Here is a 57,671-nt window from a genome sequence, read left to right as displayed (position 1 = left end):
TTCTCAAGCCAACACAGCAGCTTATTTAGCGTTGATCGAAACAGGCGATACAGTATTAGGGATGGATCTTTCCGCAGGCGGTCATTTGACTCATGGCTCACCAGTGAATTTCAGCGGCAAGACCTATAATTTTGTTAGTTATGGTGTTGATCCTGCAACAGAAGTCATCGACTACAATGTCGTTCGTATTTTGGCGCGTAAGCATCAACCGAAACTGATCGTTGCTGGTGCCAGTGCTTACTCACGTACGATCGATTTTGCGAAGTTCCGTGAAATCGCTGATGAAGTTGGCGCAAAATTGATGGTGGATATGGCGCATATCGCTGGTTTAGTAGCGGCTGGTCTTCATCCAAACCCAGTTCCTTATGCGGACATCACGACTTCTACGACCCATAAAACATTACGCGGCCCTCGAGGCGGCTTGATTTTAACAAATGATGAAGACTTAGCGAAAAAAATCAATAGTGCCGTTTTCCCTGGTATCCAAGGCGGCCCATTAGAGCACGTGATCGCAGCGAAAGCTGTTGCTTTTAAAGAAGCACAAGATGAGTCGTTCAAAGAGTACTCTGAGCAAGTCATCCGCAATGCACAAGCAATGGCGAAAGTCTTCAACCAAGCACCACAAGCCCGCTTGGTCTCTGGTGCAACAGACAATCACCTATTATTGATCGATGTGCGCGGCTTTGATTTGAACGGCAAAGAAGCAGAAGCTTTGCTGGATCAAGTCAATATCACCGTCAATAAAAACTCGATTCCTTTCGAATCACTAAGTCCTTTCAAAACGAGTGGGATTCGCGTGGGGACACCAGCGATCACTAGTCGTGGCTTTAAAGAAGAAGATTGTGTCGAAGTGGCGAAATTGATCGTCAAAGTTTTAGAAAAACCAAATGATGAAGCCGTTTTGGCAGAAGTCACGGCGCAAGTCAAAGAATTGACGGACAACTATCCACTTTATAAAAATAAATAAAAGGGGACTGTGACAGAAGTTAAGGTCAGACAAGACGTCTCACGCGTTTTTCCTGCGCTACAGCTCTTTGATCACCGAAAGTGATAAAGGGGCTAGAATGAACGCAGAGGCGTGTTTCATGCCGTCTTGTCTCCTTCCTTCTAACACAATCCTTTTTTTGAGGAAAAGCAGCATTGCCTGAGGCAGATGGTTGTAACAAGAGCCGATTTGCTTTAAAATAAGAGAAAAACCAAAGGAGATTTTTTTAAATGGGTAAATTTCAAGTAATCGATCACCCGCTGATCCAACACAAATTAACAATGATCCGCGACAAGAACTGTGGAACAAAGGTTTTCCGTGAAGTTGTTAATGAAATCGCAATGTTGATGGCGTATGAAGTGTCTCGCGACATGCCGCTTGAAGATCTAGTGATTGAAACACCAATTGAAGAATCAACACAAAAAACACTATCTGGTAAAAAGGTAGCGATCATTCCGATCCTGCGCGCAGGTCTGGGCATGGTTGATGGTATCCTTGAATTGATCCCAGCCGCAAAAGTTGGTCATATCGGGATGTACCGTGATGAAGAAACGCTAGAACCACACGAATACTTCGTAAAATTACCTGAAGACATCGATGAACGTCAATTATTTATCGTTGACCCAATGTTAGCTACGGGCGGTTCAGCGATCATGGCGATCGACGCACTGAAAAAACGCGGCGCTTCAAACATGAAATTCGTCTGCTTAGTTGCTGCACCAGAAGGCGTGAAAGCATTGCAAGATGCCCATCCAGATGTTGACATCTATACTGCAAATCTTGATGAACGCCTAAATGAACACGGCTATATCGTTCCTGGTTTGGGCGATGCCGGTGACCGTCTATTCGGTACAAAATAAATCAATATAAATAAGACAAAGGCAACTGAAGTTTTGCCTCGCCAATGATGCCTTGGAAGAAGATCGACAGCCAAAACGGTTCGATCTTCTTCCATGGCTTTTTTGTGCTTTTTAAAAAATCAGACCATGAAAAAAGGAGAAAATCAACTGATTTTCTCCTTGCATTAAACGGGTTATAGTTTGGTTAATTGTTTGTAATTGATGATCAATACACCATTACTTTGCGAAACTAATTTCTGGTTTTCTGGGGTTTCGTTCAGCTCGACCACCGCAGAGTTTTTCAACTGCTTTGTGATGGTACCAGTTTGTTTCTTCCCATGGAACGTGAACATGACAGGAGTAGCGACCTCAAACGTTGAACCTTCTTGTGACGGGACAATTGTTGTTTCGAATTTACCAAATGTTGCCATGTAAAAACCTCCTTGATACTTCTATTATATCACAATTTTCGGAAAATTTCAGTAAGTAGATTTTTTTCAGCAGACCTCTTTACAAAACAACCGTTTTTGCATATAATTTTCTTTGTGCCATACAACGCCAGCTTAGCTCAGTTGGTAGAGCAACGCACTCGTAACGCGTAGGTCACAGGTTCGAATCCTGCAGCTGGCATAAGAAATGAAAAACCATGAATCTTCTTTTAGAGGATTCATGGTTTTTCTTTTGCATGCGATAAGTAATCTCAATTTTTCCTGGTTTACCCGGTAACTGTTTTTATTCGCCCATTAGCATTACATGGCATGTCCTATTTCGCACACGATTTTGATCGAAATCAACAAAATAGATATAGCCTACTGAACCGATCTCTAGCTTGCCGTTACTTAAAATAAAGCTTTCGCTTGCACCGAAAAAACTCGAGCGAATATGTGCATCGCCGTTTAAAATCGTTGCTGGATCTGTTGGGTAGTTTGGATCGTCCAGACTCATCAAAAATTCTAAATGCTTTGGTCCAGGATAACGGTAATCGGTATTTTCTGATAACTCACGAGGAATAATCTTATCGAGAATTCGGTTTAAATCAACTTGAAGAAATTCATCTCCGTTAAAGTCTGTATCATGCATGTATTCTTCAAAGATAACCGAACAGGTCGTATGAGGAGACTGTACGAGACAGATTCCATTTGAAATTCCACTTTTTTCAACCATCGTTTTCACTTCTTCTGTGATGTTGTGGTAAGATACTCGATTCCCGTTAGAAGTTAACGTCAATTGCTCTTTTAAAAATTTCACAGTGTTAATCCTCCTTTTTATACTTCACCGCTTGTTTGATCATTTCTGTAAGGGTTTGAACTGGATCTTCTGCTTGCACAATACCGCTTGTCCCACCAGTGCCATCAGCCCCTGACGACAAAGCTTTTTCAACATCGACAGCACTAGATATACCAGCTGCCTGCAGAATTAGGATTTCTGGATCAATTTCACGAACAACACGATTTGTTTCCGTCATGTATTGAAGATCACTGGTTTGTCCTGTTCCAATTAGTTCTGTTGGCTCGCAAACCATCACATCGGGTTTTAGGGAAGCTGCGGATCTTGCTTCAGTCAATGAATTCGCACAAACAATTGTTAAAATTCCCAATTCATTTGAGCGTTGCATCGCTTTCGTCAGTTCTTGCAATGTCATGGGGTGTTCAGCATGGTTTAAAAAGGTAGCTTCAGCACCGGCTTCTGCCACTGCTTCGGGTAAAACATAACCCATTCCTCGACCGATTTCGATTCCGTCTAAATGTTGAACAGTGATGAATAAATATGTTGTTGCTTGTTTAATTAGAGAAACGTCTGCTTGCTGCACAGTAAATAGAATGTCGATGTCATATAAAGACGACAACTCATCAGCAGCTTTTGCCAATGCCAATGCTTGTTTTCCATAAAGATAGGCTTTGGGATTGACGACAAAGAACGGCGTTCTTAAAGTTCTTTTTTTCATTAGCTTTCTCCTTCACGATAAGATTTGGTATGAAAGACTTTAAAATAGTGCTCGAGTGTCTTGGACATTCCATTGCTTGCTGAGTGAAGTAGATCGAAATAGTCATTTGGTTGATTTTTGTGAATTTCATTCATAGCAGCAGTGACGAAGTCCGTAAAAATATTTATTTTACGGATACCTTCTAAGGCACATTTTTCAAGGTTTTCATCGCCAGAAGAGGATCCGCCATGCAGAACAAGAGGAACATTGACGGCATGGTGTATTTCATTTAAAACGTCAAAATTTATTTTGGGTATCCCTTGATAATGTCCGTGAGAGGTGCCAATAGAAACTGCCAACGAATCAACACCGGTTAATTTGGCAAATGCAACAGCCTCAGAAGGTTCTGTGTAAATAGATTGACTATTTAGGGCTGATTCCAGACTGTTTTCCGACCCAACGTGCCCGATTTCCGCTTCAACAACGACACCATTTTTATGAGCGTAATCGGCGATCTCCTTTGACCGACGGACATTTTCTTCGAATGACTCCTCAGAAGCGTCGATCATTACGGAAGTAAAACCTAAATGAATGGCTCTTTTGATGACCTCTTCATCGGTACCGTGATCTAGGTGCAGAGCGATAGGTGTAGTGCTTTTTTTTGCTAAAAATTTTCCAATCATGGCAGCCTCTTCTAAAGTCAACATGTTCATATGGGATTGAGCGAAGGCCAATATCAAAGGTTTGTTCAAACTTTCAGCAGTTTCCGCGTATGTTCTTGCACTAGTTAAGTCGAAAAAATTTGCTGCGGGTAATGCATAGTTGTGTTTTTCTGCATGTGCGAATAGTTCTTTTGTTGTGACCAACATAGGGCATTCTCCTTACTCTTTGATTTTCTTTTCGATTTCCGCGTACATCTCTTCTGTACCAATCCCTGTTAAGAGCGGTAGCCCCATAATTACACGATCTTTGATTGAGTCTGGAACAACCGTTGTACTCACCACGATGTCATAGTTATCAATTTTATTCATCTCATCTGCCACTTTGGATTGATACAGTTTCACTTGATCAGTTAATCCTTTTTCTTTCAGCCATTCTTTTACTTTATTTGTTACAATTGTTGAAGTTGCAACACCTGTACCACACATAATCAGTAATTTTTTCATTATCATTTCCTCCTATTATTTCGATGTTTGTTTCTTGGGACGAATTTTATTTACATAAATCAATCCAAACAAAACAGAGATGCCAATTATGGCTAAACCGCCCCAGCTTAATATTTTGGTTAAGCCGACATAAAGGAATGTGGTCCATAAACCACCTTCAGCCATAGCAGTGATCATAGAGTTTCCTTGTAGATCAAAGTTTGCGGATCGAGCAGCAGTAGTGACAAGCGGTGCTGCCCACGAAGTAATATATAGAATGCTTACCATATAAATCGTTCCAGCAATTACTGTTCGAATGATGTTTCCTCCAAAAACAGCAGCCATCAAGCAAATCAGAAAGGGAATAGTTGCTAAATCACCAAAAGGCAAGGTCGTATTGCCAGGTAGAACTACGGCTAACAAAATAGTGATCGGAACTAAAAGCAATGAGGAAGAAAGGACAGCTGGATGACCAACCGATAATGCTGCATCCATACCGATGTAAAGCTCTCTTCCAGGAAACCGTTTTTTGACGAATTCATTTGCAGATTCAGAAATAGGCGTTAGACCTTCCATCAGTAAAGCCACCATTTTGGGCATCAAAACCATCACAGCGCCTGTTTGGACGGCTAATTGGCCGACCCCTGCTGTGTCATATCCGGCAAGTATTCCCATGATAAGACCAATCAAAAAGCCCATAACAGTAGAGTCGCCAAAGACACCAAATTTTTTCTGAATGGTTTCTGGATCTGCTTTCCAATCTTTTAGTCCTGGAATACGATCAAAGAGCCAATTCATCGGTAGTGCAAAGATGAATCCTGGTGCGGCGGTACCATGAGGAAAAGTAATATTAGGAAATCCGTAGAACTTATTAATGATCGGACCTAAAATATCTCCCATTAAAAGAATCATCATCAAATAGATGACGGTCGCCGCGATTCCCATTGCAAAATCTCCAGTGAGGGCATAAATCAGAGAAGAGATGAAGGCTGCGTGCCAAATATTCCAAATATCTACATTCAATACTTTAGTCAGCCCTAAAATGATGAGTAGAACATTTAGGACCACACCAATCGGAATCGCAAGACTTCCTAAAATCGTCCCGTAAGAAATTGCCGCTGCGGCAGGCCATCCGACATCAATCGTTGTCAAATTTAATCCTAAACGTTCAACCATATGCTGTGCTGCGGGACCCAAACTGCTGCTTAGAAGGTCAATCACCAAATTCAATCCAACAAACCCAACACCAACAGTTAAGGCTGAAGTAAAGGCTTTGCTAGGTTTTGTCCCCAAAATTATTCCAAAAATAAAAATTAAAATCGGCAAAACAACGATTGAACCTAGATCAACGAACCACTGTAATGCATTTAACATAATTGTTCCTCCTTTTTATTGCAGTCCATTTTTTTCAATAATCGAAAGATACGCTTCTTTAGTCGTTACTGAGGATAGGGCTTCCAAAACCCCGGGTGTTTGAAACATAGAGATAAGATTTTGCAGCATACCCAATTGCTCATGTGGTTCCTTCAGTGCAAGCATGAACAACAGGGATACATCGATTTTCTTTTCTTGTGAACCCATTTCAATAAATGAAAGGGGAGAGGCAAGTGACATAAAAGCGACTTGGGATCGTAAAACAAATTTGCTGTCCGTGTGTGGGATCGCTACCCCAATGCCGTTAATTTTTAAACCTGTAGGAAAGGTTTCTTCTCGCTGTACGATATTTTGATAGAACTGATCATTTACACAATGAGTTTTGATGAGTTCGTCTGCTAATAGTCGAAAAGCTTCCTCTTTTGTTTTAGAATCTTTTTCAAGTAACACGATTTGGTGATCAAAAAACATGATCAATTTCCTCCTCTTAACAATCTTTGATACAGTTCTTCTTGCGTTTGACTATTAACGATCCATTGAATTTCTTCGGCTGAGTTAAACAATCCGTAAATCGAAGCGATCAACTCTTTTGCCTCGATCATGTTTTCTTCAGCAATCGCAAGCAAAACAATTAGTTGGATTTTTGTGTCTCCCCAAGTAATTGGCGCATCGAGGGTGAGAAAAGCAAGTTTTGTTTCTTTCACTGTATGTGGATCAGCATGTGGAATGGCTACTCCCGTCTTTAAGCCAGTGCTTCCTAGTTCCTCTCGTTCAAATAGAGAATGCTTAAATTTTGTTGTAACAAGCTTTTTTTTCAGATAATCATCTGCTAAAAAATCCAGTACATCTTTTTTTGTTCGAAACTTTTTTTTGACAAAAAGGAAAGTAGGATCTAAATATTTTTGTAATAAAGTCGTTTTCTGGTATTTTTTTGAGTAAAAATTTTTCTCATTCTCATTAAGATTAGATATCTTTGCTGAGATTCTTCCTATTTCTTCGGTAGTAGGAAGCGGCGAAATATAAATAACTGGCGGTGCTGTAATGTCCAATGGAATAGTTGATATGATCAGATCAACAGTCTCAAGAGATGTACTGGCCAGTTTACTTAAAGGAATGATCTCCAATACGGTATCAGCAGCGATCGTCTGTTTGATACGGTTAAAAATCAACTCCGATGTAGCAAAACCTGATTGGCAAACAATTAGTATATGGTTAGTAATTTTTATCTTTTCAAAGGCTAACTGAAAATGGATCGTCAGAAAAGAAACTTCGTCTTCTGTTAATAAGATTTGAAATCGCTCCTCTAAATCTCCAATTGCATATTTGGTCAATGTATACATTGTTGAGTATTGTTTTTTGATACTTTTTATCAGTGGGTTTTTCAATAAAATTCCTGTCTTTGATCGATGGATCATGGGAACGATATGAGCCAATAATGTTTGCAGTAATAATTTATCTTGTGTCAGATCTGCGTTTAACATATGTGACATTTTTTGAATAATTTGTTTCGTACAATTTGTGATAGTAGATTCGTGAGGCTCATCCATTTGTCCAAAAGGTTCGATACCGTGTGCTAATAACAGGGAACATACATATTGAATATCTGTATCACTAAATTGAACAGGTAGTTGGTGTTGGATCATTTCAGAAAAATCAACCGCGATCATATAGAATTTCATTCGTCTAAGTTTGTCAAATACTAGATGCTCTTGTTTTTCAATGTGTTTATCTATAAGAAGTCTTGAAAGAAAAATTCGCAATGAAAGCTTCAAGGATTCAATAGAATAATTATTGACTGGATGGCCGATTGTTTGAGTCATATCTGAGACAAATTTCTTCGTTAAATCGAGTACCTTAGAGTCAAAGAGATTGTTGACCAAAAGATTTTCACTGGCTTTGGCGTCGGTATACTGCTCTAAAAAAGATTTGAATACGTTTTGAGTAGCAGATTCAACTGAGGTTAGTTTGAGTCCGCTAGTAGTCATTTTTGTAGATACGTGATGGAATCGACAGAAAGCAACGATTTCATCAACATCTTTCTTTATTGACTGGTTGCTAATATAAAAATATTCAGAGAATTCCTGATAGTGCATTGGCTTTACTGAAAACAGATAGTTAGCGAAAATAAAGATTTTACGATAATTAGGTGAAAATAGTTCGAGTTTAGTCTCTTTTTTTGCTAACAATCGATATCCATTCTGTTTCGCTGATTCAGAACCAGATAAAAAGATTCCTTTTCTTGGTACTTTTTTGATAGCTAGTCCCGAATCTTTTAGTTTCTTTTCTAAAGTCGTTAAATTGTTATAAACCGTTTTTTGGGATACATTTAACTGCTTTTGAAAAAAAGATGCAGGGCGAAACTCCTTTTGTTCTAATAGCAATTGCAACAGTAGCTGTTCTCGATTACTTAAAATCATTGGTTCACCTCCGGAAGCGCTTCCTTAATTGTATTCTAGTGAAATTATATGGTGGCGTAAATAACATTTCATTACCACATTAATGTGGTAAATACGATTGTCGTATATCAATTTATATTTTGTAAAAAGTAGTCATTTGTTGCTATTTATTTGAAACGAAAACTAGGCGGGGATCTATCATGGAGTTAAAGTTGCTTTATTCTGTTACATAGAGCAAAGATTTATCAAAAATAAAGAAGAACACATAGAACAAGGTATTTGATTAATAAGAAGAATGGACGAATTCAGCGATTATTTCGTTGTAATTCTAAACAATTTTGGATTGTTTTTAACCCTCTTTTCCCGAAAATCATTAAAGTTTCTAAATTTTTTGTGAATGCTCATGGACAATCCTTTCTTTTCTCCTCAATTATCACTATAATGGATAAAGATTCTACAGAAGAGAGTGTGGACATGGAAAATTCACGAATAAAAACGAACGATAATCGAATTGACTACGGTGTGATTCTACCCGTATTTTTATTATGTCTGATTGGTTTGGCGTCCCTGTATGTGGCGCTGACACACGATCCGAATAACCCGAATATGCTGCGAATGTTAGGGTTTCAAGCTTTATGGTATGTGTTAGGCGTTGTTGCCGTGATCATTATCATGCAGATCAAATCAAAATGGCTCTGGAAATTGACGCCCTATATTTATGGAGCTGGGCTAGCCGTTATGTTGGCGCTGCTGAAATTTTACAACCGGACGATGGCTGCCTCGACAGGGTCGAAAAACTGGTTTAGTTTTGGTCCCTTTACCTTGCAGCCTTCAGAATTGATGAAGATCGCCTATATCATGATGTTGGCGTTGGTCGTCACGCAGCACAATGTCAAGCATCGGGAACGGGATCTGAAAACAGATGGGTTACTGATTGCAAAAATGTTAGCCGTCACGATCCCAGTCCTGATCCTGATCACCTTACAAAATGACTTTGGTACGATGTTGGTCTTTCTAGCGATTTTCGGTGGGGTCTTCTTGATGTCAGGGATCTCATGGCGAATCATCGTGCCAGTGATTGCGGCATTTGTGATTCTCGGCGGTGGAACGATTTTCTTAGTGACTACCGATGTTGGTCGCGAGTTTCTGTACAATACAGGAATCTTTAAAGAATACCAATTCGCCCGTATCGATTCGTGGCTAGATCCTTTTCATGATACCCAAGGGCAATCCTTCCAATTGGCGTATGCTCTGATGGCGATCGCCTCTGGCGGGATGTTTGGGAAAGGATTTAATGTCAGCGATGTGTATGTACCAGTCCGAGAATCCGATATGATTTTTTCGGTGATCGGTGAGAATTTTGGGTTTATTGGCAGCGCGTTTGTCATTTTATTGTATTTTATTTTGATTTACCGAATGATCCGCGTATGTTTCGATACCAACAATGAATTTTATGCCTACTTGGCAACTGGGATCATTATGATGATTCTCTTCCATGTGTTTGAAAACATTGGCGCAAATATCGGTCTCTTACCGTTGACGGGGATTCCACTGCCGTTTATTAGCCAAGGAGGATCTGCCCTATTAAGCAATATGATTGGGATCGGTTTGATTTTATCGATGCGCTATCAAGCTGAGACCGCACCAAAAACACTTTAAGGAGTTCACATGATTACATTTTATTGGTACCCAAAATGCAGTACATGCCGAAATGCGAAGCGTTGGTTAGAAGAGCACGAGATTCCCTTTGAAGCGATCGATATGGTAGCTACACCGCCTCAACCGGAACAATTGCTGGCTTGGATCCAATCAAGCGAAGCACCGTTAACCCGTTTCTTTAACACAAGCGGCATGAAATACCGTGAATTGCAATTAAAAGAAAAAGTGCCGACCATGACTGCCCAAGACGCAGCCGATGTGCTGGCAACCGAGGGTATGTTGATCAAGCGCCCACTGCTGGTTAGCGGCGACCGCTTTTTGATTAATGGATTTAAAGAAAATGAATATGAAGGAGTCTTACTAGAATCATGGAAAAGAAATGCTTAAGAAAAAAAGATAATTTGTGGGTTTTGTTTAACGGGAAAGAATATTGTGTCGGTTTAACAAAAGAAGCGCAAGAAGAACTTGGTGCGGTCACGTTTGCTTCGATTCAAAAAGCAGGAACTGCTTTAAAACAAGGAGAGACCCTTGTTGAGCTGGAAGCGGAAAAAGCAGTCAGTGAATTTCCAAGTCCATTGACGGGCGTGATTTCTTCCGTAAATGAAAAAATTGATCAATCGATTGATACCTTAAATGATGAAGACGAGATGAACGCTTGGCTAGTCAGCTTCAAAGAGGTTGACCCAAGTCAATTTGAAGCCTTGTAAGTCAAACCTGTAAAAACGACTATTTTTTCAAAAAGAATTGACAGTCGGATAAGACGTTGCTATAATTTGCTCAATAAATGAATGCTTTGAAAAGAAGAGTACATGTTCTTAACGTACACAGAGAGCCCTGTTTGGTGCAAATGGGCAACGGAGAGAGGATGGAAGATGGTCTTTGAGCATGATAGGTGAGTGGAAACAAGCCTATCACGGGAGGCACCCGTTACAGTGCAGCAGTATGCGAAGCAATTCAAGTACTGAGCGAGGCTGTTGATGCGAATCGACAGTAAATCAAGGTGGTAACGCGGAAGTTGTGCTTTCGTCCTTTGTAACAGTATAATGTACAGAGGATGAAAGCTTTTTTTGTGTTTAACCAACCAAAGAGGAAAGATGGGAATAACATGGCATTAATCGAATTGTCGCATGTAAAAAAGTCATTCGGCAAAAAGCAAACGGCTGTCCACGCCGTCAATGATGTTTCACTGCAAGTGGAAAAAGGCGATATCTACGGAATCGTCGGTTACTCTGGTGCTGGGAAAAGTACATTAGTACGTTTGTTGAACGGCTTAGAATTGCCGACAGCAGGAGATGTAGTCATTAACGGTCAAAACATTTTGGCATTGAAAAACAAAGAATTGAGAAACTTCCGCAAAAAAATCGGCATGATTTTTCAGCACTTTAATCTTTTATGGTCTCGAACGGTGGCGGAAAACATTGAATTGCCATTGGAGTTGGCTGGCGTTGAAAAAGCAAAACGCCGTCAACGAGCGCAAGAGCTGATTAAATTAGTTGGGTTGGAAGGACGGGAGAATGCCTATCCGGCACAATTGTCTGGCGGACAAAAGCAAAGAGTCGGGATTGCTCGTGCACTAGCGAATGAACCAGAAATTTTGCTGTGTGATGAAGCAACGAGTGCGTTAGATCCACAAACAACAGAAGAAGTGTTGGATCTCTTGCTTTCCATCAATAAAAAATTGCATTTGACGATCGTCCTGATTACCCATGAAATGAACGTCATTCGCAAAATCTGCAATAAGGTCGCGGTGATGGAGCATGGGCAGATCGTGGAAGAAGGGTCAGTGCAATCGGTTTTCCGTAACCCACAGCAGGAAGTGACCAAACGTTTTGTTCAGCAAGATTTGGAGCCAGAAGAAGATGCTGAAGAATTACGGCAAGCCTTCTTACGAGAAAATCCGCAAGGGCATTTAGTGACTTTAACATTCACACAAGACAACGCCAATGAACCAGTGATTTCACAAGCGATCCGTCGCTTCCAGATCGATGTCAATGTCGTTTACGGAAAGATCCAACAAACCAATGAGGGATCCTTTGGCGGCTTGACGGTTTTATTGACAGGTGAAGCAAGTGAGATCGAAAAAGCGATCGCCTTTTTCAAAGAGCAGCAAGTAGGCGTGGAGGTGATTGAACGTGGATAAGTCATTTGTAGAAACCTATTTTAATTTTGAAAAGGTCGACTGGGCCAATATGCAGCAAGCAACCCTAGACACCTTGTTTATGACTTTCTTCTCCATGGTTTTAGTGGTTGTGATCGGTTTACTTCTAGGATTGGCGCTTTATTCACTAGGGCGTAAACAAACAGCGGGAGCCAACATTTTCTATAACGTGGTTTCCATCATCAGTAACGCCTTTCGTTCAACGCCATTCATGATTTTGATGGTCTTGATCATTCCGTTTACAACATTATTAGTCGGTTCATTCCTAGGGGCAAAAGCAGCGATCCCAGCATTAGTTTTATCGGCGGCACCGTTTTATGCTCGGATGGTGGAAATTGCTTTTCGTGAAGTCAATCCTGGTGTGATTGAAGCAGCGGAAGCGATGGGTGCTAGTTACTGGGAGATCATCTACAAGATCGTGATTCCCGAAAGTGTTCCAGCATTGATTTCAGGACTGACAGTCACAACGATTTCAATGATTGGTTATACTGCCATGGCAGGCGCGATCGGTGCCGGCGGGCTAGGCGCTTTGGCTTGGCAAGAAGGATTTCAACGTGGAAATTACACTGTTACGCTTGTTGCAACAGTGATTATTTTAATTATCGTTTTCATTATCCAAGGAATCGGCGATTTCCTTGCGAAAGCCACCGATAAACGGTAAATGAAACGAAGAACAAAAAGTGGAAAATATGGGAGGAAATGGATATGAAAAAGATTTTTGGTATTGCAACAACCTTATTGTTAACTGCCGCTTTAGCAGCTTGTGGCACAGGCTCAAATTCAGGAAGCTCTGACTCATCTGCGGCTGAGGGAGAATCAACAAAATTAGTGATCGGTGCATCAGTTACGCCTCATGCGGAAATTTTAGAAAAAGCCAAACCTTTACTAGCAGAAGAAGGCATTGATCTTGAAATCAAAACCTTCGATGATTATGTGTTGCCAAACAAAGCATTGGAAAATGGCGATATCGATGCCAATTACTTCCAACACATTCCTTACTTGAACAAACAAATCGCAGACAATGGCTATGATTTTGTCAATGCTGGTGCGATCCATATCGAGCCAATGGGTCTTTACTCAAAACGAATCTCTGATATTTCAGAACTAGAAGATGGTGCAACGGTTCTTACTTCCACTTCTGAATCTGACTGGGGTCGTATCCTAACGATCTTACAAGATGCTGACTTGATCACTTTAAAAGACGGCGTTGATACAGAAACGGCAACCTTTGATGATATTGCTGAAAATCCGAAAAACTTAGAATTTAAACATGACGTCGATCCATCTCTTTTGGCGACTGCTTATCAAAACGACGAAGCAGACCTAATTGCCATCAATGCGAACTTCGCATTCGGGATCGATTTGAACCCAGCGGATGATTCTGTTTTATTAGAAGCGGATAATTCGCCTTATGTCAACGTGATCGCTGTCCGCAGTGGTGACGAAGATAGCGACAAAATCAAGAAATTGATCGAAGTGCTGCATTCAGACGAAATCAAAGACTTTGTGGAAGAACAATGGCAAGGTTCAGTGAAAATCGTTGATGCTGACGCAAAATAATTCACTGCCAACTAAATGAACCTCAAAAGAGCGTGTCGCTACTTAAGCGGACGCTCTTTTTTTTGCGGAAAGGCAATGATCGGTTGGAAAAAAGAGAGCTCTTGCCAAATGCATTCATAGAGTAAGGGCAACTCGGGATGCTTTTTTAAGAGTTTTTCGTAATGGGGAAGCTGAGTCAAAAAAGCCTGGACCAAGCGTTGGGAACGTTCAGATAGGCAAGGATTTAGTGGCGGATAGACAAATAAATTGCCTTCCAGTAAGGCGCCCAAAAGATGGGCTTGGAAAATTTTCGACAAAAGCACTTCTAATGGCTGCTGGAGCGGATGCTCCGACAAAATCGGCGTGATGATTCGTCGCAAAAGGAAGGCTTCTTCTGTTGGCACATAAAAAGGCTCCAGTGCTAGCAGTTGTTGCCACAAAAATAAATAGCTGCGTTCACCAACTAAATAAAAACGCGGCACAAAACATGTTGGATAAACTTGCTGAGTAAACGTGGCGGGGGTGTTGGGATAAAAAGCGTTTGCCCGCAACTGATGAATCTGCTTCAGTTCTTGAAACGCTTGATTAGAAGAAAGCGTTGGGCTTGCTAAGAGGGTGAGTCGAAAAATCACATAGCGCAGTTGCCGTTCATTGCCAGTAATCAAAGGAAAACTGCGACGGTCGATCCTTAGACGATAAGGTGCCAAAAAAAAGGAAAAGGACAAAAAGCGCCGATGCAAACTGGAGGGGCTCAGGTAATACCGCTTGTGGAGGTCTGCAAAGGAAATGGTCGGCATTTTTAACAGTAACAAGAGCAACTGATAGTTTGTACTTTTATTAAACAATGCAGCAAGCATTTCTGTATGGGGGAAGTTTTTGCTGGCTAGGGGCTGCTGCAAATCATGAAAGGCACGAATGTGTCCTTGCTGCACATCATAATGGAAGGAAGGGTCCTCGTTTAAACAACTGGACAGTAGCCGACGGATCGTTTTGACGGAAAGATTTTGATCGGCAGCAGCTTTATTCAAAGGAAGGGGATTTTCGCTCAAGAGCATCGTGGACAGACGCAGCATTTGCATAATATCTTTTTCAAGGATATTTTTCAAAACTAGGCACCTCTTTCAGCTGAATTTTGCAACTGTCCTTATTATAAGGGAACTTCACACGTTATTTTAACATACAAAAAATAGTCAATAAAACGTAATAAAAAACGGGGGATTCATTGGTTGCTTGCTCGAACCTTTTATAATATAGAATTAAATGAGAGGAAGGAATCAAAAAAAACCACCTTTTAAAATAAAAAGGGTGGTTTTTTATGTAAGTATCGTTATAAAAAGAGAAACACGAAGCGCTGTTAACGAGTCTCGCTAGGCAATAAAATCGTTTGCCGCTGCCCATCGTCATACACATAGACTTTTTGGGGATAGAGGTCGGAATAACGGTAAGGCAGATCAACGCCGAGTTCGATTTGACTTTGTGCTTGAGAAAAAAGCAGTGTGACACGACCGTGATTGTTTTGGACTTCAAAGGTGAGCAGATTTGTCAACGGAATAAACCCTTTTAAATCGAGATCGATGATTAACCAAATACTATCGATCAGTTCGCCAGGCAGTGTTTGAACAATCCCGCCAGAAGCGTAGCGGCTGCGGTGATCATCAAATGTTTCAAACATAAAAACCCCTCCTTCAAGTAGGCTTGCCAATAACATCAAATTTGTCTATTTATCATAATGAAGAACCGTCAAAAATGCAACTACTTCTGCTTTTCTTTTTGGTCAGCGACGCATTTTAACTATTTTCTTAAAAATTTGATGGGTTGGCTGGACCAAGCTTTCCCATGACGTCTTTTAGTGGAAAATAGTCAGTTGCAGCTCACCAGCCCTTCGTAAGAATGAAAAAGACTCTTAAAGGAAAAGCCCTTCAAGAGTCTTGCATTTCTTAGAAGTGTCTGTTGATTGAAGACGCGATCTTAAGAACGATGTTCTATGATTATTCTTCGTCTTCACCGATAACTGCTGGTTCAGCAGCTTCGCCAGCTTCTTCATCTTCAGAGATTTCTTGTGGTTCAGTAACCGCAACGATTTGTTCTTCTGGATCGGTCACGATCGTGTACTCGTCGTTCTTAGGCAGATCAGCCACTGTTAATGAATCGCCGATCTCTAATGACGTTACATCGATCTCAACACGTTCAGGCAATTTGTCTGGTGTTGCTGATACAACGACTGTATACAAGTTTTGTGCTAGAACACCACCAGCTTTGACACCAGCAGATTCGCCAATTAAGGTTACTTCTGCTTCTACTTCTGTTTCTTCATTCATATCGACAGATAGGAATTCAACGTGGGTTAAATTGCGTGTGAAGGTATCTGATTGATACTCTTTGATCAGTGTATTGACTTTTTTGCCTTCTAAACTGATCGTGATTACGGTATTCAATCCATTTTCACGCAAGATTTTTTCTAATTCTGCTGCATTGACAGCAATCGGTGTGCTTTCTACTTTGTACCCATTGACAATTGCAGGTACTTTTCCTTCGTGGCGCAACTTGTTCCGTAAAGAACGTGGGCGAACTTCTCTTTTCGTAACTTCTAATGATACTGACATAACTCAATTCCTCCTAAAATTTTCTCGTTAATAACGAGATTTTTTAAGCAAATTTTGTTAACTCTGCACATTAAGTGGTACGTGAGTGAAAACACGCAAAAGGGCAGTTGTGTACACAACTGCCCCAGAAAGTTTTGGTTCAACTTTTCTCCACCAGGTCATAACGCTGTGTATGAGAAACTATATTTACTTTACTCTTTAACCTTACGCAAAAAGACAAAGAAAGTCAAATCATTTGAAATCCTGGCAGTTTCCTTTCATTAGATCCTGAGCTATAATAGCCACTATGGAGAAAAATTTATGCGTTTAGATAAAGTGATCGAGCAACAATTGAATACTTCTCGTAAAGAGATGAAACGGTTGTTTCAGCAAGGAAAAGTCCTCGTGGATCAAAGGATTGAAGGGCGACCTGAGCGCAATGTCGATAGCGCCATCCATCAAATCATCGTTGCGGGTCGGCAGTTGGAGACGCAGGAACGCTATTATATCGTCAACAAGCCCAATGGTGTTGTTACAGCGAATGTTGATCAACAGCACCAGACAGTGATCGATTTGATTGCACCAAAGGACCAGCACCCAGATCTTTATGCCGTCGGTCGATTGGATCGGGACACGGAAGGGTTGGTATTAGTTACGACGAATGGTCAGTTAGGCTATGACTTGCTGCATCCCACGAAAAAGGTGACCAAGCGATATGAAGTGGTGGTCAATGACTTGGTGACTCCTGAAGATGTGGCGGCATTTGCCACAGGGATCACCTTTCATGGTGGTGTCACTTGCAAACCAGCTGCCCTAACGATCATCGATGCCCGAGCGGCTCGTTCCTTTGTTTCGTTAGAAATTGCTGAAGGCAAGTTCCATCAAGTGAAAAAGATGTTTTTAGCCCGAGGGAAAAAAGTCATTCAGCTGAAACGAACAGCGATGGGGTCGCTAGTTCTACCAGATGATTTAGCAGTGGGCAGCTATCGCTCGCTGACGCAAGAAGAATTAAAAGGACTGGCGGCGCATTTCCGCTGAGAAAGAGGGAGAAAATGAAGTATAAAACATTATTATTTGATGTCGATGACACGATCCTCGATTTTCAAGATACCGAAGATCAAGCCTTAAAAGCACTATTTGAAGCTCATGGCTTGGAAATGACCCCAGAGCGCAAACAAAGCTATCAAACGATCAATCATGATTTGTGGCAGCAGTTTGAGCAAGGGAAAATCACGAGAGACCAAGTCATCAATGAGCGTTTCGGTTTGTTTTTTGAAACGCAAGGCATTCAGGTCGATAGTCCAGCAGTTGAATTGGCCTATCGGGAATTTCTAAATGAAGGACATAAACTGTTAGACAACAGTGATGAGATCTTAGCGGAGTTGGCGCAGCATTTTGACCTATACGTGGTGACGAACGGGGTTTCTGAAACCCAATATCGCCGCTTGGAAGATGCCAAATTAAAGCCGTATTTCCGTGATATTTTTGTTTCAGAAGATACAGGGTATCAAAAACCAATGAAAGAATATTTTGACTATGTGTTTGCTCGCATACCAAACGTTAAAAAACAAGAAACAGTCATCATTGGCGATTCACTGACTTCAGATATCTTAGGCGGACAACTGGCAGGGATCGATACGATTTGGTTCAATCCAAAGAAAAAAAACAGTGGTGAGATTCAGCCTACTTATGAGATCGAACGTTTGCAGCAATTACTTCCTTTATTGCAGCACTGATTCTACAGAAACAGTAGTAATTTGCCGAATTTTCGCTATAATAGAACCAGTGTGAATTTTTTAAGATGAAAGAGGTTAATTGAATGACGAATGGCAAGCCCATTATTATTGGTGTGACAGGTGGATCAGGTAGTGGAAAAACAAGCGTGAGTCGGGCGATCTTTAATCATTTCCCCAATCATTCTATTATGATGCTTGAACAAGACTCCTACTATAAAGACCAAAGTGATCTGAGCTTTGAAGAACGGTTGAACACCAACTATGACCATCCTTTTGCATTTGATACTGATTTGTTGATCGATCACTTGCAACAGCTGCTTGCATATCAAACGATCGAAAAACCCGTCTATGATTATGTCGCGCATACCCGCAGCGAAGCAACGATCATTCAAGAACCCAAAGAAGTCATTATCTTGGAAGGGATCTTGATTCTAGAAGATGAGCGATTGCGTAATTTAATGGATATTAAACTTTATGTTGATACAGACGATGATATTCGAATCATTCGCCGAATCAAACGTGACATGGAAGAACGTGGCCGGACATTGGATTCTGTGATCGAACAATACTTGACGGTGGTAAAACCGATGTATCATCAATTCATCGAACCGACCAAACGGTATGCCGATGTCATCGTACCAGAAGGCGGCGAAAACCACGTAGCCATCGATTTGATTACGACCAAAGTAGCGACCTTCTTATCCTAAGTTTTTTTATCCATCAATTGGAATGTTTCTATTTGAAAAGTAACAATTGATTCATGAAAAACTGCTGATAGGCACTCTTTCTTGAGAAATGCTTATCAGCAGTTTTAATTTTATAAAAAACAGTAGTATTCCGACTAATTTTATGGTAAAGTAATCCTCATGCGACGAGTCGAGAAGGTCTAGCATTAGCTGACCAGATTGATAGCAGAGGCACACCGCGTAAGCAACCTACCGGATTTGTAGGGTGTCGGAATATTCCTTTTGTGGAGATAGGGTATTCTACTAGCAATAGTACTGTGAGTAAAGAAAGCTGTGAACATTTTTGTTCACAGCTTTTTTTTGTTCATTTAGGTGAGAGAACAGCGATAGATGGTGGAAGACTCTCCCCAAGGATGGTAGCCCGTTCCGATCGGTTCAAAAGCAAATTTCTCATAAAAAGTAGAAAGATCCGTACATAGATACAGAGAATCAAAACCAGCTCCAGCAGCACGTTGCTTGGCTGTTTCGATTAAAAGGCGGGCACCGCCTTGGCCACGCCACAAAGGGTCCACATACAAGGCGCAAAGCCAAGGGGTCAAATCCATCCGACTGATGAAGTCGTTGGGGATCAAGCCACCGCAGCCGATGATTTGATAACGTCCGTCTGCTGCGATTTCTTCGTTGACCAGCAGCAGCCATTGCGGCAAAGGATTTGCTGAAAAACTATGGGTCAGGCTATCCTCATAAACCATGAGGGAGTCGGGACCAGCCCACTGTTTTTGGAAGTAACGAATGGCTTCTGCTAAGTAGTCAGGGTGTTCTTTAAGGGTGATGACCTGCATTTGTTTTTCTCCTTTATCCTTCTTTAGGTAAACGAATCTGAAAAATAACCCCTCGTGGCTGCAAATCTTTGACCTGGATTTGTCCCTTGTGCTCTTCAACGATTTGCTTGGCGATCGCTAAGCCTAAACCATAGCCGCCGGTCTCTTTGGAGCGGGAACGATCCTCGCGGTAGAAGCGGTCAAAGATACGGGCTTTTTCTTCATCAGAAATGGCTGGTCCTGTGTTTTTGACCTCGATCAGCCATTGCTTGTTAGAAATCTCCGATAAGAGGGTGATTTTATCACCACTGCTGGTATATTTTAAGGCATTATCTAGGAGGATCACGAGGACTTGATGGATTTTCTTTTGGTCAAAGCAAGCGGTCGTTTTGGCAAAGTTTTCGACAACAAAGTGTTTTTGATCCAATTCGGCAATTTCTTTGAAAGGTTTGACTAAGTCATCGATAAAAGGAGCTAGCTCGATGGTTTCTTTTGTCAAAAGCAATTGATTGGAATCACTGCGGGCGATCGTCAGCAAATCTGCCGTTAATCCAGTCAGCCGCCGAGTTTCCGCTAACGCTTGGGCGATGCTTTCAGATTCTTCAATGATCGTATGATTGGGCTTGGTAAACAGGCGTTCCAGACTGTTTTGAATGATAGTCAATGGTGTGCGCAGCTCATGGGATGCATTTTCGACAAATTCCTGCTGTTTTTTCCAGGAGGCTAAAATGGGGCGCATGTTCAAGCTGGAAAGCAAATAGCTGATCCCGATCGAAAGAATCCAGAAAAAGATCATCGATAAAATCAAAATCGTTTGGAAATTGTTCATCGCATTTTTGATTTGGTTAGTGTTCGCCAAGACTTGGATATAGCCGACACCAGCATCATTTGTTGGTGCTTTGGTGGTGATCGAACGAAACAAAAGGGTCTCTTCTTCCTCTGACAAGGACTGATCAACCACTGAAAAAGATGTGATACTGTCTAAGTGGCTTGTATCTAAAGATAAACTTGCCAGTTGTGAAAAGCGGCCGCCCAAGGTCTGCTTGTTTAATATCTCACCGTCTTCAGACCAGAGAATCAACTGGGTATTGAAGCGATTGGTCCCAGGGATCTTTGGCATGGCACTATCTGGTGGCAATACCTCTAGATTGGATTGCGAAGCGCTGATCTCTGCTTGGATCAAGCGGGTATCTTTGACTGCTTGTTCCAAAGAAATGTCGGTTTGCCGATAAGCCGATTGGTTGAACAATTGGAGGACGATGGTTCCTAAAAGTAAGAAAACCAACGCAAAGGCACTGACATTTAGGAGAAAGGAGTGCAGCCGTTGTCTCTTAGAGCGTTCTTTATTCATAGACTAGGCTCCTTGCATAATATAGCCGACATTTCGCAACGTACGGATCTCTTTGTCGATCCCTGTCTGGCGCAAGTGTTTCCGCAGATTGCTCATATAGACTTCGACGACAGTCAAGGTCGTTTCTGAATCAAATCCCCAGATGCGATCAAAAATCTGTTCCTTAGTCAAAATAATGTTTCTATTTTGTAGAAAATAAAGCAGCAGCTCAAATTCTTTCCCTTGGATCGGCAAAAGCTGCCCTTGGTAACTGACCTCATTGGTGCCAAGGTTGCACAGCAATCCGTTATATTCCAAGGTATTTTCATTGAACAAACCTAAGGAGCGTTTTAGCAACGCTTTGATCCGCATCAATAATTCTTCCCGATAAAAAGGCTTGGTCAAATAATCATCTGCCCCTTTTTGAAAACCGGTCACTTTGTCTTCTAAGCCGTCTTTGGCTGTTAAAATCAGGACGGGTGTTTGGAGTCCTTTTTTTCTTAGGGCAGAAAGCACCTCATAACCGTTCATCTCTGGCATCATCAAGTCGAGAATAATCAAATCATAGATCCCCGTTTCTGCCTCGTATAAGCCTTCACTGCCATCATAGGCTTGTGTGACGTCACCGATCTCGCTGACGATTTCTTTCATATTATCAGATAATGTTTTGTCATCTTCGATCACTAATAGTTTAATCATGTTCCCACCTCTTTAAGGATAAGAATAGCACGAATAGCATAAAAAATGCTTAAAAAAACTGTTTTGCCTTAAGCTGCATTTAAGATAGCTGCCGTAAATTCAGTGCATGGATTTCAAGGGAGGAACATTTTTATGAAATTGAAAAAAGTCTTTCAAAGAAAAGAGACAAAATATTTAATAGCCAAGGAGCAATTTCCTGCATTTCTTGCTGAGCTGCAGCAAAGAATGGCGATCGATGAATATGGGCAGCACACGATTATGTCCTTGTATTACGATACCCACGATTACCGATTTATTCGTCATTCGATGGACAAACCGAAATACAAAGAAAAATTTCGGGTCCGCAGCTATGGCATACCGACAGAGCAGCAGTTGATTTTTTTAGAGATCAAAAAGAAAGTCAATGGCGTGGTCTACAAACGCCGAATCCCGCTGCCCTATGCTGACTATTGCGGCTGGTTGCAAACAGGGGTCTTGCCGTCAATGGCAGAAGCACCGCAAATCGCTGCAGAGATTCACTGGCTATTTAAGCAAAACCCAGACTTGCTGCCGAAAGTGTTGATTGCCTATGATCGCTTGTCGCTGTTTATTGATGATGATAGTGAATTTCGCGTGACATTCGACCAAAACATTCGCTTTCGCACCTATGATCTTATGTTCGGTTCTGGCAGTGAGGGAGCGCTGGTAGCACCTGAAATCGGGGTGTTGATGGAAGTGAAAGCCCTCGGCGCTTATCCATTATGGTTTGTGGAGCTGTTGAACAAATACAGCGTGCGCAAAGGTAGCTTTTCAAAATATGCCCAAACGTATCAACGGCATTTGTTCAAGAAGGAGGAATGGTTACATGTTATCTAGTCTGTTTTCTGGCGATACGAGCACCTTGGAATGGCGTAGCTTATTGATCTGTATCGCCGCCTCATTGCTTTTAGGAATATTGGTAGCGGCGATCCATATGATCCGCAATGTCTACACAAAAAACTTCGTCATTACCTTGGCGGTCTTACCGATCCTCGTTCAATCCGTGATCATGCTAGTCAACGGCAATCTTGGCACAGGTGTGGCGATCTTAGGCGCCTTCAGTTTGATTCGTTTCCGCTCGGTTCCAGGAGGGTCTAGAGAGATCACCAGCGTCTTTTGGTCGATGGGGATCGGTCTGGCAACTGGGATGGGCTACGTCGGCTATGTCGTGATTTTTTCCATCATCGTGGCGCTTTTCTTGACCCTTTTATACACGGTACCCTTTGGCGATCGACAAGCCACGAGTGAACGAGAACTGAAGGTCACGATTCCAGAAGATTTGGATTATCCGCAACTATTCGATGATCTCTTTGAAAAATATACGCATTCTGCCAAACTGACATCGGTTCGAACGACCACGATGGGGAGCTTATATGAGTTGCGTTATCAGTTGCTGTTAAAAGACCAAGCGCAAGAAAAACAAATCATTGATGAAGTTCGGGTTCGTAATGGCAATTTACCCGTTGTTTTAGGCAAGCTCACCGCTAACCGCGATGAGCTGTAGAAGGAGGAACCTCTTATGAAAAAACTCATTTATCCGCTCTTACTCTCATCGCTACTCCTAGGCGCTTGTGGGCAAACCGATAAAACCGATAGTAGTAGCACGAGCAGCAGCTCCAGTTCTACAGCGGCTGTTTCAGGTTCTGCCGCAGTGACCAACGTTGCAACGACTCTTGATGATGCTACGGACTATTATGGCAGTTACGAAGAAGAAGACGTGGATGCCTCCTACGATGAGGCGACCGCCACGCAACTTGAATTGAATGACGGCGATACGACGGCTGTTGATGGCGTTGCAGTGGAAGACCAAACGGTGACGATCACGCAAGCTGGTACCTATGTCGTCAGCGGTTCCTTAAGTAATGGTCAACTGGTTGTCAACGTCAATAAAGAAGAAAAAGTCCATCTGATCTTTGCGGGTGTCACGATCACCAATGAAGACGGGGCGGCAGTCGTCATCGAACAAGCAGAAAAAGTCATCACGACCTTAGCCAGTGATACGACAAATACTCTGATAGATGGCAGCAGCTACACCTTGGCGGAAGGTGAGACGGAACCAGATGCCGCTTTTTATAGTAAAGAAGATTTGTCCATCAACGGTGATGGAACGTTGGTGATCACAGGAAATTACAGCAACGGGCTGCGCAGTAAAGATGATTTGGTTTTAGCTGCTGGTGGCACGATTGAGATCACAGCGAAAAACAATGCCATCAAAGGAAAAGATTCCGTGTCGATCTTGGCAGGGAACTACACACTGAACACCACTGAAGGAGATGGCATCCAAGCGAATAATTCGGAAGATGCGGAAAAAGGCTACGTTGCGATCGATGGCGGTACCTTTACGATCCAAAGTGGGCGTGATGGCATCCAAGCAGAAACAAATTTAAGCATCCAATCAGCCGATCTCACGATCAAAACGGCTGACGGGGCACAAAGTCAGTCGCTAGTGACGGATGAAAGCTACAAAGGATTGAAAGCTGGCGGTGTGATGACCATCAGCAGCGGTACCTTTGCGATCGATAGTGCAGATGATAGCCTGCATGCCAACGATACCATCAACATCACAGGTGGTACGATCACTGCCAACAGTGGTGACGACGGCATACATGCGGACAATGAATTGACGATCTCCGATGGGACGATTGCTATCGAAGAATCCTATGAAGGACTAGAAGCAAGTGTGATCACGATTGCTGGTGGTACGACACACGTCGTGGCTAGCGATGACGGGATCAATGCCGGTGGCGGCAGTGATACAGAGGAAACCACTGGCCAATTTGGGCAAGACAGCTTTGGTGGCGGTCCTGGCGGTGGCGATACCGCAGATGACAGCAAACAAATCACAATCACTGGTGGGACGTTGGTGGTCGATGCCGAAGGGGATGGCCTGGACAGTAACGGCAATGTCACTATGAGTGATGGGGTCGTCATCGTAAATGGTCCAACGACCGGTGGCAATGGCGCTTTGGATTATAACGGGACGTTTGAAATCACTGGCGGTGTCTTGTTAGCTGCTGGTACGACCGATATGGCCATGAATGTCAGTGGGGGAAGTCAACAGTCGATCGGGATCAGTTTCGATCAAACCCAAGCAGCAGAGACCCTTGTGACCTTAAAGGATAGTCAAGGACAGACGATCTTGTCCTATGCACCAAGTAAAAGCTACCAACATGTGGTTCTTTCTAGCCCAGATTTGACGGATAGCAGCTATACATTGGTCAGTGGGGGAACGAATGATGCGCAAGCTGTTTCTGGTTATTATGCTGGTGGGACCCTTAGTGATGGGACGGAATTAGGAACGTTGCCCGTCACGGAAACGATCGCCAACTTGACCCAATCAGGAGCGACAGCGACAACCAATCAAATGGGCGGCGGCTTTGGCCGTTAGTTGAAGGTTCCTCGATCATTCCCTGGGGGTCATCAATAAAACGTGCAGATCGCAGAAGACAGCTGCGGTCTGTTCCAACGTTTTGAAAAATCAGGGGAAGATTTAAGTTCAATTTAAGCTAAGGTTCTTATAGTCGAAATACAATAATTTGCCATTCAGGAGGAACAAAGATGAATTTTTTGAAACGAGGGCTCCAAAGTTTATGGGCGAAAAAAGGCCGGAGTCTGCTGCTGATCGCCGTATTTTCTGCAATCTTGATTTTTGTATTGGCGGGTTTGACGATTCGCAGTGCAGCGCTAGTAGCGACTGAAAATGCTCAGAAAAGTGTCGGCGCAACCGTGACGTTGCAAGCCAACCGTGAGCAGGCTTTTCAGCAAAGAAGTTCTTCATCTGACAGCGATGACCAGAGTACACGTCCAGATCCAGGGAGTTTTCAATCGACACCTGTAGCGATCACAGATGCCCAAGCAATCGCTGATTTAGACGGGGTTGCTTCATATAGTTTTGAAGTCAGTACCTCGGCTGATGCCGTCAGCGGGATCGAACCGATCTCTAGCAGTGACTCCTCGACAGAGTCAGAAGCAACCGATAGCAGCGAGTCGGGGCAAATGGGCGGTATGCCAGGAGGTATGCCTGGTGGGAGTATGAGTACAGGTGATTTCCAAATCACTGGCGTATCAACCAGTGCGGCGTATACGACTTTTTCGGAAGGAACAGCGACGATCACGGATGGAGAAGGAATTACTTCTGAGGACGAAGGCACAAACCAAGTCTTGATTGAATCCTCACTAGCTGAAGCGAATGATTTAGCGGTCGGAGATACGTTTTCAATCACTGATGCAGAGGACAATGAAGTAGAAGTGACGGTCAAAGGAATCTATGAAACGAGTGAAGTTGGCAACAGCATGAGCCAAATGTTTAACTTTCTCAACCCAGCCAACACGATCATTGCCTCTTATACCCTTGCCAATACGTTGAGCGGCAATGAGGACACCATTGATTCAGCAACCTATACCTTGAGTGATCCGTCTGAAATGACGGCATTCGTGGAAGAAGCAGAAGGATTGATCGATACAGAAACCTACAGCATCCAAACCAATGATCAGATGTATCAATCGATGCTGACACCGTTGAATAATGTCGCGAGCTTTGCCAAAAATATTATTGTCTTAGTTGCTGCTGCCGGTATCATTATTTTGACGTTGATCGTGATGATGTCGATTCGGGAACGTCGCTATGAGATTGGCGTATTGCTCTCTTTAGGCGAGTCACGAGCCAAAGTGATCCTACAGTTTTTTACAGAGATTTTTGTCTGCATGGTATTTGCTTTAGGGATCGCGGCCGCTAGCGGTAATCTAGTCGGTAATGCCGTCGGAGAGCAATTATTGGCACAGCAAACCGAAACGACGACGGATCAGGCAGCTGCTGAAAACGCTGGACCTGGAGGCGGAGAGATGCCGCAAATGGGCGGCAACCGTGGCGGTTCTTTCCCATCCTTCACCCAATCAGCAGAAGTGGAGTCCTTAGAAATTACCGTTTCCCCTCAACAAATTGGTCTATTGGCATTACTCGGTCTAGGGATCAGCTTTGGCTCGATCTTACTCTCGTCGGCGGGCATTTTGCGGCTGAACCCGAAAAAAATCTTGGTTTCTTAGGAGGAACGACATGACATTACGAACAGAACAATTAGGCTATTGGTATCAAAGCGAAGCAGAAGCCCTGTTTCGTGGCGTTGACTTGACCTTCGAGCCTGGCAAGATGTATGCGATCTTAGGTTCCAGCGGATCGGGGAAAACGACCTTCCTGTCGCTGATCACAGGCCTAGATACCCCGAAAGAAGGAAAGATTTTCTACAACGAAGAAACGTTAGCAAAAATCGGGCTGCGGGAGTACCGCCGCAAAGATGTGTCCATCGTGTTCCAAGCCTATAATCTATTGCCTTATCTGTCGGCATTGGACAATGTGGTGACAGCGATGGCGATCGCGAAGTCGCAGCAAGCCGATAAAAAGGCCTACGCTTTAGCAAACTTAGCCAAAGTTGGCATCATGGAAGAGCTGGCACTGAAAAAAGTGACCCAATTATCGGGTGGGCAGCAGCAGCGGGTGGCGATCGTTCGCGCATTGTGCTGTGAGCATGAGCTGATCGTAGCCGATGAACCGACTGGAAACTTGGATGAAACGACGTCCAAAGAGATCGTCAAACTATTTCAAGAAATTGCTCATGAGCAAAAAAAATGTATTATCTTAGTGACCCATGAACAAGAAGTAGCCAAGGCTTGCGATGTCGTTTATGAGCTAAAAGAGCGAGCATTTTCTAAAGTTGAGGGATAAGCCTTGCTTAGGGTAGCTGCTAGTTATTAGGGCGGAGGCAGTTGCTCTTCCTGAGGCTTTAAATGCATCCTCAAGGAAACGGCTGTAAAGTCTGCTTGCATCTTCGCCTTGCTCCTCTTACAATAGAAGTAATTGTAAACGAAGAAATTTGTGAGAGGAGCAAGCAGATGCGGCTTTTTATTGACGGCGACGGTTCGCCAGTGAAAAATGAAGTGATTGAACTGGCTCAGCAGTATCAGCTGCCGGTAGTGATCGTGACCAGTGTCGATCATTATACGACCAAAGATTATCCTGCCCACGTTCACTTTGTCTATGTCGACAAAGGCTCGGATCGCGCGGATTATGAAATCGTGAAGGAAATAGAACCCGGCGATTTTCTCGTCACCCAAGATTATGGCTTAGCCTCGTTAGTCTTGCCCAAAAAAGCGCGGGTTTTTCACCATAACGGCACAGAGTATTTGCCAGAAACGATCGATTTTTTACTCGGACAACGCTACTTAGGTGCGCAGATGCGTAAAGCAGGCAAGCGCACAAAAGGACCGAAGCCTTTTACGAAAGAGGATCGGGAAGCCTTCAAACGAATCTTTGAAGATGAATTGCGACAGACCCTTGCAAAATAAGCACCCTCAAGACCCAGCTTCTGCATGAACCACGGGAATTGAAGGTGCTTATTTATTTCTTGCGAAAACGATCATAGAAGTATTTGCTGACTAAAGCCACGATCGCGAAAAATGCTAAGGTATATCCGAAGATTCCCATCTGATGGACGAAGGCTCCTTGTTGCGGGCTGGCGACCACCAATAAGGAAGAGCCAAGGATGACCGCAGCTAGAATAATACCGATCACCAGTCGATTGACCATCTGATCAAAGCGGTCCAATAGCTGTTTTTGTTCGCGGATCTCTAGATTCAATCGGTGTTTACCAGTCGCAAAAGTGTCTAAGACAGCCAAGGTCCGATCGGGAAGATGGCTAAGTGCCCGCAAGCTTTTTGCGGTTGCCAAGGCGCTTTTTTTCACCTCGTCTTCAATACTCAGCTGCTGTAGGAAATATTTTTGTGCAAAAGGCTGAGTGACTTCCATCATTGATAATTCGGGATCTAAGGCTTTGATCACACCTTCCAAGGTACCAAAAGCCTTGATCAGCAAGGTGATGTCTCGATGCATCTGCAGTTGGTTATCATGGCAGATCGTGATGACTTCCGCCATCACTTTTTGCAAGTCGATATCCTTTAGCGGCATATTATAGTAGTTTTCAACAAATTTTTGCAGGTCTTGGTAGAAGGCGACTTCGTCAAAGGAACTGCCGCTGCTGTTGCACAACCGCAAGACGGCTTTGCCGACTTCTTGGGTGTCTTGGGTATAAAGAGCAATCAACGCATCGGCTAAACGGCTGCGTAAAGACTGATCCAAATGACCCATCATCCCAAAGTCCAAGAAAATCACTTGGTAAGGCGGCATGACAGCTTCTTCTTGCCATTTCAACGAATAATCGACCCCGCCGAGGACACCGACGCGCTGCTTGACTTGAAATGGTTGTGGGCGGTTGGCTTGATCCGTGAAGACATGCAAGAAAAGATTGCCAGGATGCGGATCAGCGTGAAAGAAGCCATCTTCAAAGACTTGTTTCATAAAGTTTTCGACTAATAGCGTCCCCACTTGTTTTTTCACTGCTTTAACGGACTGATTGTCATAAACGATGTCTTGATTTTTGCGGGTCAGTAAGCAATTCAAGCTTTCACCTGCCATGTAATCCATGACTAATACTTTTTGGGTACACCATTCGGGATAAACTTTTGGCAATGCCAACTGCGGGTCTTGGTGATTGTTGCGGTAGAATTCCTGTGCGTTTTTCATCTCTTGCAAAAAATTTGTTTCATTGGCAAGGGATCGTCGGACTTCGCTTAGCACGCTTTTTAAATCCACCACATTGGCTTCTGGAATTGCGCGAACCAACGGCAGGGCTTTTTCAAAAAGATCGAGATCCACTTGAATTGCCGCAATGATCCCTGGATGCTGCACTTTGACGATCACTTCTTTGCCGCTGAGCAAGTTTGCTCGATGGGCTTGTCCGATGGAAGCTGAGGCGACTGGAATTTCATCAAAAGCGGAAAAAACTTCCGTTAGCGGCTGCTGCAGTTCTTTTTCCAGCAGTGCTTTGACCTTGGGAAATGGATCGCTTTTGACATTGTCCTGCAGCTGCTTGAATTCATCGACAAAGGTGCTGGAAAGCAGATCATTGCGGACCGAAAGCATCTGCCCGATTTTGATAAATGTTGGTCCTAATTCTTCAAACGCTTGACGCACCATTTCGGGGTGCTGCTGTTTGCTGATATTTTGAACGACTTTGTATTTCAAAAAGACTTGAACGATTTGTTTTAATCGTCCTTTTCTAGAAGGAGCGGTTTGTTCTGTCATAGGTCCCACCTCTTTAAACGTGCCGTGATATATTCATAGTACTGACAAAATGAAAAACATTCAACTAACGACTGTGTAAGCTTAAAGAAATTTCTGCAAGATTTAATGCCGGTTGGTCGATTTTGTGCTAAAATGTGGAAGACTTAGTTTGGTAGAATCAATGAATACAGGAGGAAATTCTTTTGAAAATCATTTTATTATACGGGGGACGCAGTGCAGAACATGAGGTATCACTGTTATCCGCTTTTTCAGTTGTTAATGCTGTATATTATAATTACTACCAAGTTCAATTAGTAATGATCACCAAAGAAGGACGCTGGTTAAAAGGCCCATTATTGACTGAGGCGCCAACGTCTCCAGATACTTTGGCATTGACCAATGAAGAAACCAAAGGGGAAGAAATTACACCTGGGGCAATCTACGAAGAAGACGCGATCGTCTTTCCTTTACTTCACGGACCAAACGGCGAAGACGGCACGATCCAAGGGTTTTTAGAAACCATCGGAATGCCTTATGTCGGAGCCGGTGTCTTGACTAGTGCCTGTGGGATGGACAAAATCATGACCAAGTATATCTTGCAAGCTGCGGGGATTCCGCAAGTTCCCTATGTACCAGTCTTGAAAAATGCGTGGAAAGAAAATCCGAAAAAGATTTTCGATCAATGTGAAGGCAGTCTGCTTTATCCAATGTTTGTCAAACCTGCCAACATGGGCTCAAGTGTCGGTATCTCGAAAGCCGAGAACCGTGAAGAACTGCAAAATGCGCTACAAGAAGCGTATCGCTACGATACCCGAGCGATCGTTGAACAAGGAATCGAAGCCCGTGAGATCGAAGTAGCCGTTCTTGGAAACGAAGACGTTCGGACCACAATGCCGGGAGAAATCGTAAAAGATGTTGCCTTTTATGATTACAATTCCAAATACATTGACAACCGAATCGAGATGCAGATTCCTGCACAAATTCCAGAAGAAACACAAGCCAAAGCTCAAGAGTTTGCGAAAAAAGCCTATACGATGTTAGGCGGCAGCGGATTGAGCCGTTGTGATTTCTTTTTGACCAATAAAAATGAGCTCTTTTTAAATGAGCTGAACACGATGCCAGGGTTCACTGAATTCAGCATGTACCCACTGCTATGGGAGAAGACCGGCTTGCCTTATGGGGATTTGATCGAAGAATTGATCCAATTAGGGATGAATCGTTTCAATCAAAGACGTTCGTTCTTGACCAATGTAGAAGCAACAGAAAACGAAGCAGAATAAATAGCAGGAAGAAAGCCAGCTCAACTCAAGGAAAATACTTGAAGCGATCTTGTGCTTTCTTTTTTTAGGAAAAAGGAGCGAACCTGATGAATTTTACTGTAAAAGAAGCCGCTGCCGTATTTGGTCAGCAAATTGAAAATGAAACGCCACTTGCCTCTGTGGAATTCGACAGCCGTCTGATCAAAGAAAACAGTCTCTTTGTTCCCTTAGCGGGGACCCGTGACGGACATGAATTTGCCCAACAAGCCAAAGACAATGGGGCGATCGCCACACTGTGGAGCCACCCTACGATCGAACCGCCGCAAGACATCCTTGTGATTCCTGTCACGGATACCGTCAAAGCGTTTCAACAATTGGCACGAGCGTATAAAGAAAAGCTTGCACCGAAAATCATCGGTATTACTGGAAGTAACGGGAAAACGACCACCAAAGATATGGTGGAAGCGGTCATGGCCCAAAAGTACCAGACCTATAAAACCCAAGGCAACCACAACAATGAACTAGGCGTGCCTTTGACTATCTTGCATGCGCCAGAAGATACCCAAGTGTTGATTTTAGAAATGGGAATGGATCATGCAGGTGAAATCGAAGTCCTTTCGCGCTTAGCAGAACCTGACGCTGCCGCTATCACGTTGATAGGCGAAGCCCACATTGAAAACTTAGGGTCCAGAGAAGGGATCGCCAAAGCCAAAATGGAGATCACCGCAGGATTGAAAAAAGACGGCTTCTTTATGATGCCAGCTGATGAACCATTGTTAGAGCCCTTTGTTCCCAATTTAACGCAGACCATTGAAACTTTTGGCTTAACTGAGGGAGATCTACAAGGAGACATCGTGGAGGAATCGCAAGATCAGACGATTTTTACGGTAGCAGGTACGACCTTTACCTTACCGGTCTTAGGCGGCTATAATGTCAAAAATGCCTTGATCGCGATTGGGATAGGACGTCATTTTGGTGTAGCAGATGAAGCGATCAAGGAAGGCTTGGCGCATTTTCAATTGACGAAAAATCGGACCCAATGGGTGACTGCTGGTAATGGGGCAGCGATTTTGAGCGATATTTACAATGCCAATCCGACGGCCATGGGTCTGGTATTGGATAGCTTCCGCAAATTGCCTTTAGCAGGACGACGGATCGCCGTATTGGCAGATATGCTTGAATTAGGACCAGATTCTGCACAAATGCACGAGCAGATGGCCGCACACTTGGATGATTCGTTCCAGCTAGTTTTCCTTTATGGCAAAGAAATGCAGGCATTGCAAAAACGACTAGCGAACACTGCCCTTGCTGACAAGGTGCGCTATTTTGCGATTGATGAAAAACCACAGCTGATCGCCTCCTTAATAGAAACTTTAGAACCTTCCGATAGCCTAGTGATCAAAGGCAGCAATGGCATGGGCCTGAGTGAAGTCGTTGATGCACTAAAAGGAATGTAAAAGGGAGTTGAAATCTTGCTGAAACTTTCAAAGCGTGTTATACTTATCTAACGCCGAAAGATGAAGCACAGAATGATTACTGTAAAAAACATTGACGTTTTGAGATAAAATGATGGCTGAGACAAACAACACTTGTTTTAGCCTTTTATAATGCCTTCGTGAAGCGGTTTTTCGGTACCGAGAGAAAGATAAGAGTAAATGGGACTACTCTTGTGTTTCTGAAGAACTAACCTACGCTTCGATGATAGAAAAACAGGCATCGAAAAGATGACCAGCCTAGGAGGATCCATTTGAAATTTAAAGATCTAGAATTATCCAACGAATTATTGACTTCTGTTGAGCGTGCCGGCTTTGAAGAAGCAACACCCATCCAAGAAGCAACGATTCCATTAGCCTTAGCAGGCAAAGACGTGATCGGTCAAGCACAGACCGGTACTGGTAAAACCGCCGCATTTGGTTTGCCAATGTTAGAAAAAATTGACCCAACGAACCATCAACTACAAGGATTAGTGATTGCCCCAACCCGTGAATTAGCGATCCAAACCCAAGAAGAATTGTACCGTCTTGGTAAAGACAAAAAAATTCGTGTACAAGCAGTTTACGGTGGAGCCGATATCGGCCGTCAAATCCGTCAACTAAAAGATCGTCCCCACATCGTAGTTGGTACACCAGGTCGTATGTTAGACCATATCAACCGCCACACCTTGAAATTAGGCACCGTTGAAACGCTTGTATTAGATGAAGCGGATGAAATGTTGAACATGGGCTTCTTGGAAGATATTGAAAAAATCATCAGCCAAGTACCAGATGTTCGTCAAACATTGCTATTTTCAGCAACAATGCCGCCAGCAATCAAAAACATCGGCGTGAAATTCATGAAAGAGCCTGAACATGTACAGATCAAAGCCAAAGAAATGACCGCTGATTTGATTGATCAATACTATGTTCGTTCAAAAGATTACGAAAAATTTGATATCATGACTCGCTTATTGGATGTGCAAACGCCAGAATTGACCATCGTTTTCGGTCGTACGAAACGTCGTGTCGATGAATTGGCGCGCGGCTTAGAAGCCCGCGGCTATAAAGCAGAAGGCATTCATGGAGACCTTTCTCAACAAAAACGAATGAGCGTTTTGCGTTCATTCAAGAGTGGTCAACTAGATATCTTAGTTGCCACAGACGTTGCAGCTCGTGGATTAGATATCTCTGGTGTTACACACGTTTACAACTACGATATCCCTCAAGACCCTGAAAGCTATGTTCACCGGATTGGACGTACTGGCCGTGCTGGAAAAGGTGGAATGTCTGTGACTTTCGTTACACCAAACGAAATGAGCTATCTGCACGTCATTGAAAACTTAACGAAAAAACGGATGACACCAATGCGCCCACCGACCGAAAAAGAAGCGTTCAAAGGTCAATTAGGTGCCGCAATCGAATCTGTTGAAACCAAATTGGATGAAAATGGCTTAGATAAATACTTGCAAGCAGCCGACGATCTATTAGAACGTTATTCTGCACAAGATTTAGCAGCATTGCTTCTAAAAACTATGGCAAAAGATCCTGCTGATTTAGCACCAGTGAAGATCACACCAGAGCGTCCATTGCCTCAAGGGAAAAAATCATTCAACAAAAATGGTCGTCGCAGCAACAATAGCAACGGCAATCGTAACCGCAAAGAAAACGGTGGGAACCGTGGCGGTGGCAACGGCAATAAAGCCCGCGGCAACTATTCAAAAGATGGTGCCCGTAAAAACAATCGCCGCAGCAACGACAAAAAACGCGGTTTCGTAATCAGAAACAACCAAGACTAATTAAGTTTGTGGACCTTGTAAGGAAACTTGCAAGGTCTTTTTTTATATAAAAAACAAATACGAACGATTAAAAATCTTAATCTCCGTATAAACTCGTCAGATTTGAATGGTAATTCGCCATTTTTTTGGTAGAATGGTAACTAGCTGAACAAGGGGTATTTCCAATTTGGAAAACCCTATCTTAGGTGAAGGTAGAGAAAAGAATGATCAAAGGAATCGGGATCGATGCAGTCGAGCTGCCTCGAATGAAAGAATTAATTGAAAAAAAACCTCAGTTTATAACGCGTATTTTAACAGAGAGGGAAGCAAAATTATTTGCACGCTTGCCGCTGAAACGTCAGGTAGAGTTCCTTGGCGGGCGCTATGCCTGCAAAGAAGCGTTTTCGAAAGCTTGGGGGACAGGGATCGGCAAAGTTTCTTTTCATGACATTGAAGTCTTGACCAATGAATTCGGTGCCCCGATCGTTACTAAAGCACCTCATCCTTTAGAAAAAACGTTTGTCAGTATCACCCATACAAATGATACTGCTTTTGCACAAATTATTTTAGAAGTACTAGATAGTGAATAAACCAAGTTGAAGTAGTCTGTCAGTCAAGAAGACTTTGATACTTCATGGACGAACAGCCGACTACATAAAACCAACTTAATTTGTTCGTCTGATCAAGCACTAGTAGAAAGAAGGAACTGGAAATGGTGGTTGCTTACCATAGACCAACGAAAGCGATAATTGATACAACTGCGATTACCGAAAATATCAAACATGAGATTGCTCACTTACCAAGCGAGACATTTCTTTTTGCGGTGGTCAAAGCGAATGGTTACGGACACGGAGCGGTTCAAACCGCTCTTGCAGCCAAAGAAGGCGGCGCAGATGGTTTTTGCGTTGCGACGATCGATGAAGCGATCGAATTGAGAGAAGCAGGGATTACTGACCCGATTTTGATCTTAGGTGTCGTGAATGTGTGTGATATTACCTTGCTGACGACCTATGATTTGTCATTTCCAGTCGCTTCGATGGACTGGCTGATAGAAGCAGGCGCTTATTTAGAGGAGAACCCTCTAAATAAGCCGCTTAAAGTGCATATCAAGGTGGATACTGGTATGGGGAGAATCGGCTTTTTGACTGTCGAAGAAGTGCGCCAAGCCATTCTTTGGTTAGAAGATCACCCCTCTTTTGAGTGGGAAGGGATCTTTACCCATTTCTCCACAGCGGATCAAGCAGACACGAGCTATTGGGAAACCCAGCACCAACGTTTTAAAGAAGTCTTAACTGTTTTGCCCTATTTGCCGACATATATACATACAGGCAATAGCGCAACCTCTTTATGGCACAAAGAAGCAGTAGGAAATATGGTCCGTTTTGGGATCGCAATGTATGGGTTGAACCCATCAGGTCATGCGCTGAGCGAACCATTTTCCTTAAAACCTGCGCTTTCGCTCGTTTCTGAACTGATACAAGTGAAATTACTTGAAAAAGGAGCGGGGATTGGCTATGGTGAAACATATATCACTCCACGTCAGGAATGGATCGGCACCGTGCCTATCGGTTATGCTGACGGCTGGTTACGAAAAATGCAAGGCTTCTCGATCTTAGTAGAAGGCGAGCGTTGTGAGATCGTCGGTCGAGTGTGTATGGATCAATTGATGATTCGTTTGCCGCGGGCATTTGCTGTCGGTACACCAGTCACCTTGATCGGTGAGAATCATGGGGAACAAATTACGATGCAGGATGTTGCAGACCAGTTAGAAACGATTCACTATGAAGTAGCGTGTACCCTTTCAGCAAGGATTCCGCGAGAATATAAAAGTTAGGGTGGTCCTATGGTAAAAAGGGGAGATATTTATTTTGCCGATCTTTCACCAGTGGTTGGATCGGAGCAAGGCGGGATACGTCCAGTCTTGATCATTCAAAATGACTTGGGGAATCACTTCAGTCCCACTGTGATCATTGCGGCGATCACGGCAAAAATGGCGAAGCCGAAATTACCAACGCATATTGGGATTTCCGCTTCTTGCACAGGGATTGGCAAAGACTCCGTCATTTTGATGGAACAGATTCGCACGATCGACAAAAGCCGTTTGAAAGAAAAGGTTTGTCACTTAGACGATAAAGTGATGTGTGAAGTCGATGCTGCCTTGATGATCAGTATTGGTGTTGAGCCGACCTTTGCCACATCAACGATCGAGGTGTAAATCTGTCAATGGGGTATGTAGTATTAATAGCAGTTGTCATTTTATTGAGTTTCTTTACGTATAAACATATTCGCCGTTTTCTTTCAGAAACAAAAAAGCGCAACGAAACCATGGAACAAGGATATTATCTTGTGAGTCATACATATGAAGAAAAGCGGGAACAGACACATTATTACGGCGTTTTTCAGCAGGGAGACAAAGAGCTGATACTAGAAATGTCGCTACAACTTTATTTACAACTGCAGCCGCCGCAACGGGGCATGTTGACCGCCAAAGAAGGCAGAGTGCTTTCTTTTGAAATGTGATCATGTAATGAAAGTAACGCGCACGAGGAAACAGCCCCCTCATGAAAACAAGCAGGAAAGAGCCGCTTTGTTTCGTACATCGGAGCAGGTTCTGTCACTGCTTGTTTTTTTCATGCAGGTCTTTGTGAGAGGTTTCCTATGGCCAAAGATTCAATGAATGGAAGAAAGAGCATCTTCAAAAAAGAGGAATACCACAAAAGCGTGGGGCTAGAATGCTTTGAAGATCAGGCAATGTACGGTTGCTTTTCACAAAGAATTCAGTTATAGTATGTAGCGACTAGTTTGAAAAGAGGGAAAAAAGTGAACCCATCGATTTATGGACTTACCAAATCAGATTTATCTTTGTGGATAACTGAACAAAATGAAAAGAAATTCCGTGCCAACCAAGTGTGGGAGTGGCTCTATGAAAAACGAGTAACCAGCTTTGAAGAAATGACCAATCTACCGAAACCTTTGATTGAGAAACTGTCGGCAGCCTTTGTGATCAATCCCCTGAAACAGATGGTGGTACAAGAAGCCAGTGACGGAACCGTCAAGTATTTATTCCAATTGCCAGACAATCACATGATTGAAACGGTCTTGATGCGTCAAGAATATGGCATGTCCGTTTGTGTGACGACCCAAGTCGGCTGCAACATCGGCTGTACGTTTTGTGCCAGTGGGTTATTAAAGAAGCAACGAGACTTAACGGCAGGCGAGATCGTGGCTCAAATCATGTTAGTACAACACTATTTTGATGAACGCAATGAGGGGGAACGAGTCTCTCACGTGGTGGTCATGGGGATTGGCGAACCCTTTGATAACTATGACAATGTGATGCATTTCTTACAGATCATCAATGACCCGAAAGGCTTAGCGATCGGCGCGCGGCATATTACTGTGTCAACCAGCGGCTTAGCGCATAAAATTAGAGAGTTTGCGGAGAACGGCTTGCAAGTGAACCTAGCGATTTCGCTGCATGCCCCAAATAACGAAGTCAGAACCTCCATGATGCGGATCAATCGGAGTTTCCCGATTGAAAAGCTGATGGCAGCGGTCGACTATTATTTAGAAAAAACCAATCGTCGGATCACATTTGAGTACATCATGCTGGATCATGTCAATGACCGGCCAGAACATGCCCGTCAGTTGGCAGCTTTATTGAAGGATAAAAAGAAATTGTCATACGTCAACTTGATCCCATATAACCCAGTGAGTGAGCATGACCAATACGCTCGAAGTAAAAAAGCGGATGTGTTAGCCTTTTATGACATTTTAAAGAAAAACGGTATCAATTGCGTGATTCGTAAAGAACACGGGACAGATATCGACGCAGCTTGCGGACAGCTGCGAAGCAAACAAATGAAAAAAGAAGCCTCCGCTTCTTAAACGCAAAAAGCAAAAGAAGGACTGCACAAGCGCAGTTCTTCTTTTTGTGGCTCTTTGTCAATAAGGACTGATGAGTTGTGCAAAATCAAATCTGGGTCAGAATGAACCACATTCTGGCTCAGATTTTTTGTTATCTTACATTGATTAATTTATTGATCAAAAAGATTCTAATTCTCATGTTCTCGAATGATTTAAATCCGTAGGATACTCGTTTCATTGTCTTTATGTGGGTATTCTTCGCTTCTATTTTTCCATTGGAATAAGGATAGATCATTGCGTTGGTGATGCCTTCTTCATAGGTCAGAAGGTTTTGAAGCTTCTCCCGAAAGCCGTCATCTAACGTTTTGGGAAGTTCTGCCAATATGCAGAAAAATAAGTCAGGGTCTTTGTCTCGAAAGGCTTCAACTAATTCATGAAAAAAGGGATACGCCTCCTTCAGGGGCGTAGAAAACTCAAGCAATCGATCAATCATCATTGCTTCAGTAAGAAATGGGTATTTTGGTGCTCGGAAACTTTTCCATGTTTTGTATTCATAATGGTTGATGTTTGCACGATTTTTTAGCAAAAAGCGCCAGTTCTTTTTCAGTTTTTCTGCCTGGCTTTTCTGTCCTGCTTTACGAAGTTCATTCATTTCACGGATACGCAACTCATTGAACGCTTGATTCATGTGTTTGACAATATGAAACCGATCAATCACTACTTTCGCATTTGGCAGAACACGTTTGGTGAGCTGGAAGTAGGCGGCGTTCATGTCTGTCACCAAGAATTCTACTTCTTCTGGATTGGTACAACCTAAGAAATAGCTTGTTAATCGAGGTAATTTACGCGTAGGCAAAACATCTATTAATTTTCCTGTTTCGCCATCTGCGCAAATAAAGCTCATTTTATCTTCTATGGAAGCATGGGAACGAAATTCATCAACCATCAATACTCTGGGGAGAATCTTCTTAGATTGCTTTGGTAAATAGCTTTTAAACTCTTTCAATGTACGAATAACGGTGGTCAAAGATACCTGACAGCTTTTCGCAATAAAAGATAAAGATACTTTTTCAGTCAGTAAAGAAGCAATTTTATATCTAACATGATTTGCGATTGAATGTCTGGGTTGGACAAAATAACTTTGAGCAGTCCAATGGGTTCGGCAGTTTTTACAGGTATAGCGCTGCTTTTTTAGGCGCATAACCAAAGGCATATGATTGTATTGTTCAAAACGGACAATCGTTTCCTTCTTCCCATTTTTCACTATAATTGCTTTCCCGTTTCCATCTACCACAGTAGAACCACAACTTCTACAAGCACGAGGAGTAGGCGAGAGAACAGCATCGACGACCAACGTCTTTTTCTTCTGAAGGGTCTCGTAAGAGACCTCTGTAATCATCAAATCTTTCTCTATTATTCTCAGCATTTTTTTGATAGAATCATTCATATAGCATATCGTCCTCTCAGTTGTTTATTTTGTGGTGATTTAATCATACTAGAGAACGATATGTTTTTTAATACCTAAAATGAAAATGGGACTGAAGAATCAATTCTGATTCATCAGTCCCATAAATTATAGAGCCCTTTTTGTTATTTACTATCTAAGTAATTAAAAAACACATTAAAGAAAGCGTATTCCTCGAAAGAAAATTCAAAAAACATTGTTTTACAAGAAAAAAATAGATTATACTAAAAGCTGGTATCCATTAAAAATAACTTATCGTGAAAGGATGATTTGATGGAATGGATTAAATTAATTGGTATTCTAGTTATTTTAGTCGGCTTTTTGCTGAAGCTAGATACTATTGCTGTCGTAATCGTTGCTGGTTTTGTCACCGCGCTTGTGTCGGGGATTTCTGTTGTTGATTTTTTAACAATGTTAGGAGAAGCGTTTGTCAATAATCGACTCGTTACACTGTTCTTACTGACACTACCGATGGTCGGCTTGTCAGAACGTTTTGGCTTGAAGCAGCAGGCAGTCATATTGATTGAAAAGATCAAAGGCTTAACACCAGGGAAGTTCTTGAGCTTGTACTTGTTTATTCGAGAACTTGCTGGCTTTTTCTCTATTCGGATCCAAGGACATACACAATTTATCCGCCCGATCGTTAACCCGATGGCGCAAGCTGCTGGGGAAAACAAATTTGGGGAACTGGATGAAAAAGATCAGGAAAAAATCAAAGCTCGGGCTGCCGCTAACGAAAACTTCGGGAATTTCTTTGCCCAAAATACCTTTGTGGCTGCTTCTGGTGTGCTATTGATCGTAGGAACATTGCAATCTCTTGGCTACGATGTGGCAGCTAGTTCGATCGCGCAAGCCTCATTGCCGATCGCATTGATCGTCTTAGTCATTGCTACATTGTCGAACCTGCTCTTTGATCGTAAATTAGCAAAAAAATATGGCAAGAAGGAGGACAAATAGATGGAAGGAATCGTTAACGGATTACTGGAATTCTTTTATATCTTGATCGGATTGCTGTCGATCATGACGGCTGTACGGGTTTTTCGCGAAGCGGATCATCCCACCCGATTAGGCACCTCTGCTTTTTGGTTACTGCTAGGGATCGTCTTTGCTTTCGGGAATTTCTTGCCGTATCTTGTGGACGGGATTTTGATCGTTTTGATGGGCTGTTTGACCTTCTTCAAACAAGTGCAGATTGGTAAAATCGTGGACGTGGATGATGAAAAAGCAGAAGCATCGGCTAAACGGATCGGTAGTACGATCTTCGTGCCATGTATCAGCTTAGCATTGATCGCTGTGGTGATTTCTTATACACCATTAGGGGGCCAAGTGGGGATCGGGATCGCATCGATCTTAGCGCTCTTGTTGGCAGTCGTGTTGACTTCCGCTAAACCGAAAACAGTGCTGGACGATTCCGATCGGATGCTTCGTCAAGTCGGAACTGCCGGTATCTTGCCGCAGTTATTAGCAGCACTAGGTGTCATTTTTAACGCTGCTGGTGTCGGTGATGTGATTTCTCAAGGAATCTCTGGTGTCGTGCCAGAAGGCAATCGTTTTATCGGTGTCGTGGCTTACTGTTTAGGAATGATGATCTTTACTATGATCATGGGAAATGGTTTTGCGGCATTTACCGTTATTACCGCAGGCATCGGTGTACCTTTTGTGATGGCGCAAGGCGGCGACCCAGTCGTTGCTGGTGCGTTGGCAATGACCGCTGGTTTTTGTGGCACATTGCTGACTCCGATGGCAGCCAATTTCAACGCATTGCCAGTGGCCTTGTTAGAGATGAAAGACCCCAATGGCGTCATTAAAGCACAAGCCCCAATTGCTTTATTATTGTTAGTGATCCACATCGCTTTAATGTACTTTTGGGCATTTTAGTGGTAAAACAAAGAGGGAAGGATGATGGAAATGAAACTACTAATTACCGGATTTGATCCATTTGGCGGAGAAGCAATCAATCCTGCCTTAGAAGCAGTGAAATTGTTGCCAGATACAATTCATGGTGCACAGATCGTGAAAGCAGAGATCCCCACTGTATTTGGGAAATCAGCAGCGATCGTCGCAGAGAAAATTGAAGAGATCCACCCAGATGTCGTTTTAAACATTGGCCAAGCGGGTGGACGGTTTGCCATCTCACCAGAACGAGTGGCGATCAATGTGGATGATGCCCGGATTCCTGATAACGAAGGCAATCAACCCGTCGATGAAGCGATCCAAACAGAAGGGAAGCCTGCTTACTTCACACAACTGCCGATCAAAGCAATGGTAGAAAACATGAAAAAAGCAGGAATACCTGCAGCCGTTTCTAATACTGCTGGAACCTTCGTCTGCAACCACATCATGTATCAAGTACAATACATGATCGATACAAAATACCCTGAAATGAAGGGCGGTTTTATCCACGTGCCGTTTATTCCTCAGCAAGTCGTCGATAAAGCAGGACAGCCTGCAATGAGCATCGAAGACATTGCCAAAGGATTGACTGCAGCGGTGGAAGCCATCGTTGATTATGCCGACAAAGAAGATCTAAAAGCAATTGGCGGCGCGATCCATTAATCATTAAAGAGTACATCCTTTCGGGGATGAAACAAATGTCTTTAAGGCGAGAAGACCTGATCAGCAAGCATGCGATCAGGTCTTTTTTTGGACTATTTTGATAAAAATCATTGGCGATTTCTGTATGTTTACCCTTCTATCAGACATTTCTCATTTTGACGGATCAAATGAAAAAGAAAGACGGAAAATGAATGTAAGTTACATTTAACCATGTTTTTTTATTATTTTTTTTGCTTTATTTCTTATAAATAAAGAAAGGAAAAATAGCATTTAACGAATGTTTGATGAGAGTAAGGTAAGTAAATACCAAGAAAACTTTCTGTCTGAGGTGTTTTTTATCGAAAAAAGGATTGCTTTTTTAATAATTATTAATTAAAATCTTATCTAACTTCAGAAATCGCATGATTATTCTGAAAATTAATTCAATTAAGGGGTAGGACAGGATGAAGAATAAATGGGCCTATGGTTTAGTGGCTGTGTGTGGCGTGGCGTTAGCCGGTTGTACAACGGGCGGAACAAATAGTTCAAGCAATGACACAGCAGCAAGCGGCGACAGCAGTGCAGAACAAGTGTTTAACGTAGTGGTTTCACAAGAAATGCCAAGTGCGGATCTCTCATTAGCAACCGATACGATCAGCTTCAGTGCATTGAACAATGTATATGAAGGACTTTATCGTTTGGATGCTGACAGTACACCACAACCTGCTGGTGCAGCTGAAGCAGCTGAAGTCAGCGAGGATGGACTGACTTACAAGATCAAATTACGTGAAGATGCGAAATGGTCAAATGGTGACCCTGTTACAGCAGCAGATTACGTCTATGGTTGGCAACGGACAGTCAAACCTGAAACAGCATCAGAATACGCGTATCTATTTTCACCAGTTAAGAACGCAGATGCCATCACAGCAGGCGATACGGATCCATCAGAGCTAGGCATCAAAGCAGTGGGGGATTATGAATTAGAAATCACCCTAGCAAAAGCAACACCTTACTTTGATTACTTATTAGCATTCCCATCCTTCTTCCCACAAAATCAAAAAGTGGTCGAAGAAAATGGCGATCAATATGCGTCAACCAGTGACAATGCTGTCTATAATGGACCGTTTGTCTTGACTGGGTTTGATGGACCAGGAACGGATACGGAATGGGCTTATGAAAAGAACGACCAATATTGGGACAAAGATACTGTTAAATTACAAACGATCAATGTAAGCGTCGTGAAGGAATCCTCAACTGCCTTGAACCTTTTCCAAGATGGTCAAGCAGATGATGTCATCCTAACAGGTGAATTAGCGCAACAAATGGCTAACGATGAAGCCTTCGTTTCTCAACCAGAAGCAACGACTTCTTACCTAGAATTGAACCAACGTGATGAAGATTCACCTTTCCGTAACGAAAACTTACGTAAAGCGATCTCTTATGCGATTGATCGTGATGCCTTAGTGACATCGATCTTAGGGGATGGTTCGATTGCTTCAACTGGGTTGGTACCAGAAGGTATGACCTTCAGCCCTGGCGATCATACGGACTTCACGGAAGCAGCTGGCAGCGTCATTGAATACAATGAAGAGCAAGCCAAAGAACATTGGGAAAAAGCCAAAGAAGAATTAGGGATCGATTCATTAGAATTTGATATCTTAGCTTCTGATACAGACTCAACGAAGAAAATCATTGAGTACTTGCAAGATACGATCGAAAAAACATTGGACGGTGTGAAAGTCACGTTAAGTCCAGTACCATTCTCTGTTCGTTTGGATCGTTCAAACGCTGGTGATTTTGATACAGTAATGGGCGGTTGGGGTGCTGACTATGCCGATGCAAGTAGCTTTACTGACTTGTTTACGACAGGCAACTCATACAACCGTGGGCAATGGAGCAACGAAGAATACGATGCAGCCGTTGAAGCAGCGGGTACAACCAATGCCAATGACCCTGACAAACGTTGGGAAGACCTAGTCAATGCAGAAAAAATCATTATGAATGAACAAGGTGTCATTCCAGTTTATCAAAAAGCGGAAGCACACTTACGTGCAACAAAAGTCAAAGGTGTTGTTGCTCACGCAGCGGGCGCACAATACGACTACAAGTGGACATCAATCGAATAATCACGAGTAGTTGACTTGAAATGCCGAAGAAAAGGCTGGGACAATTTCTTGTCTCAGCCTTTTGCTTCTCATTTCAATGAGTAAAACTATAAGAATGAAATTAACTAGTAGCAATCATTAAAAAGAGCAATGAAAGGAATAACAAGAAGACACCAGGCCATAACCAAAAGGCGTAGCTCTGTTTGCCGACTTGGGATAATTTCAGATAATCTGTTTTATTTTTGGAAAAAGCTTTCTTCATGGAGTATTGAAAATGGTCAAAGAAACCAGAAGCAAATACCCATAAAAAACCGCCAATGATCAAAAAGAACAGCGCCCACAAGAAAAGGGCATCTGAAAGAGCTGCTATGGAAAATTCATTTTTTATGGCTAACCATCCGCCAGAAATTGCGAGGCATAGGAGGGGTATGAGCCCACTACTTTTTTTTATTTTCATGATCTGACTCCTTTTTAATGATTCGTACTATGTTAATTTACATAATTATTGAATAGAAGTCAAAATACTTAAGGGGGAAACTGCGTGAACAGCTTTTTGAAATATTTATTGAAACGAGTGTTCTACATGGTCTTAACATTATGGCTGATTGCCACGATCACCTTTTTCTTGATGCAATTTTTGCCAGGAACACCATATACGAATGCTGAAAAATTAAGTCCAGAACAAATTGCCTTGCTAAATGAGCAAGCAGGATTGGACAAACCGATCATTACCCAATATTGGCTTTATTTGACCAATTTACTAAAAGGTGACTTTGGGATCTCTTTCCAATTTAAAAACCAGCCAGTAGCGAATTTATTATCAGGAAGAATCGGACCTTCACTGCAACTAGGGCTACAAGCGATCATCTTTGGTACGTTCTTTGGGATCATTTTAGGAACGATCTCTGCGATGAAGCAAAATACTTGGATCGATACAACGTCTACCTTAGTGGCGATCTTAGGACGTTCGATCCCTAACTTTGTCTTTGCCGTGTTGCTGCAATACATTTTTGCCATCAAACTAGGGATCTTACCGATTGCTAAGTGGGAGACTTTTGCCAGCACGATCCTACCGACCGTCGCCTTGGCGATGTCGCCGTTAGCGGATTCCGCCAGGTTTATTCGAACCGAGATGGTGGAAGTGCTGCATAGTGATTATGTCGAGTTGGCACGAGCAAAAGGGTTAAGCCGCTGGGAAATTGCCTTCAAGCATGGTTTGCGGAATAGTTTGATTCCATTATTGACGCTGTTAGGACCGCTAGCTGTCGGTTTGATGACGGGTTCTCTTGTCGTAGAAAATATTTTTGCGATCCCAGGTATCGGTGAACAGTTCGTAAAATCAATCATGACCAATGACTATCCAACGATCATGGCGGTAACAATTCTTTATTCCGCGATGTTGGTCTTTGTTATTCTTGTTGTTGATATTTTATATGGAATCGTTGATCCGCGGATCCGAGTTTCAGAAGGGAGTCGTGGCTAATGGCAGAGAAACCTTACACAGCAAATGATGTTGCTGCCATCGATGCAGCCAAATTTCAACCGTTACAAAAAAATACCAATGAAGAGCGTGAAGCGATCGCAACCCCTTCATTAACGTTTTTCCAAGATTCATGGCGTCGTCTGAAAAAGAACAAAGCCGCTGTTTTCTCAATCATTTTGCTGCTGATCATTATCGCGATCTCAATCATTACGATTTTTGTCTCGCCACATGATCCAACTGCGCAAAATGTGACCTTTACAAATCTGCCGCCGAAAATTCCTGGTATCAACATCAATGGCTTAAACGGCTATGCGATGGTGGGAGGCGAGCTAGTAGATAAGTATGCAGCTGCCAATGTTCCTGACGGGACGTATTTCCTTTTAGGAACGGATGGCTTGGGTCGTGACCTATTGAGTCGTCTATTTGTAGGAACACGTATTTCCTTGTTGATCGCGTTTATCGCGGCAATGCTTGACATCATCTTTGGTGTAACCTATGGCCTGATCTCTGGTCTTTTAGGTGGACGGATCGATAATGTGATGCAACGTTTTCTAGAAATCTTATCTGGTATTCCCAACTTAGTGGTAATGATCTTGATGTTGGTGGTTTTTGAACCTGGGATCTTCTCGATCGTGGCAGCAATGGCGATCACTAACTGGATTCCAATGGCGCGGATCGTACGGGCCCAAACGATGAAACTAAAAGATCAAGAATTCGTTTTAGCCGCAACGACGCTGGGGGAAAGTCGCCTCAAGATTGCGATGAAACACGTATTACCGAATATTTCCAGCGTGATCATCGTACAAATGATGTTCAGTATTCCCTCGGCGATTTTCTTCGAGGCCTTCCTAAGCTTTATTGGGCTAGGATTAAAACCACCTTCAGCATCTTTAGGGATGTTACTAAGCGATGGCTACAAAACCTTCTTGTTCCTGCCTTACCAAATGTGGGTACCAGCTGTGACCTTGTCTGTGATTATGATTGGGTTCAACTTGCTGGCAGACGGTTTGCGTGATGCCTTTGATCCGAAAATGAAAGAGTGATTGCTATGAAAAAAGTCTTAGAAGTGAAAAACTTAGAAATTTCTTTTGACACCTTTGCTGGGAAAGTCCAAGCGATCCGCGATGTCAGTTTCGATCTATACAAAGGAGAAACCTTGGCGATCGTGGGCGAATCTGGGAGCGGCAAGTCCGTGACGACCCGCAGTATCATGGGGTTGTTAGCCAGCAATGCCAATGTCGATAATGGCCAGATCCTCTTCAATGGGACGGACATTTTGAAAAAATCCGAAAAAGAACTGCAAAAAATCCGTGGCAAGGAAATCGCCATGATTTTCCAAGATCCAATGACTTCATTGGACCCAACGATGCCGATTGGCAAGCAAGTGGCAGAATCATTGATGAAGCACAACAAAATCAGTAAAAAAGAAGGCTTGCGACAAGCGTTGGAACTATTGAACCTTGTCGGCATCCCGAATGCTGAGAAACGCTTGAAAAATTATCCGCATCAATTTTCTGGTGGTCAGCGGCAGCGGATCGTCATTGCGATCGCGTTGATCTGTTACCCGCAGATCTTGATTGCAGATGAACCAACGACTGCATTGGATGTAACGATCCAAGCACAAATCTTAGAGTTATTAAAAGATATCCAGAAGAAAATCAATTCGTCCATCGTCTTCATTACCCATGACTTAGGGGTCGTTGCCAATGTGGCGGATCGGGTGGCCGTGATGTACGGTGGGAAAATCGTCGAAGTGGGGACCGCAGAAGAGATCTTCTACAACCCGCAACATCCATACACTTGGGGCTTGTTAGGTTCGATGCCGACGTTAGAAGGAACAGGCGATCGCTTGTACGCGATTCCTGGTTCACCTCCAGATTTGTTAGATCCGCCAACAGGCGATGCTTTTTATCCACGGAACGAGTTTGCCTTGCAGATCGATGCTGAACAGCAACCGCCATTCTTTGACGTCTCACCGACGCACAAAGCGGCCACTTGGCTGTTAGCGCCGCAAGCACCGAAAGTGACTCCGCCGGATGAGATCTTGATTCGCTGGAAAAAATTCCAAGAAAAAAATACTCAGGCATCTGTCTAAAGGAGGAGAAACGGTTGGAAAAAGTTTTACTTGAAGTAAAGAATCTCAAACAATATTTTAACGTTGGCCGCAAAGACGAAGTCAAAGCCGTCGATGATATCTCCTTCCAAATCTATGAAGGAGAAACCTTTGGTCTAGTCGGTGAATCTGGAAGCGGAAAATCGACGACTGGACGGACGGTGATTCGCTTGAATAACCCTACCGGAGGCGAAGTTCTTTTTGATGGACAAGATGTTATGAAAATCAAAGGCAAGAAACCGCTGGCTGATTTTCGCCGGGAAGTTCAAATGGTCTTCCAAGATCCTTATGCTTCCTTGAATCCACGGATGAAAGTTCGGGACATTATTGCCGAAGGGATCGATATCAACGGATTAGCCAAAAATGAAAAAGAACGCAATGATCGGGTGGATGAACTTTTGCGAACCGTCGGACTAAACCCAAGTCACGGGACCCGTTATCCTCATGAATTTTCAGGTGGACAACGTCAGCGGATCGGGATCGCCCGCGCGTTAGCTGTCGATCCAAAATTCATCATCTGTGATGAACCGATCTCAGCATTGGATGTTTCGATCCAAGCCCAAGTCGTCAACTTGCTGCAAGATCTGCAAGAAGAACATAAATTGACGTACTTGTTTATCGCCCATGATTTATCGATGGTCAAACACATCAGCGATCGGATCGGCGTGATGCACAACGGCAAACTGCTAGAAGTAGGCACCAGCGATGAAATCTATCATTACGGGGTCCATCCGTATACTGAAAGTCTTTTATCAGCGATTCCGCTGCCAGATCCTGACCATGAGCGTCAACGCAAACGGATCAAATACGTCAGCGAACCAAACGATAACCAAGAACGAGCAATGGAAGAGATCGCACCAGGACATTTCGTTTATGCCACGAAAAAAGAAGCCAAGATCTATCAAGAAAAGTTAGCACAAAAAAAGGGGAACTAGCGTCAAAGGTATAGGGAGTGTTAGGAGGAGATGAAACTGGGTGTTTTAAAAGCATACAAATTTCGGATCTATCCTAATGGACAGCAAAAACAGTTTTTCATCGAAACCTTCGGCTGTGTACGTTTTACGTACAATCAACTGCTGGAGGCAAAGATGGAGGAGCTGGCCAACAATGAAGCAAAGCAAGGGTTGACGCCAGCCAAACTAAAAAAGGAGTATCCTTTTTTGAAGGAGACCGATAGTTTGGCATTGGCGAATGCACAACGGAATCTGGACCGAGCGTTTCGAAATTACTTTCAAAAGCGGGCTGGCTTTCCAAAAATGAAAACCAAAAAAAGTATCTGGCAATCGTATACCACCAATAATCAGCAGCACACCATTTATTTTGAAGACGATCAAATCAAGCTGCCAAAGCTTAAAACATTGGTTCCCGTAAAAAAGCATCGGGCGATCAAAGGGAAGATCAAATCGGCAACGATCTCAGCAAAAAACAACGAAGAGTTTTACATCTCAATCCTTTGTTTGGAAGAGATCCCGCCATTGCCGAAGCAGCAAGCCTCTGTCGCTGTTGTTTATGATCCGCAGCAGTTGGTCAAAGCCAACCAGCCGATACCCATCACCTGTGAGCATGCCATCCAAACGAAGCAAAAGCTGACGCGAGCAGAACGCAAACTTCAGGTGAAAGCGACGGCGGTCAAACGGAAGAAAATCCTTTTGACCCAGGCGCGAAATTATCAGAAGCTAAAAGGAAAGGTCGCTCGCCTTTATCGTTTTCACTGCTGTCAAAAGCGGGAATTCATCGATCAAGTCAGCTACCATCTCGTAAAACAGTACGATACAATCTATTTGGAACAAATCGCAGAAGATACGGTTTTAAAAGCTGGTCATTACAGCATCAGTGATTGGCATCAATTCGTTCGCAAAATCCAGTACAAAGCGCAGTGGTACGGCAAAGAACTGCGTTTTGTCACGTTGGATATGCAGGACCAACAGAAGCTAGAACGGCTCTCAAACGAAATGAGCAGCTGAGCCGCTTGAACTGGAAGGAACGCCAGGGATCGCCTAGGGTATAGAAAAAATCTTTCTGATTTTTGTTTCTAGGAACCACGTTCACTAATTATGATTAACCAGCACCCCCCTGCCAAACTACGGTCTGACAGGGGGTTGTATTTTTTTACATTTTGTCACCTAAAAATGCGTCATTTAAGCGATAGATCTTTGAGGGACGCCCGATGCCGACGGGCTTTTCGCCAACTTCCGTAAAATATTGGAGCATGGATTTTTTGAAGTTGGAATGATCGATCATTTTAAAATCGATCCCTAAAAACTTGGCGAATACTTTACGGGCTTCCGTGATCGTAAAGTCTTTGCCTAACACGAGCAGCACTTGTGGCTCGTGTTCCATCTTGTTGGCAACCCGTTTGAAAGCTTTGAGGATGATCGCGCTGTGGTCAAAAGCCAACGTATCTTTTCCAACAGAGGCGCCAGTCACTAGGTCAAGAATGATCTCGATCTCGCCGCTGGTCAAATAAATTTGATTGGCTTTTCTTTCTAAAGAGAACCAGCGTACTTGGTTCGCATCGTCACCGGCACTTAAGGGTTCTTCACCGATAAAAGCCAAATAGCTGACGGTGATCACCCAACCGCGAGGATCGCGATCTGGGGTGCTGAAGGTATGCAGCTGTTCGATGTTTTGCTTGGAGATGGTGACCCCGATCTCTTCTTGCGTCTCACGGATCACACTTTGCCCCGTCGATTCATTGGGATTGACGAAGCCTCCCGGCAATGCCCAAGAATTACGGAAAGGGTGGCCTTTTCTTTGGATCAGCGCAATTTTTAATTGTTCTTCTTCTTTGTTGTAACACATCAAAACCATATCGACGGTTACGGAAGGTTTCTCGTATTTCGGCTGATCTTGCGCCTGATACCATGTAAGAAACTCTGCTTCTGACGCTTCTTTTTCATAGTAGTGTTTTTCAGCTGATTTTGAGGTAAATTCTTTCATTGGTTTCTCCTGCCTTAGATAAAGTAAGTAGCTGAACGCGACGGTTTTCCTTAACGGAAAAAATAAGGAACGATCAAATTAAGGAAAAATAATGCGAGATAAAGCCAAGAAGACGGCGGGTGTTCTTTGAGTGCTGAATAGCCCCAAAGAGCGATCCAGAGCAAAAAAAGCACACGGAGGACTGCCATCGCTGTTGCAAAGAGCGCAGCATAATCATGGCTATTGAAGTACGCAAACAAAAAGGGGTAACTTGTGGTTGAAAAAAGCAAGTGTCCCACAGAAAGCACAGTTAAAAGCAAAAAATGCTGTTTGTTTTTTCGAGTCATAGCGTTCCTTTCTATAAGTGAAGTCTTCCTCATTATAGCAAAAGAAGCACCTGTTAATCAAAGAGAGATAAAACACCTTTATTTCCTAAGAGATTCGTTGTCAGGATCAGATTCTTCCCCTAGAACATTGAAGTGAACGGCTATCTGCGCTATGATAACTAGTAGAAAAGAAATGCTCAAATCTGCTGGTTTATTTGCTGCGTGTTAAGGACCAAAACGATTCCTTTGTTCCTTGTAAACCATGGAAAAAGGTCTTAGTTTATGCGCTTTTTTGATTAAAATTATAGCATTTTTGGGTTGCGAACTGTATACTACCTAAGTATACACTTTACTAGTGAAAAGGAGGACTTGCGTCCATGGCTGAAAAAGAAACATTCTATATTACGACGCCAATTTATTATCCAAGCGGCAAACTGCATATCGGGAATTCTTACACGACGATCGCTTGTGATGCGGTAGCACGATACAAACGATTGATGGGCTTTGATGTCTTTTATTTGACGGGTGTCGATGAGCACGGTCAAAAAATTGAGAAAAAAGCAGAAGAACTTGGCGTAGATCCGCAAGAATACGTCGATAAAATGGCAGCTGACGTCAAGAAACTATGGAACACACTAGACATCAGTTACGATAAATTTATCCGCACAACGGATGATTACCATAAAAAAGCCGTTCAAAAAATCTTCCAGCAATTGCTTGATCAAGGAGATATCTATCTTGGTGAATATGAAGGGTGGTATTCCGTTTCTGATGAAGAATACTTTACTGAAACGCAATTAGCAGAAGTTTACCGAGATGAAGAGGGCAAAGTCATTGGCGGTAAAGCGCCAAGCGGTCATGAGGTAGAATTGGTGAAGGAATCTTCTTATTTCTTCCGCATGAGCAAATATGCCGATCGTTTGGTTGAATACTATGATGAGCACCCCGAGTTCATTCAACCAGAATCACGTAAAAATGAAATGCTGAATAATTTCATCAAACCAGGATTAGAAGACCTGGCTGTTTCCAGAACGACCTTTAAATGGGGCATCCCAGTCACTGCTAGCCCTGAACATGTGGTGTATGTTTGGATCGATGCGTTATCCAACTATATTACGGCATTAGGCTATGGCTCAGACGACGATTCCTTGTTCCAAAAATACTGGCCAGCTGACGTGCATATGGTTGGGAAAGAAATCGTGCGTTTCCATACGATCTATTGGCCAATCATGCTGATGGCATTAGACTTGCCATTGCCGAAAAAAATCTTTGGTCATGGCTGGTTGATGATGAAAGACGGCAAGATGTCGAAATCTAAAGGCAATGTCGTTTATCCAGAAATGTTAGTGGAGCGCTACAGTTTAGATGCGTTGCGTTATTATCTATTACGGGCGGTTCCTTTTGGTAGCGATGGTGTATTTACACCAGAAGATTTCGTTTCTCGTTTGAACTACGATCTAGCCAATGACTTAGGCAACCTGTTGAATCGGACGATCGCTATGATCAATAAATATTGTGATGGCTTAGTCCCAGATTATGCCTCAAAAGTGACGCCTTTTGATAGCGAGCTGTCAACGACTGCGGCCAATGTGGTTGGTCGTTACCATGAAGCCATGGATAAAATGGAATTCAGTACGGCATTGTCAGAAGTTTGGACATTGATCTCCCGTGCCAACAAATACATTGACGAAACTCAACCATGGGTATTAGCCAAAGAAGAAGAAAAGCGCGCGGAATTAAACAGTGTAATGGTTCATTTAGCGGAAAGCTTACGCATCGTTGCGATCTTATTGCAACCGGTGATGACAGAAACACCAGCCAATATTTTCCAACAATTAGGATTGGCTTCTGTTGCCATGGATCTGAAAGATTTACGCTTTGGTGAATTTCCAAGCGGTACGAAAGTCGTTGCCAAAGGCACACCGATTTTCCCTCGTTTGGAACTTGAAACAGAAGTAGCCTACATCCAAAAGAAAATGGCTGAAGGGACGCAAAGTCCAGAAGAAACAGTCAAATGGAATCCAGAAGAAACCACATTGCAATCCGAAAAAGCCGAGATCAAATACGAAGACTTCGACAAGATCGAATTAAAAGTGGCAGAAGTCGTTGACTGTCAAAAAGTCAAAGGCGCCGACAAGCTGCTGCAATTCCGCTTAGCTGCGGGAGATGATCAAGATCGTCAAATTTTATCGGGGATCGCTGAATTTTATCCAGAACCGCAAGATTTGATCGGTAAAAAAGTCGTGATCGTTGCTAACTTGAAACCGCGGAAAATGCGGGGACAAATCAGCCAAGGAATGATCCTTTCAGCAGAAGACAATGACGGTCGTCTGCAAATCGTGGAAGCACCAAAAGGCATGCCAAACGGCTCGATCATCGCCTGATTTTTAGGAGAAATCCTTCTGCTAGTTTCAGCAAAAATAAAATTGCCAGACCTGAAAAGTTTTTGTATAATGTAGGTTATTGATATGAACATGAGGGAGTAATTGGCGGATTTTATCTGCGGCAGTATCACCATCCTGAAAGAAATTTCTGGTGCTGTCTTAAACAGTGAGACTTATGTATGCTTAGACAGTGCATACATAAGTCTATTTTTTTTCATATCATGTACAATAAAGGAAGAGTAAGTATAAAAGGAGGAGAAACATGTCAGAAGAAAGCAAAAAGGAGCAGCTATCGCAGGCGTTTTATGCGCAAGAAGCGCAGCATGTTCTGGAAGAAATGCAAACAGATGCCAATGGATTAACGAACGATGAAGCACAAAAACGCTTATCTGAGTACGGTCCCAACGAATTAGAAGAAGGCAAAAAGAAATCGATGGTACAAAAATTCTTTGAACAATTCAAAGATTTGATGATCATTGTTTTGCTAGCGGCGGCGATTATCTCAGCAGTCGTTTCCCATGAAGTCGTGGACTCAATTATTATTTTAGCAGTTGTCATTATCAACGCGATCATGGGTGTCGTTCAAGAGGCGAAGGCGGAGCAGGCGATCGAAGCGCTAAGAGAAATGTCCACCCCAAATGCCAATGTCTTGCGTAATGGTCATACCGTCACGATTAAGAGCGATGAATTGGTGCCGGGGGATATTGTCCTGTTAGAAGCTGGCGATGTCGTACCGGCAGATTTACGCCTTTTAGAAGCAAGTTCTTTAAAAATTGAAGAAGCTGCTTTGACCGGTGAGTCCGTACCAGTCGAAAAAGAATTGACCGTCATCGAAGGGACGGATGTCGGGATCGGCGATCGCGTCAATATGGCGTACTCAAACAGTAATGTGACCTATGGCCGCGGAAAAGGGGTCGTGGTCAATACAGGGATGGGAACTGAAGTTGGGAAAATCGCTGGCATGTTGGCTAGCGCCCAAGAAACCGAAACACCGTTGAAGCGTAACTTAAATGAACTAGGAAAATTCCTGACGATCGCCATCATTATCATTGCAGTGGTCATGTTCTTTGTTGGAACGATCTTTAACAATACCTCATGGGTCGACATGCTATTGACGTCGATCTCATTAGCAGTAGCGGCGATCCCAGAAGGGCTACCAGCGATCGTAACGATCATCTTAGCCTTAGGTACGCAAGTAATGGCGAAACGAAATGCAGTGATCCGTAAATTACCAGCGGTTGAAACCCTTGGGGCAACCGATATTATCGCTTCTGATAAAACTGGTACGTTGACCTTGAATCAAATGACCGTGGAAAAATTGTATGTCAATGACAAGCAACATGCTGCTTCAGAAGATATTCCGTTAGACAACATGGCATTAAAAGTCATGAACTTTGCCAATGATACAAAATTTGGTGAAGAAGGCAACTTGATCGGTGATCCGACCGAGACCGCATTGGTGCAATTCGGGATGGATCAAGGATTCCATGTGCGGGATCTTGTCAATCAAGAACCACGGGTAGCAGATCTGCCATTTGATTCTGACCGAAAACTTATGAGTACGATCCACCAACAAGAAGACGGTCGCTATTTAGTTGCTGTCAAAGGCGCACCAGATGTCTTGCTAGGCAGAACCTCAAAAGTACTATTGGACGGCCAAGAGCTGCCGATGACCAATGAAGAAAAAGAAAAAATCTTATTCAACAATACCGATATGGCAAAACAAGCACTGCGGGTATTGGGGATGGCCTACAAATATGTAGACCAAGTGCCAGAAAACTTAGAATCAGAAATCGTCGAAAATGATTTGGTCTTTGCTGGCTTAGTCGGAATGATCGACCCAGAACGGGCAGAAGCAGCCGATGCGGTACGTTTAGCCAAAGAAGCTGGGATTCGTCCAATCATGATCACCGGAGACCACCGCGATACAGCTGAAGCCATTGCGGGACGTTTAGGGATTATCAAACCGGGCGATGATGATGCCGTCTTGACTGGCGCTGAACTCAATAAAATGAGCGAAGAAGAGTTTGCCCAAAAGGTAGCGAACTACTCAGTCTATGCACGGGTATCACCTGAACATAAAGTTCGGATCGTCAAAGCTTGGCAACAAGAAGGCAAAGTCGTTGCCATGACTGGTGACGGGGTCAACGATGCACCATCACTGAAGCAAGCCGATATTGGTGTCGGCATGGGGATCACAGGTACCGAAGTTTCTAAAGGTGCTTCCGATATGGTCCTAGCAGATGACAACTTCGCTACGATCGTCGTAGCAGTGGAAGAAGGACGAAAAGTCTTCTCCAATATTCAAAAAGCGATTCAATACTTGCTAGCCGCTAACCTAGGGGAAGTTTTGACCTTGTTCTTAGCAACCTTGTGGGGTTGGGACTCGTTATTGCCGATCCACTTGCTTTGGATCAACCTAGTAACGGATACATTCCCAGCAATTGCTTTAGGAATGGAGCCTGCTGAAAAAGATCTGATGAAACATGCACCGCGGGGACGCAGTTCCAACTTCTTCTCTGGTGGTGTGATGAGCAGTATCATCTACCAAGGGATCTTAGAAGCGGCAACCGTGCTGTTCGTTTATTGGTCAGCGATCCAATGGCCCGTTCACAATACGTACGATGCGATCCATGCCGATGCCTTAACGATGGCCTTTGCCACGTTAGGATTGATGCAGTTGTTCCATGCCTTCAACGTCAAATCGATCCATCAGTCGCTCTTTAAAGTAGGGGCATTTAGAAACAAAGCCTTCAACTGGGCGATCCTGTTGTCCTTTGCGTTGATGCTGGTGATCTTCATCGTGCCAGGATTAAATGATATCTTCCGTGTTGCACACCTTGACTTGTATCAATGGGGCATCGTTTTAGGCGCCTCCTTTGCGATCATTCCAGTCGTTGAGATCGTCAAAGCGATCCAACGAGCAATGGGACGCAAATAAGCTAAAAATAAACGGAAAATCAATCAATGGTCTGCTGTCCTTCTCCCTGGGCAGCAGGCCTTTTTTTGCTGGCTTATTTTCGATAAACCCTGCGGCTGTTACTTGACCTTTTCATTTGCAGTAAGAAACGGTAAAATAGGAGATAATAACAAAGAAAGTAGGGGACCCACTGTGCGACCAAACTTAGGTTTTTATGTACAAACAATCAACGATCTTGTCAAAGAAACAGAAGCGATCGGGGAGAAAATGAATCCCAATTATGAAGAGATCCGCAAAGCGATCGACGAGAAGAAAGAAGCCGAGGTAACACCTGAGCGGCTAGCTGAGATTACTAGAATTTTTAAAGAAGGCACGGACAAATACCGCTTGATGCTGGAAAAAATCAGCAAATTGCGTCCCCCAGCGAATGTGATGGGGATCCATAAAAAATTCGAACGGGCGTATATGAAATATGTTGCTGGCTGTGATGAGATGATTTTGAGTCTCGATAACAAAATCGACCAAGAAGCCTTTGATGCGGCAGAAGCCAAGCAAGATGAAGCAACCGACGAAATTTCTTCTGCCATTCAACGGATGACGGCTTTATTGTTAAAAAAATGATAAACATTCAAGTTAAACAAGAGTTATTTAATTTAACTGTTATGTTTTTCACATGTAAAGTTTTTTTATCGGAGGTATAATGAATTCACAACCAACAACCTTTTTATTTTTCATTTTACTCCTTTTGCCATCAGGACTAACCAACCTGATGGTTTTTTTGTGTTTCAAGTGTTTTTTAATGAAACGTTTCCAGCGATAACGGGTTTAGTTTGTGAATAAAATATAAAGGAAAAGCAGCAGGGGGTACTGAACTTGCGCTTTTTTGCCGATCAATGCTATACTTAGGGCACTATTAAACGAAATGAGGGATCCTCCATTGAAAAATTAACCAATTTGTTGAAAGCTGCATGAAACTGTTCCTCCAAGGGGATAGTCTGCAGATTTTCAGGATTGGTTGACTTTTTCGATGGGGGATCTTTT

General features: G+C 43.0%; 56 protein-coding genes, 1 tRNA gene and 1 other annotated feature (1 of these 58 cut by a window edge). Of the genes, 38 read left to right on the top strand and 19 right to left on the bottom strand.

Annotation, left to right across the window (positions count from 1 at the left end):
* On the top strand, positions 1–967 hold the 3' portion of the coding sequence (gene glyA, locus A5878_RS15060; protein WP_005227890.1) for a serine hydroxymethyltransferase. Its footprint begins 278 nt before the window's first position; only the last 967 of its 1,245 coding nucleotides appear in the window; its start codon lies off the left edge, out of view; its stop codon occupies positions 965–967.
* A 248-nt stretch (positions 968–1,215) separates the two neighbouring features.
* Positions 1,216–1,845: a uracil phosphoribosyltransferase gene (gene upp, locus A5878_RS15050; RefSeq protein ID WP_005227894.1), complete on the top strand. Its 630-nt coding sequence runs from the start codon at positions 1,216–1,218 to the stop codon at positions 1,843–1,845.
* Between the two features lie 173 nt (positions 1,846–2,018).
* Here the strand turns inward: upp and A5878_RS15045 are convergent, their stop codons facing one another.
* A complete protein-coding gene (locus A5878_RS15045) occupies positions 2,019–2,255 on the bottom strand; it encodes a hypothetical protein (RefSeq protein ID WP_005227896.1) in 237 nt (78 codons plus the stop codon).
* 126 nt (positions 2,256–2,381) lie between these two features.
* Here A5878_RS15045 and A5878_RS15040 point away from each other — a divergent pair.
* Positions 2,382–2,454, top strand: a tRNA-Thr gene (locus A5878_RS15040).
* Positions 2,455–2,556: 102 nt separating this feature from the next.
* On the opposite strand, the gene A5878_RS15035 is transcribed toward A5878_RS15040, so the two are convergent.
* From A5878_RS15035 to A5878_RS15005, 7 genes are read right to left on the bottom strand one after another with little or no spacing between them, the layout of a single operon-like run.
* Positions 2,557–3,072, bottom strand: a complete 516-nt coding sequence (locus A5878_RS15035) for a YjbQ family protein (protein WP_005227898.1) — start codon at positions 3,070–3,072, stop codon at positions 2,557–2,559.
* A 4-nt stretch (positions 3,073–3,076) separates the two neighbouring features.
* Positions 3,077–3,769 carry a triose-phosphate isomerase gene (locus A5878_RS15030; RefSeq protein WP_005227900.1) on the bottom strand — a complete coding sequence of 231 codons (693 nt, stop codon included), beginning with the start codon at positions 3,767–3,769 and terminating at the stop codon, positions 3,077–3,079.
* The gene (locus A5878_RS15025; protein WP_005227902.1) at positions 3,769–4,617 is read right to left on the bottom strand and encodes a class II fructose-bisphosphate aldolase; all 849 of its coding nucleotides are present in this window, start codon (positions 4,615–4,617) and stop codon (positions 3,769–3,771) included. The genes A5878_RS15030 and A5878_RS15025 overlap by 1 nt, the downstream gene beginning before the upstream one ends.
* Positions 4,618–4,629: 12 nt before the next feature.
* Positions 4,630–4,914: a PTS sugar transporter subunit IIB gene (locus tag A5878_RS15020; RefSeq protein WP_015510443.1), complete on the bottom strand. Its 285-nt coding sequence runs from the start codon at positions 4,912–4,914 to the stop codon at positions 4,630–4,632.
* 15 nt (positions 4,915–4,929) lie between these two features.
* Entirely contained in the window at positions 4,930–6,267 is a 1,338-nt protein-coding gene (locus A5878_RS15015; protein WP_074536139.1) for a PTS galactitol transporter subunit IIC, read from the bottom strand.
* 15 nt (positions 6,268–6,282) lie between these two features.
* Complete coding sequence (locus A5878_RS15010) at positions 6,283–6,738, bottom strand: PTS sugar transporter subunit IIA (protein ID WP_005233600.1); 456 nt, start codon at positions 6,736–6,738, stop codon at positions 6,283–6,285.
* 2 nt (positions 6,739–6,740) lie between these two features.
* Positions 6,741–8,684, bottom strand: coding sequence for a transcription antiterminator (locus A5878_RS15005; RefSeq protein ID WP_005227910.1), 1,944 nt, complete (start codon positions 8,682–8,684; stop codon positions 6,741–6,743).
* Between the two features lie 453 nt (positions 8,685–9,137).
* On the opposite strand from A5878_RS15005, the gene A5878_RS15000 reads away from it, so the two are divergent.
* The 6 genes from A5878_RS15000 (at position 9,138) to A5878_RS14975 (ending at position 14,040) form a co-directional block, all read left to right on the top strand.
* Positions 9,138–10,322 (top strand): FtsW/RodA/SpoVE family cell cycle protein, encoded by a 1,185-nt coding sequence (locus A5878_RS15000; RefSeq protein ID WP_010749084.1) that lies wholly within the window; start codon positions 9,138–9,140, stop codon positions 10,320–10,322.
* Positions 10,323–10,331: 9 nt separating this feature from the next.
* Positions 10,332–10,709: an arsenate reductase family protein gene (locus A5878_RS14995; RefSeq protein WP_005227914.1), complete on the top strand. Its 378-nt coding sequence runs from the start codon at positions 10,332–10,334 to the stop codon at positions 10,707–10,709.
* Positions 10,691–11,029, top strand: a complete 339-nt coding sequence (locus tag A5878_RS14990; RefSeq protein WP_010749086.1) for a glycine cleavage system protein H — start codon at positions 10,691–10,693, stop codon at positions 11,027–11,029. The genes A5878_RS14995 and A5878_RS14990 overlap by 19 nt, the downstream gene beginning before the upstream one ends.
* Positions 11,030–11,106: 77 nt before the next feature.
* Positions 11,107–11,356: a binding site (T-box leader), on the top strand.
* A gap of 71 nt (positions 11,357–11,427) precedes the next feature.
* The gene (locus A5878_RS14985; RefSeq protein WP_005227918.1) at positions 11,428–12,462 is read left to right on the top strand and encodes a methionine ABC transporter ATP-binding protein; all 1,035 of its coding nucleotides are present in this window, start codon (positions 11,428–11,430) and stop codon (positions 12,460–12,462) included.
* Complete coding sequence (locus A5878_RS14980) at positions 12,455–13,141, top strand: methionine ABC transporter permease (RefSeq protein WP_005227919.1); 687 nt, start codon at positions 12,455–12,457, stop codon at positions 13,139–13,141. Before A5878_RS14985 ends, A5878_RS14980 begins: the two co-directional genes overlap by 8 nt.
* A gap of 44 nt (positions 13,142–13,185) precedes the next feature.
* Positions 13,186–14,040: a MetQ/NlpA family ABC transporter substrate-binding protein gene (locus A5878_RS14975; RefSeq protein ID WP_005227920.1), complete on the top strand. Its 855-nt coding sequence runs from the start codon at positions 13,186–13,188 to the stop codon at positions 14,038–14,040.
* A 38-nt stretch (positions 14,041–14,078) separates the two neighbouring features.
* On the opposite strand, the gene A5878_RS14970 is transcribed toward A5878_RS14975, so the two are convergent.
* The 3 genes from A5878_RS14970 to A5878_RS14960 form a co-directional block, all read right to left on the bottom strand.
* Positions 14,079–15,125, bottom strand: coding sequence for a helix-turn-helix domain-containing protein (locus A5878_RS14970; protein WP_005227921.1), 1,047 nt, complete (start codon positions 15,123–15,125; stop codon positions 14,079–14,081).
* A gap of 248 nt (positions 15,126–15,373) precedes the next feature.
* Positions 15,374–15,691, bottom strand: coding sequence for a DUF960 domain-containing protein (locus A5878_RS14965; RefSeq protein ID WP_005227922.1), 318 nt, complete (start codon positions 15,689–15,691; stop codon positions 15,374–15,376).
* 316 nt (positions 15,692–16,007) lie between these two features.
* On the bottom strand, positions 16,008–16,622 hold the full coding sequence (locus tag A5878_RS14960; RefSeq protein WP_005227923.1) for a 50S ribosomal protein L25/general stress protein Ctc: 615 nt from the start codon (positions 16,620–16,622) through the stop codon (positions 16,008–16,010).
* 300 nt (positions 16,623–16,922) lie between these two features.
* Between A5878_RS14960 and A5878_RS14955 the strand changes: the two genes are divergently transcribed.
* The 3 genes from A5878_RS14955 (at position 16,923) to udk (ending at position 19,044) form a co-directional block, all read left to right on the top strand.
* A complete protein-coding gene (locus tag A5878_RS14955) occupies positions 16,923–17,639 on the top strand; it encodes a 16S rRNA pseudouridine(516) synthase (protein WP_005227924.1) in 717 nt (238 codons plus the stop codon).
* A gap of 14 nt (positions 17,640–17,653) precedes the next feature.
* Positions 17,654–18,337 (top strand): YjjG family noncanonical pyrimidine nucleotidase, encoded by a 684-nt coding sequence (locus A5878_RS14950; RefSeq protein ID WP_016609901.1) that lies wholly within the window; start codon positions 17,654–17,656, stop codon positions 18,335–18,337.
* A gap of 83 nt (positions 18,338–18,420) precedes the next feature.
* A complete protein-coding gene (udk, locus tag A5878_RS14945) occupies positions 18,421–19,044 on the top strand; it encodes a uridine kinase (RefSeq protein ID WP_005227927.1) in 624 nt (207 codons plus the stop codon).
* Between the two features lie 347 nt (positions 19,045–19,391).
* On the opposite strand, the gene A5878_RS14940 is transcribed toward udk, so the two are convergent.
* From A5878_RS14940 to A5878_RS14930, 3 genes are read right to left on the bottom strand one after another with little or no spacing between them, the layout of a single operon-like run.
* Positions 19,392–19,865: a GNAT family N-acetyltransferase gene (locus A5878_RS14940; protein ID WP_005227930.1), complete on the bottom strand. Its 474-nt coding sequence runs from the start codon at positions 19,863–19,865 to the stop codon at positions 19,392–19,394.
* Between the two features lie 13 nt (positions 19,866–19,878).
* A complete protein-coding gene (locus tag A5878_RS14935; protein ID WP_005227932.1) occupies positions 19,879–21,195 on the bottom strand; it encodes a cell wall metabolism sensor histidine kinase WalK in 1,317 nt (438 codons plus the stop codon).
* A 3-nt stretch (positions 21,196–21,198) separates the two neighbouring features.
* Entirely contained in the window at positions 21,199–21,873 is a 675-nt protein-coding gene (locus tag A5878_RS14930; protein WP_005227933.1) for a response regulator transcription factor, read from the bottom strand.
* 132 nt (positions 21,874–22,005) lie between these two features.
* On the opposite strand from A5878_RS14930, the gene A5878_RS14925 reads away from it, so the two are divergent.
* From A5878_RS14925 to A5878_RS14900, 6 genes are all read left to right on the top strand, one after another.
* A complete protein-coding gene (locus A5878_RS14925; protein WP_034869049.1) occupies positions 22,006–22,728 on the top strand; it encodes a polyphosphate polymerase domain-containing protein in 723 nt (240 codons plus the stop codon).
* Entirely contained in the window at positions 22,718–23,395 is a 678-nt protein-coding gene (locus A5878_RS14920) for a DUF4956 domain-containing protein (protein WP_005227945.1), read from the top strand. Before A5878_RS14925 ends, A5878_RS14920 begins: the two co-directional genes overlap by 11 nt.
* A 15-nt stretch (positions 23,396–23,410) precedes the next feature.
* Positions 23,411–25,279, top strand: a complete 1,869-nt coding sequence (locus A5878_RS14915) for a carbohydrate-binding domain-containing protein (protein ID WP_086295763.1) — start codon at positions 23,411–23,413, stop codon at positions 25,277–25,279.
* Between the two features lie 170 nt (positions 25,280–25,449).
* Positions 25,450–26,934: an ABC transporter permease gene (locus A5878_RS14910; RefSeq protein ID WP_005231794.1), complete on the top strand. Its 1,485-nt coding sequence runs from the start codon at positions 25,450–25,452 to the stop codon at positions 26,932–26,934.
* A gap of 10 nt (positions 26,935–26,944) precedes the next feature.
* On the top strand, positions 26,945–27,610 hold the full coding sequence (locus A5878_RS14905) for an ABC transporter ATP-binding protein (RefSeq protein ID WP_005227951.1): 666 nt from the start codon (positions 26,945–26,947) through the stop codon (positions 27,608–27,610).
* Between the two features lie 167 nt (positions 27,611–27,777).
* A complete protein-coding gene (locus A5878_RS14900) occupies positions 27,778–28,230 on the top strand; it encodes a YaiI/YqxD family protein (RefSeq protein WP_005227952.1) in 453 nt (150 codons plus the stop codon).
* A gap of 52 nt (positions 28,231–28,282) precedes the next feature.
* Here A5878_RS14900 and A5878_RS14895 read toward each other — a convergent pair whose 3' ends face one another.
* Complete coding sequence (locus tag A5878_RS14895; RefSeq protein WP_086295762.1) at positions 28,283–30,025, bottom strand: AarF/ABC1/UbiB kinase family protein; 1,743 nt, start codon at positions 30,023–30,025, stop codon at positions 28,283–28,285.
* Between the two features lie 182 nt (positions 30,026–30,207).
* Here A5878_RS14895 and A5878_RS14890 point away from each other — a divergent pair, with 182 nt between their 5' ends.
* From A5878_RS14890 to rlmN, 8 genes are all read left to right on the top strand, one after another.
* Complete coding sequence (locus A5878_RS14890; RefSeq protein ID WP_005227954.1) at positions 30,208–31,284, top strand: D-alanine--D-alanine ligase; 1,077 nt, start codon at positions 30,208–30,210, stop codon at positions 31,282–31,284.
* 86 nt (positions 31,285–31,370) lie between these two features.
* Positions 31,371–32,720, top strand: a complete 1,350-nt coding sequence (gene murF, locus A5878_RS14885; protein WP_015510425.1) for a UDP-N-acetylmuramoyl-tripeptide--D-alanyl-D-alanine ligase — start codon at positions 31,371–31,373, stop codon at positions 32,718–32,720.
* Positions 32,721–33,010: 290 nt separating this feature from the next.
* Positions 33,011–34,534, top strand: a complete 1,524-nt coding sequence (locus tag A5878_RS14880) for a DEAD/DEAH box helicase (RefSeq protein WP_005227956.1) — start codon at positions 33,011–33,013, stop codon at positions 34,532–34,534.
* Between the two features lie 203 nt (positions 34,535–34,737).
* A complete protein-coding gene (gene acpS / locus A5878_RS14875; RefSeq protein WP_005227957.1) occupies positions 34,738–35,103 on the top strand; it encodes a holo-ACP synthase in 366 nt (121 codons plus the stop codon).
* A 122-nt stretch (positions 35,104–35,225) separates the two neighbouring features.
* On the top strand, positions 35,226–36,347 hold the full coding sequence (alr, locus tag A5878_RS14870) for an alanine racemase (RefSeq protein WP_005227958.1): 1,122 nt from the start codon (positions 35,226–35,228) through the stop codon (positions 36,345–36,347).
* 9 nt (positions 36,348–36,356) lie between these two features.
* Positions 36,357–36,728, top strand: coding sequence for a type II toxin-antitoxin system PemK/MazF family toxin (locus tag A5878_RS14865; RefSeq protein ID WP_005227961.1), 372 nt, complete (start codon positions 36,357–36,359; stop codon positions 36,726–36,728).
* Between the two features lie 8 nt (positions 36,729–36,736).
* Positions 36,737–37,033 (top strand): hypothetical protein, encoded by a 297-nt coding sequence (locus A5878_RS14860; protein WP_005227970.1) that lies wholly within the window; start codon positions 36,737–36,739, stop codon positions 37,031–37,033.
* A 300-nt stretch (positions 37,034–37,333) separates the two neighbouring features.
* A complete protein-coding gene (gene rlmN, locus A5878_RS14855; protein ID WP_015510422.1) occupies positions 37,334–38,401 on the top strand; it encodes a 23S rRNA (adenine(2503)-C(2))-methyltransferase RlmN in 1,068 nt (355 codons plus the stop codon).
* Positions 38,402–38,531: 130 nt separating this feature from the next.
* Here rlmN and A5878_RS14850 read toward each other — a convergent pair whose 3' ends face one another.
* Positions 38,532–39,827 carry an ISL3-like element ISEfa11 family transposase gene (locus tag A5878_RS14850; protein WP_074536952.1) on the bottom strand — a complete coding sequence of 432 codons (1,296 nt, stop codon included), beginning with the start codon at positions 39,825–39,827 and terminating at the stop codon, positions 38,532–38,534.
* Positions 39,828–40,118: 291 nt separating this feature from the next.
* On the opposite strand from A5878_RS14850, the gene A5878_RS14845 reads away from it, so the two are divergent.
* From A5878_RS14845 to A5878_RS14830, 4 genes are all read left to right on the top strand, one after another.
* On the top strand, positions 40,119–40,802 hold the full coding sequence (locus tag A5878_RS14845; protein WP_010749105.1) for a DUF969 domain-containing protein: 684 nt from the start codon (positions 40,119–40,121) through the stop codon (positions 40,800–40,802).
* Positions 40,803–41,723, top strand: coding sequence for a DUF979 domain-containing protein (locus A5878_RS14840; protein ID WP_005227977.1), 921 nt, complete (start codon positions 40,803–40,805; stop codon positions 41,721–41,723).
* A gap of 30 nt (positions 41,724–41,753) precedes the next feature.
* The gene (pcp, locus tag A5878_RS14835) at positions 41,754–42,401 is read left to right on the top strand and encodes a pyroglutamyl-peptidase I (RefSeq protein WP_005227979.1); all 648 of its coding nucleotides are present in this window, start codon (positions 41,754–41,756) and stop codon (positions 42,399–42,401) included.
* Positions 42,402–42,844: 443 nt separating this feature from the next.
* Positions 42,845–44,506 (top strand): peptide ABC transporter substrate-binding protein, encoded by a 1,662-nt coding sequence (locus tag A5878_RS14830; protein ID WP_005227982.1) that lies wholly within the window; start codon positions 42,845–42,847, stop codon positions 44,504–44,506.
* A 100-nt stretch (positions 44,507–44,606) separates the two neighbouring features.
* Here A5878_RS14830 and A5878_RS14825 read toward each other — a convergent pair whose 3' ends face one another.
* Positions 44,607–44,942: a DUF3899 domain-containing protein gene (locus tag A5878_RS14825; RefSeq protein WP_005227990.1), complete on the bottom strand. Its 336-nt coding sequence runs from the start codon at positions 44,940–44,942 to the stop codon at positions 44,607–44,609.
* 84 nt (positions 44,943–45,026) lie between these two features.
* Between A5878_RS14825 and opp3b the strand changes: the two genes are divergently transcribed.
* From opp3b to A5878_RS14800, 5 genes are read left to right on the top strand one after another with little or no spacing between them, the layout of a single operon-like run.
* A complete protein-coding gene (gene opp3b / locus A5878_RS14820; protein WP_005227991.1) occupies positions 45,027–45,968 on the top strand; it encodes an oligopeptide ABC transporter permease in 942 nt (313 codons plus the stop codon).
* Positions 45,968–47,011 (top strand): ABC transporter permease, encoded by a 1,044-nt coding sequence (locus tag A5878_RS14815; RefSeq protein ID WP_005227994.1) that lies wholly within the window; start codon positions 45,968–45,970, stop codon positions 47,009–47,011. The genes opp3b and A5878_RS14815 overlap by 1 nt, the downstream gene beginning before the upstream one ends.
* Positions 47,011–48,063, top strand: a complete 1,053-nt coding sequence (locus tag A5878_RS14810; RefSeq protein ID WP_216593164.1) for an ABC transporter ATP-binding protein — start codon at positions 47,011–47,013, stop codon at positions 48,061–48,063. The genes A5878_RS14815 and A5878_RS14810 overlap by 1 nt, the downstream gene beginning before the upstream one ends.
* 14 nt (positions 48,064–48,077) lie before the next feature.
* Positions 48,078–49,016: an ABC transporter ATP-binding protein gene (locus tag A5878_RS14805; protein ID WP_005227998.1), complete on the top strand. Its 939-nt coding sequence runs from the start codon at positions 48,078–48,080 to the stop codon at positions 49,014–49,016.
* 30 nt (positions 49,017–49,046) lie between these two features.
* Positions 49,047–50,045 (top strand): RNA-guided endonuclease TnpB family protein, encoded by a 999-nt coding sequence (locus tag A5878_RS14800; RefSeq protein WP_005228000.1) that lies wholly within the window; start codon positions 49,047–49,049, stop codon positions 50,043–50,045.
* Positions 50,046–50,190: 145 nt separating this feature from the next.
* Here the strand turns inward: A5878_RS14800 and A5878_RS14795 are convergent, their stop codons facing one another.
* Positions 50,191–51,021: an NUDIX hydrolase gene (locus A5878_RS14795; RefSeq protein WP_005228002.1), complete on the bottom strand. Its 831-nt coding sequence runs from the start codon at positions 51,019–51,021 to the stop codon at positions 50,191–50,193.
* Between the two features lie 50 nt (positions 51,022–51,071).
* Positions 51,072–51,347, bottom strand: a complete 276-nt coding sequence (locus A5878_RS14790) for a hypothetical protein (RefSeq protein ID WP_005228003.1) — start codon at positions 51,345–51,347, stop codon at positions 51,072–51,074.
* Positions 51,348–51,703: 356 nt separating this feature from the next.
* Between A5878_RS14790 and metG the strand changes: the two genes are divergently transcribed.
* The 3 genes from metG (at position 51,704) to A5878_RS14775 (ending at position 57,251) form a co-directional block, all read left to right on the top strand.
* Positions 51,704–53,710, top strand: coding sequence for a methionine--tRNA ligase (metG, locus tag A5878_RS14785; protein ID WP_086295761.1), 2,007 nt, complete (start codon positions 51,704–51,706; stop codon positions 53,708–53,710).
* Between the two features lie 262 nt (positions 53,711–53,972).
* Positions 53,973–56,651, top strand: coding sequence for a cation-translocating P-type ATPase (locus A5878_RS14780; RefSeq protein ID WP_086295760.1), 2,679 nt, complete (start codon positions 53,973–53,975; stop codon positions 56,649–56,651).
* 171 nt (positions 56,652–56,822) lie between these two features.
* Complete coding sequence (locus tag A5878_RS14775) at positions 56,823–57,251, top strand: hypothetical protein (RefSeq protein WP_086295759.1); 429 nt, start codon at positions 56,823–56,825, stop codon at positions 57,249–57,251.
* Positions 57,252–57,671: the final 420 nt, after the last annotated feature.

The sequence above is a fragment of the Enterococcus sp. 3G6_DIV0642 genome (assembly GCF_002140635.1).
GTDB lineage: Bacteria > Bacillota > Bacilli > Lactobacillales > Enterococcaceae > Enterococcus_D > Enterococcus_D casseliflavus.
The sequence above is the reverse complement of the archived record's forward strand: the minus strand, read 5'-3'. Positions and strand labels throughout refer to the sequence as shown.

Bases quoted from the DNA above. Each gene is read 5' to 3' on its own strand.
- upp (WP_005227894.1), top strand. From the start codon at position 1,216: ATGGGTAAATTTCAAGTAATCGATCACCCGCTGATCCAACACAAATTA.
- A5878_RS15045 (WP_005227896.1), bottom strand. From the start codon at position 2,255: ATGGCAACATTTGGTAAATTCGAAACAACAATTGTCCCGTCACAAGAA.
- A5878_RS15030 (WP_005227900.1), bottom strand. From the start codon at position 3,769: ATGAAAAAAAGAACTTTAAGAACGCCGTTCTTTGTCGTCAATCCCAAA.
- A5878_RS15025 (WP_005227902.1), bottom strand. From the start codon at position 4,617: ATGTTGGTCACAACAAAAGAACTATTCGCACATGCAGAAAAACACAAC.
- A5878_RS15020 (WP_015510443.1), bottom strand. From the start codon at position 4,914: ATGAAAAAATTACTGATTATGTGTGGTACAGGTGTTGCAACTTCAACA.
- A5878_RS15015 (WP_074536139.1), bottom strand. From the start codon at position 6,267: ATGTTAAATGCATTACAGTGGTTCGTTGATCTAGGTTCAATCGTTGTT.
- A5878_RS15010 (WP_005233600.1), bottom strand. From the start codon at position 6,738: ATGTTTTTTGATCACCAAATCGTGTTACTTGAAAAAGATTCTAAAACA.
- A5878_RS15005 (WP_005227910.1), bottom strand. From the start codon at position 8,684: ATGATTTTAAGTAATCGAGAACAGCTACTGTTGCAATTGCTATTAGAA.
- A5878_RS15000 (WP_010749084.1), top strand. From the start codon at position 9,138: ATGGAAAATTCACGAATAAAAACGAACGATAATCGAATTGACTACGGT.
- A5878_RS14995 (WP_005227914.1), top strand. From the start codon at position 10,332: ATGATTACATTTTATTGGTACCCAAAATGCAGTACATGCCGAAATGCG.
- A5878_RS14990 (WP_010749086.1), top strand. From the start codon at position 10,691: ATGGAAAAGAAATGCTTAAGAAAAAAAGATAATTTGTGGGTTTTGTTT.
- A5878_RS14985 (WP_005227918.1), top strand. From the start codon at position 11,428: ATGGCATTAATCGAATTGTCGCATGTAAAAAAGTCATTCGGCAAAAAG.
- A5878_RS14975 (WP_005227920.1), top strand. From the start codon at position 13,186: ATGAAAAAGATTTTTGGTATTGCAACAACCTTATTGTTAACTGCCGCT.
- A5878_RS14965 (WP_005227922.1), bottom strand. From the start codon at position 15,691: ATGTTTGAAACATTTGATGATCACCGCAGCCGCTACGCTTCTGGCGGG.
- A5878_RS14960 (WP_005227923.1), bottom strand. From the start codon at position 16,622: ATGTCAGTATCATTAGAAGTTACGAAAAGAGAAGTTCGCCCACGTTCT.
- A5878_RS14955 (WP_005227924.1), top strand. From the start codon at position 16,923: ATGCGTTTAGATAAAGTGATCGAGCAACAATTGAATACTTCTCGTAAA.
- A5878_RS14950 (WP_016609901.1), top strand. From the start codon at position 17,654: ATGAAGTATAAAACATTATTATTTGATGTCGATGACACGATCCTCGAT.
- udk (WP_005227927.1), top strand. From the start codon at position 18,421: ATGACGAATGGCAAGCCCATTATTATTGGTGTGACAGGTGGATCAGGT.
- A5878_RS14940 (WP_005227930.1), bottom strand. From the start codon at position 19,865: ATGCAGGTCATCACCCTTAAAGAACACCCTGACTACTTAGCAGAAGCC.
- A5878_RS14935 (WP_005227932.1), bottom strand. From the start codon at position 21,195: ATGAATAAAGAACGCTCTAAGAGACAACGGCTGCACTCCTTTCTCCTA.
- A5878_RS14930 (WP_005227933.1), bottom strand. From the start codon at position 21,873: ATGATTAAACTATTAGTGATCGAAGATGACAAAACATTATCTGATAAT.
- A5878_RS14925 (WP_034869049.1), top strand. From the start codon at position 22,006: ATGAAATTGAAAAAAGTCTTTCAAAGAAAAGAGACAAAATATTTAATA.
- A5878_RS14920 (WP_005227945.1), top strand. From the start codon at position 22,718: ATGTTATCTAGTCTGTTTTCTGGCGATACGAGCACCTTGGAATGGCGT.
- A5878_RS14915 (WP_086295763.1), top strand. From the start codon at position 23,411: ATGAAAAAACTCATTTATCCGCTCTTACTCTCATCGCTACTCCTAGGC.
- A5878_RS14910 (WP_005231794.1), top strand. From the start codon at position 25,450: ATGAATTTTTTGAAACGAGGGCTCCAAAGTTTATGGGCGAAAAAAGGC.
- A5878_RS14905 (WP_005227951.1), top strand. From the start codon at position 26,945: ATGACATTACGAACAGAACAATTAGGCTATTGGTATCAAAGCGAAGCA.
- A5878_RS14900 (WP_005227952.1), top strand. From the start codon at position 27,778: ATGCGGCTTTTTATTGACGGCGACGGTTCGCCAGTGAAAAATGAAGTG.
- A5878_RS14895 (WP_086295762.1), bottom strand. From the start codon at position 30,025: ATGACAGAACAAACCGCTCCTTCTAGAAAAGGACGATTAAAACAAATC.
- murF (WP_015510425.1), top strand. From the start codon at position 31,371: ATGAATTTTACTGTAAAAGAAGCCGCTGCCGTATTTGGTCAGCAAATT.
- acpS (WP_005227957.1), top strand. From the start codon at position 34,738: ATGATCAAAGGAATCGGGATCGATGCAGTCGAGCTGCCTCGAATGAAA.
- alr (WP_005227958.1), top strand. From the start codon at position 35,226: ATGGTGGTTGCTTACCATAGACCAACGAAAGCGATAATTGATACAACT.
- A5878_RS14865 (WP_005227961.1), top strand. From the start codon at position 36,357: ATGGTAAAAAGGGGAGATATTTATTTTGCCGATCTTTCACCAGTGGTT.
- A5878_RS14860 (WP_005227970.1), top strand. From the start codon at position 36,737: ATGGGGTATGTAGTATTAATAGCAGTTGTCATTTTATTGAGTTTCTTT.
- A5878_RS14850 (WP_074536952.1), bottom strand. From the start codon at position 39,827: ATGAATGATTCTATCAAAAAAATGCTGAGAATAATAGAGAAAGATTTG.
- A5878_RS14845 (WP_010749105.1), top strand. From the start codon at position 40,119: ATGGAATGGATTAAATTAATTGGTATTCTAGTTATTTTAGTCGGCTTT.
- A5878_RS14840 (WP_005227977.1), top strand. From the start codon at position 40,803: ATGGAAGGAATCGTTAACGGATTACTGGAATTCTTTTATATCTTGATC.
- pcp (WP_005227979.1), top strand. From the start codon at position 41,754: ATGAAACTACTAATTACCGGATTTGATCCATTTGGCGGAGAAGCAATC.
- A5878_RS14830 (WP_005227982.1), top strand. From the start codon at position 42,845: ATGAAGAATAAATGGGCCTATGGTTTAGTGGCTGTGTGTGGCGTGGCG.
- A5878_RS14825 (WP_005227990.1), bottom strand. From the start codon at position 44,942: ATGAAAATAAAAAAAAGTAGTGGGCTCATACCCCTCCTATGCCTCGCA.
- A5878_RS14815 (WP_005227994.1), top strand. From the start codon at position 45,968: ATGGCAGAGAAACCTTACACAGCAAATGATGTTGCTGCCATCGATGCA.
- A5878_RS14800 (WP_005228000.1), top strand. From the start codon at position 49,047: ATGAAACTGGGTGTTTTAAAAGCATACAAATTTCGGATCTATCCTAAT.
- A5878_RS14795 (WP_005228002.1), bottom strand. From the start codon at position 51,021: ATGAAAGAATTTACCTCAAAATCAGCTGAAAAACACTACTATGAAAAA.
- A5878_RS14790 (WP_005228003.1), bottom strand. From the start codon at position 51,347: ATGACTCGAAAAAACAAACAGCATTTTTTGCTTTTAACTGTGCTTTCT.
- metG (WP_086295761.1), top strand. From the start codon at position 51,704: ATGGCTGAAAAAGAAACATTCTATATTACGACGCCAATTTATTATCCA.
- A5878_RS14780 (WP_086295760.1), top strand. From the start codon at position 53,973: ATGTCAGAAGAAAGCAAAAAGGAGCAGCTATCGCAGGCGTTTTATGCG.